Origin of the sequence: Streptomyces sp. NPDC097595 (genome assembly GCF_044761525.1) — a bacterium.
Taxonomy (GTDB): Bacteria; Actinomycetota; Actinomycetes; order Streptomycetales; family Streptomycetaceae; genus Streptomyces; species Streptomyces drozdowiczii_A.
Genome location: NZ_JBIWCN010000005.1, coordinates 334,855 through 392,525 on the forward strand (window position 1 = coordinate 334,855; position 57,671 = coordinate 392,525).

Below are 57,671 nucleotides of genomic sequence, written 5' to 3' on the forward strand. Positions count from 1 at the left end.
GCACCGCATCCTCCCAGACCGCCCGGCGGCCGCCGGAGCCGAGCGGCCCGAATACCGCGCGCGCAACCGCGCGAGCACGTACGGTAGTTGGCGACCGAGGTACATATCCGCACACCAACCGTTTGACGCATGGCACACATACCAACAGGTGCACACAGAACCAGAGATCCGGTACGGATCGGGACGAGTCACGGAACAACGTGCCTGTCTGAACTTCACCGGAACTCCAGCGAAATGCCATGTGTGTGGATATCGTGCACCGAGCGAGGGCGCGTCCGTCAGTCCACTGGATCGGCGGATGCGCCCCGTTTGTGGCGATGCGACTGTGACTGGGGGGTTCATGGGGCATGTCGAGCTACCCGAATCCGATATACCGAGGCCCGTGGGACTGGCGGGGGCGCCACGACCGCGGACCTCTTCAGGACTGCCGCGCGGCCAGGACATCGGCCGGCCGCGGCGGCTTCCGGAGGTACGGCGCGAGCGCGGCGCCGGGGCACCCGGCAGGCACCCGGGCCTGCTGACCCTGGTGGTGGCCGCCGAGTCCGCCGGACTCGGTTTACCCGCCTGGCTCGTGCTCCGCGCCGACGGGCAGCCCGAGGCTCTGGCCGGGGCGCTCGCGGCCACCCTGGTGTGGTGCGGGGTCCGGGCCGCGCGGGGACGGTACGCCCTACGTGTGCCGGGCCGTCCGCCCGGGGCGCTGACCACGCCCGGGGACTGGTTGCTGCTCATCGGTGTGCTGGCGGTGCTGTGGACCGTCCTCGACGCACCGATCGACCCGGCGGCGGCCGTCGTCGCCCTGATCCCCGGGCTCCTGGCGGGCGCGGGCACCTCATCGGCCCGGCGGCTGGCCTGGTCCGGGAGGCGCCGGACGGCGCGCCGGGTGCTGGTGGTCGGCGAGGCCGCGGGGGTGGACCGGGCGGTGCGGCTGCTCACCTCGCGGGAGGACCACGGCTATCGCGTCGTGGCCGCGCTGCCGGTGGGCGCGGCGGCGCTGAGCTGCGAGGTCCCGGTGCCGGGGCGGCTGGCTCCGGCACCCGCGGGGGACGACGCCTCGACGGTGCTGGGCGCGGCCTTCGCGCACGAGGCGGACCTCGCACTGGTGGTTCCGGGTCCGGGGCTGGCCGAGGAGCGGTTGCGGCGGCTGACCTGGGGCCTGCACGACGGCGGCCTGGAGGTGTCGGTGCTCTCGCACCTCTCGGAGACCGCGGCGGACCGGATACGGCCCTCGTCGGCGGCCGGGCTCACCCTGCTGCACATCGTGCCGCCGTTGCGCCGGGGTCTCCAGCCGGCCCTGAAGGCGGCGGTGGACCGGGCGGGGGCCGCCTGCGGGCTGGTCGCCCTGTCTCCGTTGCTGCTGCTGATCGCGGTGGCGGTCCGGCTGACCTCGGCGGGGCCGGTCTTCCACCGGCAGGTCCGCCAGGGGCAGCACAACCACCCCTTCGTCATGTGGAAGTTCCGCACGATGGTGGTGGACGCCGAGCGGCACAAGGCGCGGCTCGCCGAGGCCAACGAGAACGACGGCCCGATGTTCAAGATGCGGCGGGACCCCCGGGTGACCCGGCTCGGCCGCCTGCTGCGTCGCTCGTCGCTGGACGAACTGCCCCAGCTCATCAACGTACTCAAGGGTGACATGTCCCTGGTCGGCCCTCGTCCGCCACTGCCGGACGAGGTGTCCCGGTACGACGAGCGGGAGTTGCGCAGGCTCGCGGTGAGGCCCGGGCTGACGGGCCTGTGGCAGGTCAGCGGGCGGTCCGACCTCTCGTGGCAGGAGACGGTGTCGCTGGACCTCTGGTACGTCGACAACTGGTCGGTGGCCACGGACATGGGGCTCATGGCCCGGACGCTGCGCGCCGTCACCGACGGCCGCGGGGCGTACTGAGGGCGGGGGCGGATGAGTATCGGGGAAGGGAGCCGGGTGGTCCGCCCGTCGTGGACGGGGGCGGGCCGCCCGGCCGGGCGGGGGCGGCTACACGGCCCGCTGCCGGAGCCACCAGGAGTATGTCTCCGCGATGCCCTCCTTCAGCGGGACGCGCGGTGCGAAGCCGAGGGAGGTCAGCCGGGAGACGTCCAGGAGTTTGCGCGGGGTGCCGTCGGGTTTGCCGGTGTCCCAGCGGGTCTCTCCCTGATAGGACGTCACCTCGGCGACCATCGCGGCGAGTTCACGGATGGTGAGGTCGTCGCCGCAGCCGACGTTGACCGGCGCGTCGTCGTCGTAGCGCTCCAGCAGGAGCACGCAGGCTGCGGCGAGGTCGTCCACGTGCAGGAACTCGCGCCGGGGGTTTCCGGACCCCCAGAGCGTGAGGGCCGGTGCGCCGGACTCGCGGGCCTCGTGGAAGCGGCGGATCAGGGCGGGCAGGACGTGCGAGGTCTCCAGGTCGAAGCTGTCGCCGGGGCCGTAGAGATTGGTCGGCATGGCGCTGATGTAGGAGGCGCCGTACTGGCGCCGGTAGGACTGCGTCTGCACGATGCCGGCGATCTTCGCCAGCGCGTACGCCTCGTTGGTGGGTTCCAGGGGTCCGGTGAGCAGCGCGCTCTCGGGAATCGGCTGCGGGGCGTGCTTCGGGTAGATGCAGGACGAGCCGAGGAAGAGCAGCCGCTCGGTGCCGGCCGCGTGCGCGCCCGCGATCACGCTCAGCTGGATGCGCAGGTTGTCCTCGATGAACTGCACCGGATACGTGCTGTTGGCCATGATCCCGCCGACCCGGGCGGCGGCCAGCACCACGGCGTCGGGGCGTATGCCGCGCAGGAAGGCGGCGGTGCTCTCGGCGTCCCGGAGATCGAGGAGGTCACGGCCGCGGGTGATCACCTCATGGCCGTCGGCGGTGAGGCGGCGGACCACCGCCGACCCCACCAGGCCCCGGTGGCCGGCGACGAACACGCGGGCACCGGGGCGTAGCAGGGACGGGACGCGTTCCCGGGGAGGGCCGGGGAGATCAGTCGTCATGTTTTCGGATTGTGCCAGCAGCCGGGAGAAACGGTGTTGTTTTGCCCCGGATCCCTCAGACATTGACATTCCATGACCAACTGCCTTACGGGCGACCGCAGAAGGGGGAAACGTGGCGAAGACCGCGCTCATCACCGGGGTGACCGGACAGGACGGTTCGTACCTGTCGGAGCTGCTGCTCCAGAAGGGGTATACGGTCCACGGCCTGATCCGCCGCTCGTCCAGCTTCAACACGGAGCGGATCGACCACATCTACCAGGGCCCGGAGCAGGAGCACCGGTCCTTCGTGCTGCACCACGCGGATCTGGCCGACGGGGTCGCCCTGGTGAACCTGTTGCGGGACATCCGGCCCGACGAGGTGTACAACCTGGGCGCGCAGTCGCATGTGCGGGTCTCCTTCGACGCGCCGCTGTACACCGGGGATGTGACCGGCCTGGGCACGATCCGGCTCCTGGAGGCGGTCCGGGCCAGTGGCATCGACACCCGGATCTACCAGGCGTCCTCCTCGGAGATGTTCGGCGCGAGCCCGCCCCCGCAGAACGAGCTGACGCCGTTCCACCCGCGCAGCCCGTACAGCGTCGCGAAGGTCTACTCGTACTGGGCGACGGTCAACTATCGCGAGGCGTACGGGATGTTCGCGGTGAACGGCATTCTGTTCAACCATGAGTCGCCCCGGCGCGGGGAGACCTTCGTGACCCGGAAGATCACCCGTGGTGTGGCCCGGATCAAGGCGGGCCTCCAGTCCCGGCTGCATCTGGGCAACCTGGACGCGATACGCGACTGGGGTTACGCCCCCGAGTACGTGGACGCGATGTGGCGCATGCTCCAGTGCGACACCCCGGACGACTATGTGGTGGCCACCGGGGAGGGCGTCAGCGTCCGGCAGTTCCTGGAGTACGCCTTCGAGCACGCCGGCCTCGACTGGCGCGAGTACGTCCGCTACGACGCGAAGTACGAGCGGCCCAGCGAGGTCGACGCGCTCATCGGGGACGCCTCGAAGGCCGGACAGCTGCTGGGCTGGAAACCGGCCGTACGGGCCCGGGAACTGGCCCGGATCATGGTCGACGCCGATGTGCGCCGGCTCTCCGACGAACTCGCGGGGGCCGCCGTGCGCGTGGACAGATAACAGGCTCCGGCGCGCACCCCCACCCCCCACCGGCGACGCGGTGGGGCCGCACGCGCCGGTTCGGGCGGGGCCCAGGCCCCTCCCACTCGACCGCGGCCAACGGGCCGCAGCTCGTTCTCACCTTCGGAGCTGAATGATGAACCGAACCACGGGGCGCCGACGCGGCCGGACGCGGGCCGCGGCCGCGGCGCTCGGCCTGCTCGCGGGCGCCCTGAGCGCCGCCGCCGCGGGCAGTCCCCCGGCCGCCGCACTCACCGCGCCCATCTCGATCACCGCGGACGACCTGTCCACCTGGCAGACCAACGGCATCGTCTGGTCGATGGCCGCGTCCGACGACGGGGTGGTCTACGCGGGCGGTACCTTCTCCACCGTACGGCCCCCGGGCGCGGCCGCCGGGACCTCCGAGCAGCCCGCGGTGAACTTCGCCGCGTTCGACACCGCGACCGGGGCGCCCACCGGCTGCTCCCTGTCGTTCACGCTCTCCTCGGGGACCGCCACGGTCCGCGCGCTGGCCCTGTCCCCGGACGGTGAAACCCTGTACGCGGGCGGGCAGTTCGGGGCGGTGAACGGGGTGGGCGTCAGCAACATCGCGGCCATCGACACCGCCACCTGCACCCCGCGCCAGAACTTCAAGGTCGCCGTCTCCGCCACCGTGCGGGCGCTCGCGGTCACCGACGACACGGTGTACCTCGGGGGCGACTTCAAGAGCGTGGCGGGGCAGCCCCGCAACTTCTTCGCCGCCGTCACCACCGGTGCCGCGCTGAAGCCGTGGACGGCGAACGCGGACGAGGTGGGCCGGGCGGTGGAGGTGACTCCGGACGGGCAGCACGTGGTGCTCGGCGGTGACTTCTTCACCATGAACGGCACCAGCTCGCACGCGCTGGCGGTGGTGGACGCCACCAGCGGCGCGCTGAACAAGAGCTACCCCGGCTTCATCCCGAACACCTCCACGGTGCAGGACCTCACCAGCGACGCCAAGCAGTTCTACACCGCCAACGAGGGCACCGGGGGCGGGGTGTTCGACGGCCGCATCGCCCTCGACCTCACCACGTTCAACCAGGTGTGGCGCGACACCTGCCTGGGCGCCACCCAGGCCCTGCTGGTGCACAACGGGGTGCTCTACAGCGGCAGTCACGCGCACGACTGCGCGTCCATGGGCGAGTTCCCCGACCAGCCGCGCAAGCATCTGCTGGCCCAGTCGGTGGACGACCCGAAGCTGCTGCCGTGGTTCCCGGACACCAACGACGGGATCGGCGAGCCGGTCGGCCCGCGTGTGATGGCGCAGACCGACAAGGGCGGCCACCACTACCTGTGGGTGGGCGGCGAGTTCACCACGGTCAACAGCAAGGCGCAGCAGGGGCTCACCCGGTTCGCCGACGGCCCGGACACGGGGGCGCCCTGGGTGCCGAACGTCAGCGTCTCCACGGTCGCCCCGAACAAGGTGGACGTGAACTGGCAGACCAGTTTCGACACCGACGACGGGGTGCTCACGTACCGGATCTACAAGGACGGGGCGACCACCCCAGTCCACACCACGACCGGGTACTCCGTGTTCTGGGACCGTCCGCAGCTGCGGTGGACGGACACCGATGTGGCGGCCGGTGAGACCCACACGTACCGGATCAGCGCGAGCGACGGCACCAACACCAGCGCGAAGTCGCCCGCGGTGAGCGCGACGGTGGCGGCCAAGGCGGAGAGCTACCCGGCGAGAGTGGTCTCCGACGGGGCGTCCCTGTACTGGCGCTACGACGAGGGCACGTCCACCTTCGCCGCCGACACCGGGGCGGGGCTGGACAACGGCTTCCTGCGCAACTCCCCCTCGTACCGGCAGACTCCGGCAGCGGTTGCCGGGCCCTCGACCGCCATCGGGTTCAACGGGTCCACGCAGTACGCGTACAGCAACCGCGGCCGGCCCCAGCCCACGGCCTTCACCGTGGAGACCTGGATCAAGACCACGACGACCCGGGGAGGGAAGATCATCGGCTTCGGCAGCAACACCCTGGAGCTGAGCGGCAAGTACGACAAGCATGTGTACATGCTCAACAACGGGCGTCTGACGTTCGGCACCTCCAACGGCGGCGGTCAGACCGTCAGCACCACCGGGGCGTACAACGACGGTGCCTGGCACCATGTCGTCGCCACCCAGGGGTCCGGTGGCATGGCCCTGTACGTGGACGGGCAGCTGCGGGCGTCCAACTCGCGGTACACCAAGAACCAGAGCTACACCGGCTACTGGCGGGTGGGCGGGGACAACCTCGCGACCTGGCCGAACCGGCCGACGAGCGACTTCTTCGCCGGCCAGATCGACGAGACCGCCGTCTACCCGACCGCACTGACCGCCGCCCAGGTCAGTGCGCACTACGCGCTGAGGAACAGTGGATGAGGAACACGTTCCTGGCCGGCGCCGCCGTCGTTCTCGCGACGGCGGCGCTGGCCGCCTGCGGCTCGTCCTCCGGTGACGGGGGCGGGGACGGGGGCGGGGCCAACAAGGCCGCGGGCCGCGCCGCTTCGAGCAGCGCGGCGCCGTCCGTGCCCGCGGCCGGAGCGGCGGCCGACCCCTCCGCGCCCGCCGGCCCGGAGGCCACCCGGAGCAGCGAGCCGCCGAAGATCCCCACCGACCGGCTGACGCCCGCCACCGGCACGTTCACCAAGAAGCAGAAGGAGTACCTGACCGACCGGGTGCCCGTGGGCATGGACCCGGCGGCGGTGCTCCAGACCGGGCAGGAGACCTGCGACCGGCTCGACTACCTCGTCAAGGTGGACCGGGACACGGCGGTGGGTGCCGTCGTGACGGGCGAGATCAGCGGTGCGGAGCCCGCCGTCGCCCATCTGTGCCCCCGGCACAAGGACCTCGTGGAGCGGGCCTCGCAGGGGTACGCCGACGGCGCGCACCGGGACGGGAAGCTGCGGCCCGGCCGCTACCGGGACGTCTCCCCCACCGCGAACTGCACCTGGGAGGTCACCGGCCCGGGCGGGAAGGTGCTGCTCTCCGGCTCCTCGCACGAGGGGAAGCGGAGCACGATCACGATTCCGGAGGCGGCGCTCGCCTTCACCTCCACAGGCTGCTGGGCCTGGCTGCCCGAAGGGGACAAGGGATGAAGAAGCTGCCGATAGCCGTGGCGATCCCCACGAAGAACGAGGGGCTGAACATCGCGGAGGCCGTGCGGTCTGTCATCGACCATTTCGAGGCGGTGGTCGTCGTGGACTCGCACAGCTCCGACGACACGGCGAAGATCGCCGCCGAGTGCGGCGCCGAGGTCGTCCCGTACACCTGGGACGGCGGGCATCCGCGGAAGAAGCAGTGGTGCCTGGACCAGGTGCGCACGGACCTGGACTGGATCCTGCTGCTCGACGGGGACGAGCGGCTGAGCCCCGGGCTGCTGGCCGAGCTGCGGGGGATCTTCGCCGATCCGGACGCGCCGAAGCCCGCCGCGTACGACATTCCGCTCGGCTACTGGTTCTCCGGGAAGCGGCTGCGGCACGGCTACACCATCCGCAAACGTTCGCTGACCGACCGGACGCGCTGCCACTACCCGGAGGTGGGCGATCTGGACGCGCCCGGCATCGGGGAGGTGGAGGGGCACTACCAGCCGGTCGCGCAGAGCACGGCGGCGCTGAGCCATCCGATCGAGCACCAGGATCTGGACCCGGTGACCGCCTGGTTCGAGCGGCACAACCGCTACTCGGACTGGGAGGCGTGGCTCAACCACCATCCGGAGGTGAAGGAGCAGGTGCGCCGCGCCAAGTCGCGGCAGGGGCAGCTGTTCCACAAGGCGCCGTTCAAGCCGCTGATGTCCTTCGCCTACATGTACGTCTACCGGCGGGGGTTCCTCGACGGGCGCGCCGGGTTCGACTTCGCTCTGGCGATGAGCTTCTACCGCTGGCAGATCGCCCTCAAGTCGCGTGAGAAGCAGTCTTCTTGACGCCTTCGCTCCTCCGGCGGACCACGTCCTCGTAGGTCCGCCGGAGGGTGCGGGTGACGACCTCGATGGTGAAGTGCCCGTTGACCAGCTCCCAGGCGGCCTTGCCCGCCTCGGCGTTGGCGCCCGGTTCGAGGAGCTCCAGGACCGCCCGCGCGACCTTGTCCGCGTTGGCGGCGTCCTCCCCGACGCGGCTGTCGATCACCCGGCCCGCCCCGGCCCGCGCCACATCGGGCCCGAGCCCGCAGGTGCGGGTGATGACGGCCGGGGTGCCCACGGACATCGCTTCCAGGATTGAGACGCCCAGGGGTTCCTCGATGGACGGCAGGACGTACACATCGGCCTCGCGGCCCGCCGCCAGCACCTCCTCGTGGCCGAGCGGCCCCACGTGGTCCAGCGAGCCCGTCACGCCGAGCCGGCGCGCCAGTTCGAGGGTGCCGTGCAGGGCGCCGGTGTCCGGTCCGGCGAGGACGAAGCGGGCGTCGGGGTGCTCGGCCAGGACGGCGGGCATCGCGGCGACGAAGTCCTCGGGGCGCTTGCGCTCCTGGATGCGGGCGAGGAACAGCACGGTGGGCGGGCGGCCGGGCTCGCGGGCGGGCTTGAACGGCTGCGGGCGCACCCCGTTGACCAGGCGTACGGTCCGGGTGAGCGGCACGGGGGCGGCGACGGCGTTGACGTCGACGCGCTCGGCCTCGGTGAGGTGGAGCACCGCGTCGGCGCCGCGCAGCACCCGGCGGACGCCCAGGAGGTCGGTGAGCTGGGCGACGCGCTTCTCGGTCGGGTCGACCATGCCGTGGGTCTGGACGACCAGGGGTGTGCCGGAGCCCAGGGCGAGGAGGGCGGCGGGCAGGGTGACCAGGTCGCGCATCAGGTGGACGTGGACGAGGTCGGCGCCGCGCATCATGCGGCGGGCGGTCCGCAGCAGGGCGGCGGAGGTGATCCCGCTGACCTCGAACATCGGCAGCAGGTGGCGGGCCTGGAAGAGGTGGACGGGGACGCCCTCCACCTCGCGCGGCAGGGGCCCGTCGAAGCCGTCGCCGAGCGCCATGATCCTGGCGTCGTCGCCCCCGGCGCGCTGGACCTTGGAGAGGTTCAGGGCCACCCGGGTCGGACCGCCGAAGGCGTGGTCCGGGGTGTGCAGCGTGACGATGTGCAGGATCTTCACCAGGGTCCCCCTTGCCCTCGTTCCGGCCCTGCCCAGACTAGTCGTCACATCTCCTCACGTGTGGTGATTCGTTAATGTGTGGCTACACAACCGCACTTCAGGAACGGGGAGTTGATGACATCCGTGCACGAGGGTGCGGCACCCTCCGCGACGGCCCGCCCACTGTCCTGGGCCATGCTGTCGCGGGCGCTGGCCGTGCCGATCGTCCTCGGCCTGGTGTGCTTCCTGCCCGCGCTGATCGCCGCCCAGCCCGGGACCGGGGTGCGGGACACCGCGTACTGGTTGCAGCTCGTCCTGACCTGTTACGCGGGGGCGCGGCTCGCGACGATGATCCTGTCCACGCGGCGGCGGCTGCTCCAGGGCGTCTTCTGGATGTTCGTGTACATCGCGATGGGGGTGGCTCCGTTCGCGCAGGTGGTCATCGGCCAGACGCCGACGCCCGCGGTCGGGCCGCGCGCCGACCTGGTGACCGCCGTCGCGCTGGTCCTCGTGGGGTGCGCGGCCTTCGACCTGGGGGCGCTGCTGGCCTCGCGGCGCCCGCTGCGCCGCCGCCGCACGGCGCGCGGGGAGAGGCACGGCGCCACCGCGCACCCGGTGCGGCTGCGGCTGCTGGTGCTGGTGGCGTTCGCGGCGAGCGGGTACTACGTGCTGAAGCTGGGCGGGCCCGCGGTCTTCTTCTCCAGCAGGCAGGAGATCAGCGCCTCGGTCGCCGAGAGCGGGGTGGCGTCGGGCGAGTCCAATGTGGGCTCGGCGTTCCTGAAGGGCTTCGGCACGGTGCCGGCGCTGCTTGCGCTGCTGTTCTACACGCGCAGGCTGGTGACCTCGCGCGGGGCCAGGCGCTCGCCGTCGACCGTGCTGGTCTGGTGCGGCCTCGCGGCCGTCAATCTCATCGTGAACAACCCTGTTTCCAACGCGCGTTACTGGTTCCTGACGGTGCTGGTCTCGCTGCTGTTCACCGCCTTCCCGCGCAGTGCGGCGATGTACCGGTCGGTGCTGGCGCTCGGCGTGATCGGCGCGCTGGTGCTGTTCCCGTACGCGGACCGGTTCCGGTACGACGACGAGGGGTACCGGCCGGTCCAGTCCTCGTCGGTGTTCGAGCCGCTGGCCACGAAGGACTACGACCAGACGGTGATGTTCGCCAACACCGTCACCTGGGTCGGCACCCGGGGGCACACCTACGGGCGGCAGCTGGCGGGGTCCGCGTTCTTCTTCGTGCCGAGGGCGGCGTGGAGCGGGAAGCCGGAGGACACCGGGGTGCGGGTCGGCCAGTGGATGGGGATGAACATGACCAACCTCTCCGCGCCGCTGTGGACGGAGCTGTGGGTCGACTTCGGGGTGGTGGGCCTGGTCGGCGGGCTGGCGCTGACGGGGTACGGGGCGGCGCGCACCGACCGGCGTTACGCGCGGGCGGTCTCGCGGGACGGGCCGGGTCCGGGCAGCGTGCTGGCCATCGCGGCGCCGTTGATCGCCGGGTACACCTTCATCCTGCTGCGCGGTCCGTTGTTGCAGGCGGCGGGGAAGCTGGCGATCGCGGCCCTGTGCCTGGCGCTGGTGACGAGTTTCAGGTCCGGGCGGCGTCCGCGCTGACCGGCGCCGGGGCCCGCGCGCCCGCCCGGGTCAGCCGGGCCACCCGGGTCCAGGTCGCGACGGCCTTGCAGACGGAGCCCAGGCACAGGCCCCAGGCGGCCCCGGTCACCCCGCCGATCGCGTAACCCGTGGCGAGGAAGGCGACCGCGGCGAGCGAGAACACCACCTGGATCGAGAGCGTGGTGCGCGGGTCGAGGAGCCGGAGGGCCAGCAGTCCGCAGGTGCCGGCGGCCATCGCCGCGTACTGGCTGCCCGTGGCCGGGAGGAGCGCCGCCGCCGTGGGCCACGTCGCGCCGAGCAGGTGGCGGCCGACGGAGCCGGGCAGCAGGGCGAGGACGGTGGCCCAGGCGGCGGCCGTCAGGGCCAGGACGGCGGCCAGTGCGGCGGTCGCGCGCACCCGGAGCCGGTCGGTCGCGAGCCGCCCGAGGAGCGGCGGGCCGAAGCCGGTGGCGGAGGTGAACAGCACGTTGAGCGGGCCGAAGAGCGTGGTGGCGCCGCGCAGGGCGCCGACGACGAGGGGGTTGCCGACGGCGCCGAGGCCGAGCACGGAGAGCTGGGAGGTGGCGTTGCCGACGCCGAACTCGACCACGAACCTCCGGCCGAGGTGCCCCTTCGCGAGCATCGGCCTCAGCGCCACCGGGGCCCGCGTGGTCCTGCGGTGCAGGGCGGCCGCGGACAGCAGCAGCGCGGGAAGGGCGGAGAGCCCCCAGACCGCGACCAGCCGGGCGGCCGGCGCCCCGTGCGGCTGTACGGCCAGGGCGCCGACGACACACACCAGCCGGAGGCTGTCGGCGGCCAGGGCCAGATGCTGGGCGTGCAGCGTGGCGAAGGCGTAACGGGCGATGTCCTGCCCCAGCACCACCGGCAGGACCAGGCCCAGCGTCATCAGGGCGCGTGCCGTGGAGCCGGGCAGCAGGACGCAGACGGCGGCGAGCAGGCCGCCGAGGGCGGTGGCGGCGAGCAGCGTGAAGCAGAGGGCGGACCGGCAGGCGGACCGGGTCTCCTCGCCGCCGCCCCGGCGGAGCACGAGGGGCTGTCCCGTAAAGGCGCCGGAGACGCCGAGCAGGACGGTGAAGACGAGGTAGACGGCGGAGAAGCGGGCGAAGCCGGCCACGGTGGAGAGCCGGGCGGCGGCCACCAGCACCAGGATGTTGGTGAGGGCCGCCACCCCCTGGTCCGCGACCGAGCAGACGATCGCGGTACGGGCTCTCATCGGTGTCCGGCGGCGCTGTTGTGGCCGTCGCGTCCGTGGCCGCCGTCCACGGTGCGCAGGCCCAGCGTCTCGGCCGGGTCGCCGGTGCGGCCCGCCACATCGGGGTCGCCGTATCGGCCGCCCGGGGCGGCCGGCCCCTGCCCGGCGGGCCGCTGCCCCGGCGCCCGGGCGCCGCCGGACTTCTTGCGGGCCCGCCGGTCCAGCCGGCCGTAGCCCGGGTGGAGCAGGGTGCCGAGGACCGAGCCGCCCGCCGCGCCGATGACCTCGCGGATGCGTTCGAGGTCGCTGCGGTGCACCTCGCGCGGTTGGCAGACGATGACGACGCCTTCGACGCGGTCGACGAGCGCGACGGCGTCCGCGTACGACAGGACGGGCGGGGCGAGCACGATGACGACCGCGCCGGGCCTGCCGCCCTCGGCGATGATGCGGCCGACGGGGGCGGAGGTCAGGGCGCGCGGCACGTTGTCGGTGCGGCGGCCGGCGACCAGGGTGAAGGCGCCGGACCCCGGCACGTCGACGTTGGCCCGGCTGTCGGACGGCCAGCCGCGGTCCTGGTTGCCCGTCGCCCAGCGGGGGCTGCGGCCCGGGTGGGCGGCGCCGAGGTCGCCGGCCAGGGAGGGGGTCCGCAGATCGGCCTCGACCAGCAGGACGTCGCGGCCCATCTCGGCGAAGGCGGCGGCGAGGTTGGCGGCGGCGGCCCGCGCCATGTCGTTGTCGCCCCGGGGCGCGGTGACCAGGAGGCGGCGGCGTTCGGCGAAGGACGGGTCGTAGGCCAGCCGGAAGGCGACCGCCCGGTACTCCTCGGCGAGCCTGCTGCCGGGGCGGCCGATCGCGAGCAGCGTGCCGGCGGTCGCGCGCTCCCGGGGCAGGGTGCCGAGCAGCGGCGCGCCCAGGGAGCGGACGAGCTCCCTGGTGGAGCGGACGGCCGGGTCGAAGACGAGGCGCACCCATGACATCAGCAGCCCGAGGGCGAGTCCGACGACGCCGCCGAGTCCGAGGAGGAGTGGCAGGCCGGCCCCGGTGGGGTGCTGCGGGGCGACGGGCTTCTTGTTGAGGTAGCCGGGTGTGGTGTCCAGGGCGCGGAGTTCGGAGACCTTCTGGGTGAGCGCGGAGATGGCGACGATGAGGTTGGCGCGTGCGCTGCTGACGTCGTCACCGGTGCCGGTCTCCTGCTCGGCGAGCCGGTCGCGCTGTTCGGTGAGGGGTTTGAGCTGGGCGCGGTAGCCGTCGACCATGTTGTCGATGCTGTCCTCGGTGCGCTCCCGGCGTATCTCCAGGTATGCCTCGGCGAGGGCCTCGGCGCGGGCCCTGGCCTGCTCGGGGGTGCGGCCGGTGTAGGCGAATTTGAGGACGAGGGTGTTGGGCGGGTTGGTGACCTGGAGCCCGGAGAGCAGGGCGCCGACCTCGACCCTGTCGCCCTGTTTGGCGAGGGTGCCGGCCGCGATGGTGCCCACGGCGTCGCTGACGGCGGTCTGGCGTTCGGAGCCGATGTTGATGCCCTTGTCGGCGGAGGCCCCGGCGGCGAAGGGGTCGGAGGCGGCGGACCGTACGGACACCTCGCCGGTGGCCGCGTAGGTTTCGTCCCCGCTCAGGGCGAGCCAGCCGCTGCCGAGGAGGCCGAGGAGCACACCGGTGACGAGCAGGGTCCGGTAGCGCAGGAGCTGGCGGAACTGGTCCCGGAGCAGGGCGGGTTCGTCCTGCTCGTCCAGGGTGCGGATCGGTTCGGTCATCGGCGTGGGCCTTCCCGGCCGTCGCGAAGGGCCTCGGTGAGCAGGGCGTCGAAGCGGGCCAGCGCCGCTTCCCGGCCCAGATGGCGGGCCACGTAGCGGGGCCCGTGGGCGCCGAGCGCTGCCGCCTCGGCGGGTGACTCGACGAGCTTGCGGACGGCGCCGAGCACGGCGGCCGGGTCCTCGGGTGCGACGAGGAGCCCGGCCCCGGAGCGCCGCACCTCCTCGGCGGTGCCGCCCTCCTCGGCGACGGAGGCGACGACGGGGCGCCCCGACACGAAGTACGAGGTGAGCTTCGACGGCACGCTCATGTCGAGCACCGAGGCGCGCTGGGTGACCGCGAGGACGTCGGCGGCGGCCAGGATGTCGGTGAACTCCTCCGCGTCCGCCGGGGGCAGGAAGTCGAGGTTGGGCAGCGCGGCGGCGCGGGCGCGCAGGGCGTCGCGCTGATTGCCGTCGCCCATCAGGACGATCCTGATCTCGGGGGCGAGGCGGGCCGCGTCGACCAGGACCTCCAGGCCCTGTTTGAGGCCCATGTTGCCGGAGTGCAGGACGACGGGTGTGCCCTCGCGCCAGCCGAGCCGGGCCCTGGTCGCGGCGCGGTCGGCCGAAGGGGTGCCCACATGGCTCCAGTTGGGCACGACGCGGATGCGTGCCGGGTCCACCCCGTAGGCGGTGACCCGGGGCACGAAGCTCTCGTGGATGACGCCGACGAGGGTCGCGGCGCGCAGCGCGAACCGCTCGGCCTTCGCCGCGAGGGCCGCCGCCCTGTCCCCGCCCCGGATGCCGCTCTGGGCCGCGGCGGCGCCCATCAGGTCCTGGACGACGGGGAGGTACGGCACCCGGTGGCGGCGGGCGAGGCGGGCGCCGATGACCCCGCCGGCGAGGCTGGGCATCTGGGAGACCACCGCGTCGGGCCGGATGCCGGGCGGCGCGAGGAGGCCGTGCGCCAGGACGCTGCCCTCGAAGGCGGCCCGGCGCAGGGCGCTCTGGCGGGGCGGCACGTAATGGCGCCTGCGGTGCACGGTGACGCCCGCGCGCCGCTCCTCGGTGCGCCACACCCCCCGGTAGGCCGCGTCGGTCCGCCAGGCCGGGTAGTGCGGCATGCCCGTGAGCACATGGGTGTCGGCGCCGGACGCGGCCCAGTGCTCGGCGAGCTGGGCGGCGTACGGGCCGATGCCGGTCAGCTCCGGCGCGTAGTTCGTGGAGACCACCAGCAGGCGGCGCCGCTCGAACGGTCTGTGGTGCTCTTCGTCTGCCATCGGACGATCGCCTTCCCCCCGGAGCCACCTGTGTTCCACCGACTGTGCCACCGAGGAACAGCCCCAAAAGCGAGCTTATCCGTTCATGAGATGAGCAAGTGGTCTTCACAGTAAGGTCGTTGGACTATCGCGGACATCGCGTTCACCGTGGGGGGAGAGAACGGATGGTGCACAGGGTCGGTTACGCGCCGGGGGTCTACGACCTGTTCCATGTGGGACACCTCAATATCCTTCGTCATGCGCGCAGCCAGTGCGACTACCTGGTCGCGGGGGTCGTCTCCGACGAGATGGCCACCCTCGCCAAGGGACACCGGCCGGTGATCCCGCTCCCGGAGCGGCTGGAGATCGTGCGGAGCGTGCGCTACGTGGACGCCGCCTTCGTGGAGACCGTGCCGGAGAAGGTGGAGACCTGGCAGCAGGTCAGGTTCGACGTCATCTTCAAGGGGGACGACTGGCGGGACACGGAGAAGGGCAGAAAGCTCGAACGCGACTTCGCCGAGGTGGGGGTGGAGGTCGTGTACTTCCCGTACACCGTGCACACCTCCAGCACCCAGTTGCGGCGGGCGCTGGACACGCTCGTCAGTGCGCCCGGAGCGCTTTCAGCTCCCTGAACCACTTGCCCAGGAACAGGACGAGGAACAGCGCGTGCACGGCGGCGAGTACGGCGTATCCGATCCGGAACGCGGTCTCGTCGCCGAGCAGCAGGAACACCAGGCAGAACACCCCGTAGTCGGCGGGCAGCAGCGCCACGGCCCGCAGCCGGGACGGCGGGGCGGTCGGCCCGGGCGCCGAAGACGTGCCGTGCGCCGGGGCCTTGCCGAGCTGTTCGCGCAGCAGCCCCGCGCAGAAGGTCAGCACGGCGACGAACAGGAAGCCGAGCGGCAGCAGCAGCCAGCCGTCGCCGGGCAGGGCGAAGTACCGGTGGAACGCGATCAGTACGGCGGTGTGGACCAGGATCATCTTGGCGCAGTCGACCACATGGTCCAGCCATTCGCCGTCGGGCCCGCCGCGCCCGGTCAGCCGGGCGAGCTGTCCGTCGGCCGAGTCCAGGGCGAAGCCCACGGCGAGACCGAGATAGACCAGGACGGGCAGCCAGGGGCCCGGGCGCACCAGTGCCACGCAGGCGAGGGCGGTGAAGGTGCACGCCGCACTGGTCAGGGTGACCTGATTGGGCGTCATGCCGAGCCGGTACGCGGCGGCGGCGAAGACCCGGCCGGCCGGGCGGTTCACGTACCGCGAGTAGAGCGAGACCCCCTTGGCCGTCTTCTGCGCCCCGCGCAGCCGCCCGAGCACCGTCGTCGTCGCTTCCATGCGCCCCCCAGCGTCCCGGTGTCGCCACCGCTCCCCCGGCGGCGCTCCCCGCGCGCCGCCGGAGCCGCATCATGGCACGGGGAGACCCGCCGTGCGGGCGGATCGCCCCATCTGATGGGCTTACGGGGTAAGTCGGCCGGGAACAGCCGCCCGGGAGTGCCGGTCAGGCGGAGGCGGTGCGGCACTCCGGGTGGCCCCAGCCGTGGTCGTTCTTCGCGATCATGTCCTTGGCGGCGTAGGGCCGTCCGCAGTGGCAGCGGCCGGCGAACTTGGCCCGGATGGTGGCCCCGCTCCCGGTCTTCCGCGGAGCGGCCTTCTTCGCCGTCGCGCCGGTCCGGCGGCCCTCGGTGGCGCGGGAGGGCGCCGGTACGGGGGTGGCCGAGCCGTGCGCGGTGCCGGCGGCGCTCTGGCTGACGGCGACCTCGCTGGCGGCCTGGTCGGCGAGTGCGTTGAGCGGGTCGCCGCCGACCTGGTGGGCGGGCACGTAGACGAAGGTCACGGCGCGCCCGGTCAGGAGCGCGTCGATGCGGGTGACCAGCTCGCGGTTGGCGACGGGCTTGCCGCCCGAGGTCTTCCAGCCGTTGCGCTTCCAGCCGGGCAGCCACTTGGTGACCGCGTTCATCGCGTACTGCGAGTCCATCCGGACCTCAAGCGCCGCGGCGGGGTCCACGGATTCCAGGAGCTCCTGGAGAGCGGTGAGCTCGGCGACGTTGTTGGTGGCGGTGCCCAGCGGCCCCGCCTCCCACCGCTGGGGACGGCCCTCGGCGTCGGCCACCACATAGGCCCAGGCGGCCGGCCCCGGATTACCCTTCGACGCCCCGTCACACGCGGCGATCATGCGCTCGTTCATACCCTCGATCATGCCAGCGCGCGGGACCGGTTCCGTCCGCCCGCCCCCACCTGCGGCCTTCACATTGCGTGATGCTTCGGCGTGCGTCGGTGACGGGGCGCTGCTTCCCTGAAGGGGCCCGCTCTCCCCTACCGTCCCCGAGGAGTGACGATGAGCGTTGCACGAGAGGTGAACCGAGCCCAGCAGATGCGCGAGAAGGCGCGGCACCTGACCGAGGCCGCGGAGCGCACCAGCGACCCGGAGCAGCGCCGCCGGCTCCAGGAGAAGGCCCGCCAGCTCCAGGAGCAGAGCGAGCGGCCGGACGGCCTCCCCGTGTGACGCAGGGCCGCACAGACCGGTGGACTGTCACTCTTCCATGAGTGGGTGACAGTCCACCGCCGCGTTTCCGGCCCCCTCCGGGGTGGATGATCACCCGCGCCTACGATGGCTCCGCAAGCGAGTACGAGGGAAGTGGGGCCTGCCATGAACGGTCAACCGGTCACCGTGGTCACCGGAGGCAGCCGCGGCATCGGTGCGGCGGTCTGCGTACGCCTGGCGGGTGAGGGCCATGACATCGCGCTGGCGTACCACTCGGACGCCGAGGCGGCCGAGAAGGTCGCCGATGCGGTACGGGGGACGGGCCGGCGCTGCGTGACGGTCCGGGTGGACACGGCGGACGAGACGGATGTGGACCGCCTCTTCGACACCGCCGCCGCCGAGCTGGGCCCGGTCACCGGCCTGGTCAACAACGCGGGCATGAGCGGCCCGGTCGGCCCCCTGGCCGACGCGGACACGGCCGGGATGCGGCGCGCCCTGGAGGTCAACGTCCTCGGCTACCTGCTCTGCGCGCGCCGCGCGGTCCGCGACATGACGGCCTCGGGCGGCGGGGCGATCGTCAATGTGTCCTCGGCCGCGGCCACGCTGGGCAGCCCCGGCGAGTACGTGCACTACGCCGCCGCCAAGGGGGCCGTCGACACGATGACCGTCGGCCTGTCCAAGGAGGTCGGCCCGTCCGGCATCCGCGTCAACGCGGTCGCCCCCGGCGTCATCCGCACCGAATTCCACGCGGACCCGGCCCGCCCCGACAAGCTGGGCCCCGGTATCCCGCTCGGCCGCCCCGGCGAACCGGACGAGATCGCGAGCGCCGTCGCCTGGCTGCTCTCCCCGGACGCCGCGTACGCGACGGGGACGGTGCTGCGGGTGTCGGGCGGGCGCTGAGGGCGGCACACCGGAATGCGGCGGTTTCGGGGCGGGGGTGCGGCTGGTGCAGTAGAAGTGGTGGTGCACCGACAGGAAGGGGCCTGCCATGTCAGCGGGACGAGGTCGCACCGCCGCAGCCGTGTTCGACGCTCTCGGCACCGATTACGAGGCGGCGTTCGGCGCTTCGGCCACGCATCGTGCCTCGCTGGAGCGGCTTCTAGGGGTGCTGCCGCCCCATGCGCGGGTGCTGGACGTGGGCAGCGGTACGGGTCGGCCGACGGCGCGGACCCTGGTGGACGCCGGGCACGAGGTGCTGGGGGTCGATGTCTCGCCGGTGATGGTGGACATCGCCTCGCGCCAGGTGCCGGGGGCCGAATTCCGCTGCGCCGACATCCGTACGCTCCCGCTGGAGGACGGCTCCTTCGACGCGGTGTGCCTGTACTTCGCGCTGTTGCAGATGGAGCGCGAGGACCAGGGCGAGGTGGTGCGCCTGATCGCGCGGGCGCTGCGGCCGGGCGGTCATCTGGCCGTGGCGACGGTGCCGTTCGACGTGGAGGGCGTCAGCGGCACGTTCATGGGCCAGCCGGTCGAGGTGACCAGCTTCGGCGAGGACGCGTTCGTGGCGCTGGTGGAGGACGCCGGGTTCACCGTCCTGTCCCGGGAGAGCACGATGTTCGTGCCCGCCGTCCCGGCGGCCGTGCCCGAGCCGCAGTTGTTCCTGCTGGCCCGGCGGCGCTGAGCGGTCGGACATGCCGTCCGGTCCGGACCGGCCCACAATGAGTTGGCCGGACCTCCGTGGGTACCCGGCACCGCGAGGCTGCCGATGCCCCGCCGCCTGCCCGCGGGGACGACGACGGAGGATCTTCCATGACCGACCGCAGACCAGAGGGCCCTGTCCACGAGGGCGCTTCCCCGAGTCCCCCTCCGGTGCCCGCGGACATGCCCGACCAGCAGGTCCAGGAGGGCGAGGACCCGATGGACGTGCCGGACCCGCCGCGCGCCGGGCAGACCGGGGACAAGGGGCGGGAGGACGAGGACCTGCCCGACCCCGACGAGTCCGGGTCGGGACGCGGTTCCGCCCGTAACGCCGGAGTGCACCCGGAGCATCCGGTGCCGGACGAGTCACCGGGCTGACCCGTGCCCCGTGAGCGCCGGGCCGCCCGGCGCGTCCTGGCGCTCGCGGTGGCCCCGTGCCTCGCCCTGGCGCTCGCCGCCCCGGCGGCCCGTGCGGACGCCGGGGCCGGGCGCGGGGCCGTGTGCGACCCGGACCGTGAGCGCTGCCTCGACGGCAGGCGCCTGCTGTACTGGTACGGCTACGGGCTCGGCGTACACCCGTTCACCACCCCGGAGGCCGTACGCCGGCAGCTCACCGACAACTTCCGGCTGTTCCCGGTGAGCGGGAGCTGCCCGGGGCGCGTCCGTACGGGCGACACCTGCGATCTGCTGGGCGGCAATCCGGTGCGCGTGGAGTCCGCCGCCGGGGACCACCTCCAGATCGCCACGCTCCCCGGCCACGACCTGGGCGACGGCCTGCACATCCGGTTCACCTTCACCCGCTCCCTCGGCTTCCACTACCTGGACGTCGCCGCGTGGCAGGACCGGGAGACGGACTGCACCAGGCAGGTGCTGTGCGGGGCGGCGAGCCGCGCGGGCGCCTGGGTCCTGTGGCAGGTCCTCTCGGACACGCTGACCGTGACCGCCTGGGCGGCCTGAAACGTCTCGCGGAAGGGCGATGGCCCGGCGGGGTCATACGTCCTCGAAGGCCGCGTGTACGCACTTGCCTCCGGGAACGGGCTCGGCGAAGACCCGGGCCCCCAGATCGTCCACGATGTGCAGTCCCATCCCTCCGGTGCCACCGGCCAGGTCCGGAGTGCGGGGAGCCGGTTCCGTACACGAGGTGTCGGTCACCGCGATGTCCAGGCCATGTGCGGTGGTCGTCAGAGTGAGGGCGCGCGGCCCAGGGGTGTACCGGACCGCGTTGGTGACGAGTTCGGACACGATCAGCAGGACGTCGTCATGCCGGTCGGGGGCCAGTGAGGGCTGTGTCCGGTGGAGGTATGCGGAAGCCGCCCGACGAGCCTGCGAAGGGGCTCTCGGATCGGCCGGGAGGGGGGTGGTCTGCGGGCAGGGCCGGTGCGGCGTGGCGCTGCGGTGCGTGACTGATGTGGTCATGGCAGTGTCCGAGGAGGATTCAGCGGTGCAAGGTCCGCCCGGAAGCTTCCCGAGCCAATACTGAGGGCGGCTTCGGCCTGGAGGGTTCGGTCCTCAGGGTGGGAGCGGCCTTACACAAGGGATTCGGAGGCGCCGACGGGATTGTTTGGGGTGATGCGCATCAAAGATGCTCCCCGCGTCAGGCGGGGAGGTCGACCGCGCCGAGAGGCTCGGTGCTCGGCTGCTCGGAGCCCCCGCCGGGTTCGACCGACAGGGCCACCGCCGTGGCGTCGTCGACCGGCCCGTCCAGCAGGGTCAGCCCGGTCGTGGGGCTGCTGCCGAGCAGCCCGGCCGGCACGGCTTTCCCGTCCTCGATGAACCATGCCTCGTAGGTCTTGTCCGCAGCGAGCGGAGGCAGGCCGGAAACGGCGAGGGTGGCCGCGTTCTCGCTGCGGGAGAAGGCGACTGTGGCCGTGCCGCCGTCGCGCATCTCCTGATTTTCGAGCCTGACGTCGGGCGCGGTGAGCACCCGCGCGACATCGTCCTGCCGCTCGTGCACACGCTCGGCCGCCGCTCTGGCGTCCCGGGCCTCCTCGTACTGCCATGTGGCGATGGAGAGGCAGGCGAGCACGACCGCGACGCAGGCCGCGAGCACGACCCGGGGCGGCCGTCCCGAAGGGGCGTACGCCCGGCTGCCCGCCGCCGACGTGACGGGTACGGGCTGCGCGGCGACGGGCGCCCGTGGCGGTGGGGCCGTCTCTCGGGCTCCTGCGGGCGCCTCCTGCGGCGTGAGGGCCACCTTGCGGAGGACCTCCTCGCGCCAGCCGGGCGGCGGGGTCACCGCCGCGGCCTGTCCCAGGAGCGCGGCCGTGGCCCGGAGCTCGGCGACCTCCGCGCGACAGGACGCGCAGCCCTGGAGATGCCGTTCGAAGGCCAGGCGCTCGTCCTCGGGGAGGGCGTGGAGGGCGTAGGCTCCGCTCGCCTCGTGTGGGTCCATGACGTTCACGTCCTTCCCCCGAGGCAGGCGCGCAGCCGGAGCAGCCCGTCCCGCAGACGGGTTTTGACCGTGCCCAGCGGCACGGACAGCGAGTGCGCCACTTCCTTGTAGGTCAGTCCGCCGTAGTAGGCGAGGGCCACCGTCTCGCGCTGGAGGTCGGTGAGCCGGTGCACGCACCGGCGGACCCGCTGCCATTCCAGGTGGTTCTCGACCTGCTCGACCACGTCGTCGAACGGCGGTTCGGATTCCAGGAGCGCCGCCCTGTGCTCGCGGTCGGCGCCGGCCTGCGACGACCGCACGCGGTCCACCGCACGATGGTGCGCGAGCGTCATGATCCAGGTCATCGCGCTCCCGCGATCGGGCTCGAAACGCCCGGAGGTACGCCACACCTCCAGCAGCACGTCCTGGACCACCTCCTCCGACTGCGCCGGGTCCCGCAGAATCCGGTGGACCAGACCCAGCACCGGTCCGGCGGTTCGGTCGTACACGCCGGTGAAGGCATCCCGGTCTCCCGAAGCGGTCCAGAGCAGCAGCTGATCCAGATCGGCCTCGTCGGCCCGTTGCCCGGCGGCCCCTCCGTCATCGGCGGCTTGCACCTGGATACCTCGCTGACCTGTCGACACCGGGTACGGGGACCGTTCCCCGGTGATACAAACACCCCTGGGCGCCGACGGCGATTCGCGTGTATCAAAGCGGTGAATGCGCATGACCCCGCACCCGGCACCCGGCGTCGAGCGGACCCGAGCCGTACAGGTCCTGGACCCAGTTGTCCTGGTACACGGTGTCGAGATAGCGCTCGCCGAGGTCGGGGGCGACGGCCACCGATGTGAGGTCCCGCGTCTCGTGGCGCGCCAGCCACCCGACCGCGCCGCTCACCACCGTGCCGGTGGAGCCGCCGAAGAGGAACCCGCTCCTGGCCAGGCGGCGGCACGCACGGATCGTGTCCGCCTCCTCGACCCGCACCACCTCGTCCACGTAGGACTCGTCCAGGAGCGGCGGGCGCATGCTCATGCCCAGCCCCGGGATCATCCGGCGGCCGGGGTCTCCCCCGAACGCCATGGAGCCGGCGGTGTCCACCGCCACGATCCGTACCGGGCGGTGCCAGGCGCTGAAGTACCGTGCGCAGCCCATCAGCGTTCCGGTGGTCCCGGCCCCCACGAACAGCACGTCCAGCTCCGGGAACGCACGGGCGATCTCCGGCGCCGTCGTCCGGTAGTGCGCCTTCCAGTTGGCCGGGTTGGAGTACTGGCTCAGCCACACGTACCGGTCGTCGGAGGCGCACAGGCGCCGGACATGGTCCAGCCGGGCGCCGAGGAACCCGCCGTTGGCCTCCTGGCCGGCGACGAGATGGACCTCGCCGCCGAGGGCCTCCATCATCAGCCGGGTGGCCAGGTTGCACCTGGAGTCCGTCACACAGACGAACCGGTAGCCCTTGCTTGCCGCGATCATGCTCAGCGCCACGCCGAGGTTGCCGGAGGAGGACTCGACGAGCACGGAATCGGCCGTCAGCGAGCCGTCACGCTCGGCCGAGGCGACCATCTCGGCGGCGGCCTTGAGTTTGATCGAACCGGCGAAGTTGAAGCCCTCGCACTTCAGGAGCAGTGCCTGTCCGAAGATCCGCTCGATGTCCACGTAGAGCTCTTGTTCGTCGAAGTCCTGAGGAACAGTGATGACCGACACGGTGAACTCCTCTGGCGCGTGCTTCCTGTGCGAGCTGTGCTGGGGTGGGGTGGGACGGCGGTTCATCCATAGCGGCTGAGTTCGTGGAAGAAGCCGTCGACGGTCCGCAGTTCTCCGGCGCCTGCGACCCGGTCGTAGACGAAGCCGCCGACCGCGAGATCGAGCACCCCGAGACCGAACGGTGAGAAGACGGCCGGCCGGTTCTCCGGCACCGTCACCCGCCCGGCCGTCACGTCGTCCAGCGTGCCGTGCACGAAGTCCCGGCTGCCGGTGAGCTGCTCGGTCAGATGAGGGGAGGTGCCCGCCCTGAGGCAGTGCTCGACGTCGTCCACGATGTTGGTGGAGGCCAGCAGGACCTGAGGGGCGAGGTCGCGCAGCGACACGTGCAGCACCACGGGGTTGTGGTCGAACCACCCCGGCTCCTCGACATGGGGTTCGCCGGCGACGGTCGCGAAGACGACGAGATCGCTGGTACGGATGAGCTCTTCCGGGGAATGGTGCACCGTGACGGGCGCCGCGCATCCGGACTGCTCCACGTACAGCCGGAAACCGGCCGTGCTCTCCGGCGAGACGTCGTACAGCCCAATGGCGTCGGACGGCCATCCCGTGCCTTCGAGGAACGTGTGGATGTACCGGGCGATCAGGCCCGTGCCGAAGAACCCGACGCGCGTGGGCCGTGGCCGGTCGCGGCTGAGAGCGCGGGCCGCCGAGACCGCGGACGCGGCCGTTCTCGTGGCACTGATGATCGAACTCTCCAGACAGGCGAACGGGTAGCCCGTGCGGGGGTCGTTGAGGATCAGCACGGCCGAGGCGCGGGGGACCCCGGACCTCACGTTCGCGGGAAAGCTGGAGATCCACTTCAGTCCGTCGACCGGCGCCTCGCCGCCCAGGGAAGCGGGCAGCGCGATCATCCGGGACGTCGCCCGGTCCGGGAAGCGGAGGAACGACGAGGGCGGGTTCACCGTCAGGCCGTCGGCGTGCAGCCGGTAGGCGGCTTCGACCACCTCCACGATCTCCTTCTCGCGTCCCTCCAGAGCGTGCCGGACCTGGTCGCCGGGGATCACCGCGAACGAGGGAACGGTGACGTCCTCGTCGACGGATGCGCTGCGGTACGTGTTCATGGGGGTCACACCTCGATCGTCGGCGCGCAGGTGCCGGGCCCGTTCGGTGCGGCCATGGCGACGACCACGTCGCGCGGCCCCTCATAGGGCTCCCTGCTGTGTGCGGTACGGATGTTGTCGATGAGGAGGAGATCACCGGCCCACCACGGCGGGCGCACGGTGCGTTCCGCGTACGCCGCGTTGATGAGCCGGACGACGTCCTCACCGATCGCCTCGCCGTCGCCGTAGCGCGTGTTGAACGGGAGGCCGTCGGGCCCGTACTCGTCGAGGAGGTACTCACGCACCTCGGGGGCGAGTGTCCACTCGTTCAGGAAGGCGACCTGGTTGAACCAGCACCGCTGTCCGTCGGCGGGGTGGCGCACCACGGCGCTGCGCCGCTGCTCGGTGCGGAGTCCTCCGCCGGGCTGCCAGGCGTACGTGATCGCGTGGGCGTCGCAGTAGCGCTCCACTTCGCCGCGGTCGTCGGTGCCGAACGCCTCGGTCACCGTGGCTCCGATCTCGCCGTTGTAGCTGCGCGTCAGGAGCCAGCCCTCGCGCTCGAACCGGTCGGTCAGCGTCGACGGCAGGGCACGGAGTACGCCCGCCGCGTCGGCGAGGCCGATGGTCCCGCCCGTGGTGGGCTCCGAGAGACACGCGAAGAGCAGCACCTGAGGGAACCCGAGGGTGTAGCTCAGCTCGTGGTGCATGCACATGGGCTGGTTCGGTGGCCAGGCGGAGGACGAGTGGACGCCGGGTGCGTGACGCTCCCGGTGAGCGAACGCCTCCCTCTCCACGACCGGTTCGACACCCAGTTGCCCGAGGACGGCGGCTACGTCGGCGGGGGTGCGCAGGCCCAGGCCGCGGACCAGGACGGCCCCGTGTTCCGCAAGTGCCGTGTGCAGCTCGTCCCGGGCTCCGGCCGCCCAGCGAGCGGGGTCGCCGGCCGTCGGGACGCGCAGCGTCGCGGGCAGGTCCGGCCCCGGCTCCGGATCGAGCGGTGAGACGGTCGTCTCCATGGAAGTCATCGTGAACTCCTTGAGGTGGTGGTCGGTTCATGGGTGGAGCGTTCGTCGAGGAGTGAGGCCAGATCGGTGAGTACGGGGTGACGGACCAGCTCCTTGAGCGAGACCTCCCGGTCCAGCAGGACCGCCACGCGCACTGCCGTGAGCGAGGTTCCGCCGCGGTCGAAGAAGTTGTCCCGCCGGCCCACGCTCTCCGCCGGTATCCCGAGCGCCTCGGCCCACAGCGACGCCACACGCCGTTCGGCGGGCGTACGGGGCGGGTCGTCGTCACCGCTTTCCGGGCATACCGCCTGCGTGGACTCCGCCGCACGTGAGGTGAGTTCACGGCGGTCGATCTTTCCGTTGGCGGTCAGCGGCAGAGTCTCCAGCCGGCGGAAGGCGGACGGAAGCATGTACGCGGGCAGGGTGACGGAGAGCCGGTCCTTCAGGGCATCGGAGGGCAGCGGGCGTTCACCGCTGTAGAAGGCGGTCAGCTGCCGCTCCCGTTCGGCCCCTTCTGTGATCACCACGGCACCGTCGCGCACTCCGGGGACCCGGAGGAGAGCGCTCTCGATCTCACCGATCTCGACCCGGAAACCGCGGATCTTGACCTGCGCGTCCCTGCGGCCGAGGAACTCCAGCTGCCCGTCCGGAAGCCAGCGGCCGTAGTCCCCTCCCAAGTGGAGGCGCGCACCCGGGTGGAAGGGATCGGGCAGGAAGACCGCGCGGGTCCGGTCCGGATCGTTGATGTATCCCCGCCCGACGCAGAGCCCGGCGAAGGCGATGGCCCCTGGGGCGCCCAACGGCACCGGGGAGAGGTGCTCGTCGAGGAGATAGACGCTCACGTTGTTGACGGGACGGCCGAGCGGCACGCTCTCCGACTCCGGCACCCGGTCCAGGACCGCGTGGTTGGTGTCGTCGGACGTCTCGGTCAGCCCGTAGGCGTTGACCAGTGGCACCCCGGGGACGGTGGCGAACCAGCGCCTGACGAGACCCTTCTTGAGGGCTTCGCCCGTGACCGACACACAGCGCAGGTGGGGCAGTTTGCGCGGGTGCCGTTCCAGGAAGGCCAGGACGGCGTCGAGGTAGGACGGGACCACCTGGAGAACTCCTGCCCTGCCCTCGTCCAGCGTGTCGACGAACCGCCGTACGTCCAGGACCGCGTCCTGGCCGACCAGCAGTGTGCGGCCGCCGGCCAGCAGAGCGGCCAGGAGCTGCCACACGGAGATGTCGAAGCACTGGGGCGCGGTCTGGGCGACCACATCGCCCTCTCCGATCCCCAGGTCCTCGATCTTCGCGAACAGGTGGTTGAGCATTCCCGCGTGCTCCACCATCGCGCCCTTGGGCTCGCCGGTGGAGCCGGAGGTGAAGATGACGTACGCGAGATCGTCGGGGCCGACCCGCACATCGGGGTCGGACTCCTCGTGGTCCTCCTCGCACAAGGTGCCGATGAATGACGTCCGGACCTCTGGCAGCTCGCCCACGGCGCGGTCGAGCGCGGTGGTGCTGCCGGGTTCGGTGAGGACCAGACCGCAGTCGGCCCGGGTGAGCATGGCGGCGATGCGGGCGGCGGGGAAACGCGGCTCGATGGGCAGGTAGACACCGCCGGCTTTGAGGACCGCGAGGACCGCGACCAGCCAGTCCAGGTTCCGTTCGGTCATCACGGCGACGACCTGCTGCCGGCCGAGCCCCGAGTCCAGCAGGGCGTGGGCCAGCCGGTTGGCACGACGGTCGAGCTCCCCGTAGGTCCATCGCCGGTCACCGTGCACGGCCGCGACCGTGTCCGGGTGGGTGTGCGCCCGCCGCGCGAAGAGTTCGTGGAAGCGCAGGTCGGGGAGTGGGCGGACCGGTCCGGCGAGGCCGTCGGTCTGGTGGCGCAGCTCCTCGGGTGACAGCAGACTCTGCCGCCCGTGCGGCGCGTCGGGACCGGCTGCGATCAGCCTGAGCGCGGTGAGGTGGTAACCGACGACCCTGGTGGCGTACTCCTCGTCGAAGAGCTCTGTCGCGTACCGCAGCCGCAGTACGCATCCGGCCGCACGGCGGATGACTTCCAGCTGGAGGGCGGCCTCCCGCACGGGCTCGCCGCCGCCGTCCGGATCGAACACCACCGCGGGACCGGTGGCGGGGAGCCCCAGCTCCGCACGCAGGGCGCCGAGCGGGACGTCGCTGTGGGCCAGCAGCTCCGAGTGGGTGCGGTCGGCGTGGAGGACCAGCGACCGCCACGAGACGCAGCCGGTCGACAGCCGGCAGGGCAGGGGGCCGTCGGCAGGGGCCGCCAGACAGCCGGTGGTCACGGTGGTTTCCCCGGTCAGCGAGGCCAGCACCTTGGCATGCGCGGCCAGAGCCGGAGCGGTGGGGCGGACTCCCATGGACTTCGTCAGGCTGTCCAGCGCGGCGACCAGCGTTTCCGGGAGTGCCGCCTCGACCACCGAGGTTCCGGGCACCGGGTCGCGCGTCCAGCGCGCGGGTGAGGTCGTGCCTCCGGCGGTGAGCACGTCCCGCCAGTAGGCCGGGCCGGTGTACGCCGAGGTGTTCATCGGGTCGCCTCCTCACACCCGGCCGTGTCCCGGGCGAGCTGGTGAGCGGGATTCCCACCCCAGAGGACATTCGCCGGCACCGATTCCCCCTTCATGAGGAAGGAGTCGGGGGCGAGGACAGCTCCGTCGCCGATCGTGACGCCGTAGTGGACGAAGGCTCCGACTCCGAGCGTGCAGCCGGCACCGATGTGGGAGCGGTCGGACTTGAAGGCGCCGTCCTCCTGGGAGTGGCACTGGACGACGCTGCCGGCGTTGAGCGTGCAGCCGTCCCCGAGGGTGACCATCGTGCGTTCCGTGAGGAAGCAGCCGTCGTCGAAGACCTGCCGGCCGATGCGCACACCGAGCGACCGCCAGATCAGCCCCTTGAAGGGGGTTCCGTCGAAGGCCTTGAGGAACAGTTCCGACGGCACCTTCCAGAAGCGCTCGCGGCGCCAGAAGCGGAGGTCGTAGATCGAGCAGAAGAGCGGGGCGGGCGGGTGGGAGAACGTGACCGCGCGTTCCACGAGGACGAAATAGGCGGTACTGATGAGCAGGACCAGAGCGTTGCCCAGTGCTACGGCTATGGCGCCGGTCGACGTGTAGAGCTCGGCGGAGGCCGATACGGCCAAGGTGACCAGAAATGCGTATCCCCACCTGACCAGCAGATACAGTCCCATGGTGGCGGCGTTGTGCCTGTTCTTGGCGGCCAGGCCGGCCCGGAGTTCGCCATCGGTCCGCGTGACGGCGACGTCGTTGTCCCGCTGGACCGACCGCGGTATCTCGAAACTGGGCGAGCCCAGCAGGCCGACGTCCTCCCGGATCTTCCCGTCCACCGGCACCATCACCTTGGTGGCCAGGAGGCAGTTGTCGCCCGTTCGCCCCTGGGAGGGGTAGGCGATCCTGTTGCCCAGGAAGTTGCGCGCCCCGATCGCGGTGCGGGAGACGCGGAAGGACGTACTGGAGTACTCCGCGTTGTTGACCGAGAGTCCGTCGGCGACCATCGTCCCGGTTCCGACCGCACTCAGACAGGGCGCCTCGTGCTTCACCTCGGTCCCGAAGTTCGATCCCGTCTGCTCCACCCGGGAGAGGTCGTATCCGAGAAGGCGCAGATAGCCCACCACGGCGGAGCTGTCACCGAACAGGCGCGTCAGGAAGGGCCGGTTCGTCAGCAGTGCGATGGCCCGGTGCACGCCGTAGTGGAAGCCGTACAGGGGATAGACCCGGCCCGGGACGAGCATGCGCGCGAGCAGCCGTGGAACCGTGGCGAGTACGAGAAATCCGAGCGGCAGGACCACGAAGAGCAGCACGAAGGAGATGAGCAGGGCATCCCGGTAGAAGACCCACGTCGTGAGGACCGAGGGCCCCGGTTCCAGCACCGCGGAGAGTTGCGGGGCTTCGGCGAGCAGCAGCCCGGCACCTCCTACGGCCAGTGGCAGGTAGACCAGCAACGCGACCAGCAGCTGGGTGACGCTGTGGAGCGACCTGCGCAGGGGGCCGCAGGACGCGGCTTCCACGACCGGGTAGGGCCCGTCGGCGCGCCGGGCCGGTGAGCCGTGCCAGTGCTCCTCCGCCGGAACGGCCTGGCCGCTGTGGAGGGCGGACGCGTGCGCGAGCCGGGCGCCGTCGCCGAGCGATGTTCCGATGTCGAGCACTGACGCCTCGGCGACGACCGCGTTCTTCCCGAGCGTCACGGGCCCGGTCTCGATGACGCCGCCGCGGGCGCGGTAGCCGGTGAAGTAGCAGTCCTTGCGGATGACCGAGAAGTCGCCGAGGGACAGCAGGTCGGTGCAGAGCGGCACATGGCGGGAGAAGACCACGACGCCCGTCCCGATCCGGGCCCCCAGCGCCCTGAGGTAGAACGTGTAGAGGGGCGACCCGACGAAGAGGACCAGGGGGTTCGAGCGGACGAGCGTCCGTACGACCCAGAGCCGGACGTAGGCGGGACTCCAGATACGCATGCGGCGGGGCTTCCAGCGCCCGATGAGCACCCACTTGGCGAGGACCGGCACGGCGCACAGTCCCAGGAAGGCCATGCCTCCGAAGACGACCGAGCGGAGATACACGTCGAGGACGCCGGACCCGGCGGATATCCACTCGTAGCCCCGGACACCGGCGAACGCGATGAGGCACGAGTAGACGAGGAAGGCGAGCAGTTGCGTCACCCCGCACAGCACATAGGCCGAGCGGCCCGACGGGGCGGCGGCCGCCTCGGTGGAGGGGGCGGGACGCGGGCGCGGCGGTTCGGCTGCCGGGGTGGGCGGGGTCAGCGCGCGGGCCAGGTCCCGGACCGTGCTGTGTGCGTAGACGTCCCGCATCGAGACCGGCGGAAGGCCGGAGTGCTTCCTCACCCGCGCGCAGAAATGGGCCATCACCAGGGAGTCGGCCCCCAGGTCGCGGAAGAAGTCGCCGTCGACCGCCACGTGGTCCCGGCGCAGGACATCGGCCAGCACAGCGGCGAGCGTCGGTTCGACGCCGGCGGTCGGCTCGGCGGGGGGTCTGCGCGCGGCAGGGGCACGTCCGGGTGCCGAGGACGGGACGTTGACCTGTGCTCCGGTCATCGGTGGCTCCCTCGAAGGGGTGCGCGCACGTCGGGGCCGACTCCGTGTGAGCGGCACGTGGGCGCTCTCTACCTAGCGTTCGAGGCAGGCAGCGTGAAAGTTTGCCCCTTTCGGAGCATTCGTTGAAATACCGTGAAACGCGCGAGGAGCGGCCGGCCGTTCGATCATGGAGGCTATGGCCCCCATCCCCGCCGACGCCTCCGGGGCACCCCCGTGGATCGCACCGATGCTGGCCGTGCCCGGACCGCTCCCCGTACCGGACACGGAGTGGGCCTTCGAGGCCAAGTGGGACGGTGCCCGGTGCGTCGTCGCGACCCCGGGCGACGGCACCCTGCGGCTGACCTCGCGGGCCCGCAACGACGTCACCCCGACCTATCCGGAGCTGCACGCGCTCGGTGACGTGCTGCGCGGCCGCAGCGTGGTCCTGGACGGCGAGATCGTGGCCCTGGACGCCTCGGGGCGATCCGACTTCGGGCTGCTCCAGCGCCGGATGGGCGTCCTGAACGCGCGCCGCGCCGCCCGCCTGGCGCTGGACGTCCCCGCGCACCTGGTGGTCTTCGACGTGCTGTACCTGGACGGCCGGAAGCTGTCGGCGCTGGGTTACGAGGAGCGCCGCGCGGTCCTGTCCGGTCTGCTGTCCGGGGGGCCGCACTGGTCGGTGCCGTCCTATGTGCGCGGGCAGGGCGCGAAGGCGTGGGACACCGTCGTGCGCGGGGGCCTGGAGGGAGTGGTCGCCAAGCGGCTCTCGTCCCCGTACAGACCGGGTCTCCGTTCACCCGACTGGCGCAAGACCAAGCGGGTCGAGACGCTGGACGTGGTCATCGGCGGCTGGACCCAGCGCAAGGGCGCGCCCGCCGGTGTCCCCGGGGCGGTGCTGGTCGGACTGGACGAGCCGGCGGGGCTGCGGTACGCGGGGTCCGTGGGGTCGGGGATGTCCGACCGGGAGCTGGGCGAGCTGAGGGAGTACTTCACGGTGATCGCACGTCCGGGCTCCCCGTTCACGGGGCCGGTCGACGTGGCCGGGGTGCACTGGGTGGAGCCGAGGCTCGTGGCGGAGGTCAGCGCGTCGCAGTGGACGGCGGCGGGGCGGCTGCGTCATCCGGTGTGGCAGCGGCTGCGGCCGGACCTGACCCGGCTCGACTGACCGCGGGCGGCCCCTCAGCCGGGCAGCGTGAGCCTGCGGGAGACGCTGACGGCGGCCGAAAGGAGTTCCGCGCGGACCCGGGAGGTGCGGTACATCCGGTCGGACCGGAAGGAGATGCCGAGCGAGCCGATCTGCTCGCCGCTGTACACCGGGACCGCGACGCAGGTCGTGCCGGGTACGTACTCCTCGCGGTCCATGACCACGGGCGCGGGCGAGCCGTCGAGCTGCTGGACCAGCTCCTCGCGGTGGGTGATCGTCCGGGGGGTGAGCCCGGTCAGATCGTGCCGGGAGAAGTAGTCGTCCCGGGCCTCGTCGTCGAGCTCCTTCAGCACGGACTTGCCGAGCGCCGTGGCATGCCCGGCCTCGTGGAGCCCCACCCACAGGTCCACGCGCGGGGTGCGCGCGCTGTCCACGATCTCCATGACCCGGATCTCGCCGTCCACGTAGAGCGTCAGGTAGGCGGCGGCCCCCAGGTCGTTGCGCAGGTCGGTGAGGGCGGGCCGTACCCGGGCGGGCACCGGCTGCGTGCCCGGGCCGCCGCCCGGGGCGTTGTCGGCGAGGACGTAGGTGTGGTCCTCCAGCTCCCGCACATAGCCGTCGCCGATCAGCATGGGCAGCAGCTCGTGCACGGTGGCCGGGGGAAGTCCCGCCTCCCGGGCCAGCTGCTGCGCGGTGGCCTCGCCCCCGTGGGCGCCCGCGGCCTCCAGCAGGCGGAGGGCGCGCCGGACGGTGGCGACGGGTTCGGGGCCGGCGTGGTCGGCCATGCCCACCAGCATGGCCCCGCCGCCAAGAACCGGCAAAACATCGTGGTGGCGGGGGTGCGTCCGGGGGACGTTTTGGGGCGTGACGCAAGCCATCTTTTGCGCTCGCGATCTCGGGGGAAGTCTCCGGTACGGTGTCGAACGCTCCGTACCGGGAAGGTCACGGAGCACCTCGCCACCGCCGTACGGTCTCCGACGCGGAGCAGCGTGTCCGTGCCGTACCGCCCGTCCTCGACGCCACACAGCCGCGACACGACTGGGGAGTTTGATGTTCGACAAGGTATTGGTCGCCAACCGCGGGGAGATCGCGATCCGCGCGTTCCGCGCGGCCTTCGAGCTGGGCATCTCCACGGTGGCCGTGTATCCGCACGAGGACCGCAACTCGCTGCACCGGGCCAAGGCGGACGAGGCGTACCGGATCGGGGAGCCGGGTCATCCGGTGCGGGCGTATCTGTCGGTGGACGAGGTGGTGAAGGCGGCCCGCAAGGCGGGGGCGGACGCGATCTACCCCGGTTACGGCTTCCTGTCGGAGAATCCGGACCTGGCGGCGGCGTGCGCGGAGGCCGGCATCACCTTCGTCGGGTCCCCGGCGTCGGTGCTGAACCTGACGGGCAACAAGTCGCGTGCGGTGGCGGCGGCCCGGGAGGCCGGTGTGCCGGTGCTGAAGTCGTCCGAACCGTCCGAGGACGTGGACGCCCTGGTCGCGGCCTCGGAGGAGATCGGCTTCCCGGTCTTCGTGAAGGCGGTCGCCGGGGGCGGCGGGCGCGGTATGCGGCGGGTCGCGGAGGCCGGTGAGCTGCGCGAGGCGATCGACGCGGCGATGCGCGAGGCGCGGTCCGCGTTCGGTGACGCGACGGTGTTCCTGGAGCAGGCGGTGATCAATCCCCGTCATATCGAGGTGCAGATCCTGGCCGATGCCGAGGGCAATGTGGTGCACCTCTACGAGCGGGACTGCTCGCTCCAGCGCCGCCACCAGAAGGTGGTCGAGATCGCGCCGGCCCCGAATCTGGACCCGGAGCTGCGGGCGCGGATCTGCGCCGACGCGGTCGCCTTCGCCCGGCACATCGGGTACGTGAACGCCGGCACCGTCGAATTCCTGGTCGACGAGCGCGGCAACCACGTCTTCATCGAGATGAACCCGCGCATCCAGGTCGAGCACACCGTGACGGAGCAGGTCACCGGCCGGGACCTGGTGATCGCGCAGCTGCGCATCGCGGCGGGCATGACGCTGCCCGAACTGCGCCTGTCCCAGGAGACCATCACCCTCAACGGGACCGCGATGCAGTGCCGCATCACGACGGAGGACCCGGTCAACGGCTTCCGTCCGGACACCGGCACCATCTCCGCGTACCGCTCCCCCGGCGGCCCGGGTGTGCGCCTGGACGGCGGAACCGTGCACACGGGTGCGGAGGTGTCGGCGCACTTCGACTCGATGCTGGTCAAACTCACGTGCCACGGCCACGACTTCGCCAACGCGGCCCGGCGGGCGCGCCGGGCGATCGCCGAGTTCCGCATCCGCGGGGTGGCGACCAATCTGCCGTTCCTGGGCGCGGTGCTCGACCACCCGGAGTTCCGGGCGGGGCGCATCACGACCTCGTTCATCGACGAGCACCCGGAGCTGATCCGGACCCGGCCGTCGGCCGACCGGGGCAGCCGGATGCTCAGCTACCTGGCGGAGACCACGGTCAACCGCCCGTACGGGCCCCGCCCTTCGGTCATCGACCCGGCGGACAAGCTGCCCGCGCTGCCCCCGGGCACGCCGCCGCCCGGTTCGCGGCAGCGGCTGGCCGAGCTGGGTCCGGAGCGGTTCGCCGCCGAACTGCGGGCGCAGTCGGCGGTCGCGGTCACGGACACCACGTTCCGCGACGCCCATCAGTCGCTGCTCGCCACCCGGGTGCGCACCCGGGACCTGCTGGCGGTGGCGCCGCATGTGGCGTACACCGTCCCGCAGTTGCTGAGCCTGGAGTGCTGGGGCGGGGCCACCTACGACGTGGCGCTGCGGTTCCTGGCGGAGGACCCGTGGGAGCGGCTGGTCAAGCTCCGTGAGGCGGTGCCCAACATCTGTACGCAGATGCTGCTGCGCGGCCGCAACACGGTGGGCTACACGCCGTATCCGACGGAGGTCACCGAGGCGTTCGTCTCGGAGGCGGCCTCGGCCGGGATGGACATCTTCCGGATCTTCGACGCCCTCAACGACGTGTCGCAGATGCGTCCGGCGATCGACGCGGTACGCGCCACGGGCACCTCGCTGGCGGAGGTGGCGCTGTGCTACACCGCCGACCTGTCGGACCCGGGCGAGACCCTGTACACGCTGGACTACTACCTGCGGCTGGCCGAGCAGATCGTGGAGGCGGGCGCCCATGTGCTCGCCATCAAGGACATGGCGGGGCTGCTGCGCCCGCCGGCCGCGCGCACCCTGGTGGCGGCGTTGCGCGAGCGGTTCGACCTGCCGGTGCACCTGCACACCCATGACACGGCGGGCGGCCAGCTGGGCACGCTGATCGCGGCGATCGACGCCGGGGTGGACGCGGTGGACGCGGCCGTCGCCTCGATGGCCGGGACGACCAGCCAGCCGCCCCTGTCCGCGCTGGTCGCGGCCACGGACCACACCGAGCGCGCGACGGGCCTCTCGCTCCAGGCGGTCGGTGATCTGGAGCCGTACTGGGAGGCGACCCGCAAGGTGTACGCCCCGTTCGAGTCGGGGCTCGCCTCGCCGACGGGCCGGATCTACCACCACGAGATCCCGGGCGGTCAGCTGTCCAACCTGCGGCAGCAGGCCATCGCCCTGGGCCTCGGGGACCGGTTCGAGCTGATCGAGGACTGCTATGCGGCGGCCGACCGGATGCTGGGCCGGCTGGTGAAGGTGACGCCGTCCTCGAAGGTGGTCGGTGACCTGGCGCTGCACCTGGTGGGCGCGGGTGTGGAGGCGGCGGACTTTGAATCGGACCCGGGGAAGTTCGACGTACCGGACTCGGTGATCGGGTTCCTGCGCGGTGAGCTGGGCGACCCGCCCGGCGGCTGGCCCGAGCCGTTCCGCACCCGGGCCCTCAAGGGCCGCCCGGACAAGGCGAAGACGCCGCACCTGTCGGACGAGGACCGCGAGGCGCTGCGCGACTCGCCGCGCGCGACGCTGAACCGGCTGCTGTTCCCGGGCCCGACGAAGGAGTTCACCGCGCACCGGGAGGCGTACGGCGACACCTCGGTGCTGCCGACGCCGGACTTCCTGTACGGACTGGAGCCGGAGACCGAGCACCCGGTCGAGTTGGAGCCCGGGGTCACCCTGCTGTTCGAGCTGGAGGCCATCTCCGAGGCGGACGAGCGCGGCTTCCGCAGCGTACTGGCCACGCTCAACGGGCAGTTGCGGCCGGTCTCGGTGCGGGACAGGTCCGTGGCGACCGAGGTGAAGGCGGCGGAGAAGGCCGACCGGACCAACGCGGGGCACGTTGCGGCGCCGTTCGCCGGGGTGGTGACGCTCCAGGTGGAGGAGGGCGCGTCCGTGTCGGCCGGGCAGACGGTCGCCACGATCGAGGCGATGAAGATGGAGGCGTCGATCACCGCGCAGTCCGCCGGTACGGTGCGCCGCCTGGCGATCGGCCGGGTCCAGCAGGTGGAGGCGGGCGACCTGCTCATCGAGATCGGCTGACCCCGCGCGGGGCCGCCCGCCGGTGGAGGAGAGCTTCCTCCACCGGCGGGCCTCTTCTTGACCAACACCGAGCCAATTAAGGTTAGGCTAAGCTAAATGGAAGAGGATTCGGGACCGGTCGTCGTCATCAAGTTCGGCGGCAACGCCATGGTCGACGCACAGCTGCAACAGACCTTCGCCCAGGACGTCGTGGAGCTGCGGCACGCGGGCCTGCGCCCGGTCGTCGTGCACGGCGGCGGCCCTCAGATCAGCGCCATGCTCGACCGCCTCGGCCTGGAGAGCCGCTTCGAGGCGGGGCTGCGGGTGACCACCGCGGAGACCATGGAGGTCGTCCGCATGGTGCTGTCCGGCCGGGTCCAGCGCGAGCTGGTGGGCCACATCAACAGCCATGGGCCGTACGCCGTGGGCATGACCGGCGAGGACGCGCACACGATGACGGCCGTGCGGCGGCCCGCCTGGGTGGACGGCGCACCGGTGGACATCGGCCAGGTCGGGGACGTCGTGGAGGTCAACCCCGGCATGGTGCGGGCCCTCCTGACACAGGGTCATATACCGGTGGTCTCACCGGTGGCCCGGGGCGCGGACGGGCAGGTCTACAACGTCAACGCGGATCTCGCCGCCTCCGCCCTGGCCGTGGCGCTCGGCGCGGAGCGGCTGGTGGTCCTGACGGATGTGGCGGGGCTGTACGCGGACTGGCCGGCGAGCACCGAGGTGATCGGGCGCCTGACGGCGGACGCCCTGGACGGGCTGCTGCCGGGCCTGGCGAGCGGGATGCTGCCGAAGATGGAGGGCTGCCTGCGGGCGGTACGGGGCGGGGTCGCCCGTGCGGACGTACTGGACGGCCGGGTGCCGCACGCGGTGCTGCGGAGCGTCCTCGACGGGGACGGCGCGGGGACCACGGTGGTGCCGGACGAGGACCACGCGGTGAGTCCGGTCTGACATGCGGGGGGGGGAAGGGCGCCGGGCCGGGCTCACGTGCGGCCCGGCGCCCGGTTCAGAGGGCGCGGGAGAGGATCAGCGCGTTGCGCCGGGGGTCCAGGGATTCGACCCAATCGCGCGGCGCCCGACGGGCCGCCGCGGGCGCGAAGCCGTACCGGCGGAACAGCCTGCCGTCCCCGGTGGTCGCGGTGAACAGGGCGCCGAGCGCCTGGGTGCGTCCCAGGGCCAGCGCGGTCCGCAGGAGGGCGCCCCCGACTCCGCGCCCCTGCCGGTGCCCGGCCACGCAGAAGTTGTACAGGACGCCCGCGTGGGACCCCTCCCCCTCGTACACCCGCAGGCCCGCACAGCCCTCGATCCGGCCGTCGGACCCGACGGCCACGACGAATTCGGCGGCGCGTGACGCGTAGAGGGAGTCGGGGCGTTCGCGCAGGGCGCCCGAGCGGGCGAACGGCCGGGACAGCTCGGCGAGCGCGGCGGCGTCGCCGGACCCGGCGGTCCGCACGCGCGGCGCCCGCCCGAGCGACGGGGGCAGGGGTACGGGGCGCGGCGCGGCCGTGGCCACGGGCGTCAGGCGTCCATCGACGCGGCGAGCGAACGGGGCCGCAGATCCGTCCAGTTGGCCTCGACGTACTCCAGGCACGCCTCGCGCGTGTTCTCCTCGAAGGCGACCGTCCAGCCGCCCGGCACCTCGGCGAAGGACGGCCACAGGGAGTGCTGACCCTCGTCGTTCACCAGGACCAGGAAACGGCCTTCGGGGTCGTCGAACGGGTTGGTGCTCATGCGGGCAGTGCCTCCTCATCAAGGACAAACAAGCTTAGGTTAGGCTCGCCTAACCAATCGTGAGCTTAGCCTTTTCCTTTCCCTCTGCACAAGGAGACCCCTCATGCCCTCCGGTGATCGCACGGATCAGGTCGTGGCCGCCACCGGCAGCCCCTTCGCCGATTTCGGGCTGCCCGGCGAACCCGGCACCGAGGCGTTCTGGGCGGCGGCCAGGACGCCCGCCTCGCGGCCCGGTGAGGGCGGCGGCTGGATGACCCTGTTCCTCTGGCGCGGCGGCCCCGCCGACCTGGCTTTCGAGAGCTGGTCGCGGGAGCCGCTGCCGCTGCGCCGGTGGGGTGTCACGGACTGCTGGTACGCGGAGGTGGAGATGCCCGAGCGGCTGCGGGTGACCTACCGCTTCATCACGGACGAGGGGGCGCACGCCGACCCGTTCAACCCGTCCGCCGCCGGGGGCGACCGCTCGATCGCGGCCACCCCGGACGCCCCGGCGCAGCCGTACTGGCCCCTCGTCGGCGCGGACGACGTCCTGCCCGTGCCCGGCACCCGGCTGCGCTGGGCGTCCGCGCGGCTCGGCGGGCGCCGCACGGTGCGCGTGCACCCGGTGGCCGGCGGCGGGCCCGTGGTGCTGCTGCTCGACGGGGACGACTGGCTGTATCTGCACCCGGCCATGACCGCGTTCGAGGCGGCGGTCGCGGACGGAGCACTGCCTCCGGTCACCCTGGTCTTCCTGCCGGCCAAGGACCGGGTGGGCGAGTTCGCGTGCCGGCCGGAGCTGTGGGAGGCGGTCCGGGACGAACTGCTGCCCCTGGTCGCGGAGTCCGGTGTGCCCGCCGACCCGGGCACGCTGGTGGTCGCGGGGCAGAGCCTGGGCGGGCTCAGCGCGCTCTACGCCGCCCTGGAGTTCCCGGACCTGGTGTCGCGGGTCGCCTGCCAGTCCGGGTCGTTCTGGTGGGCCCCCGACTGCGCGGACCGTACGGACCTGCTGGACGGCCCGGTCGGCGGCGCCCTGGCCGAACGGCTCCGGAAGCAGCCCGGTCTGTCGGGCCTGCGGATCGCGTTCGACCTGGGGGAGCACGAGACGCGGATGCTGCCGCACTGCACGGCGGTCGAGGCGCTGACCGAGCAGGCGGGCGCGACCGTACGCGTGTCGCGGTCCCCCTCGGGTCACGACCGCGCCGGCTGGCGGCACGCGCTGCTGAGGGACGTCGGCTGGGCGCTCGGCTGAGTCACCGCGCCACGGCCAGGCAGTACGCCTCGTCCTGGGACAGCAGGTTGCGGTGGGTGTCCTCGGCCGTGATGACGCCGTCGTCCAGGACGAGGACCCGGTCGGCGGCGTCCAGGACGGCCGGGCTGCTGGTGACGACCACGGTGGTCCGGCCCCGGCGCAGCTTCGCGATGTTGCGGGCGATGAGCTGTTCGGTGACCGCGTCGACGGCCGTGGTCGGGTTGTGGAGCACCAGGATCTCCGCGTCGGCGGCCAGGGCGCGGGCCAGTGAGAGCCGCTGGCGCTGGCCCCCGGAGAGGTTGGCGCCCCGGTCGCGGATGGGGTAGTCGAGGCCCTCGCGGTGGAGGGCGACCACATCGGTCAGCATGGACGCCTCGACGGCCTCGGGGAGCATGGTGCTGGTGCCCGACGGGTCGATGTTCGTACGGAGGGTGCCCGCGAAGATCTCCCCGTCGTACGGGTTCACCAGCAGGTGTTCCCGGACCGCCTCGGCCGACAGCTCCGCGAGGTCCCGTCCGCCGATCCGTACCGCTCCCCCGTAGGCCTGCGGAGGCACCGCCAGGGCGAGGACCGCCGCGAAGTCGGCCGCGGCGCGCGGCTGGTAGGCGGCGACGGCCACGAACTCCCCCGCCGCCACCTCGAACTTCAGGCCGCGCAGCACGCCGTGGCGGAGGCCGTCGATCTCCAGCGTTCCCCCCGTCGTCGGGCTCCCCGTCCCCGGCGTGGTGACGGGGGGCGCGGAGAGCACCAGGGCCATGCGCTCGGCCGAGGCGCGCGCCATCATCACGTACTTGGGCATCTCCGAGAACAGCTTCAGGGGTTCCATGATGAACTGCGCCAGGCCCACCGCCATGACGAGTTCCCCGATGTTGATGTGCCCGGCGAAGGCCAGGTAGCCGGCCGTGAGGGTGACGGCGGTGGCGAGGCCCGCGTTGAGGGCCAGGGCCGTGCCCGCGTACACCCCGTTGACCCGGGCGACGGTGACCGACTGCTCCTTGGCCTCGGTGCTGACCCGGCGGTAGGAGCCGAAGGCGGCGTGGTTTCCGCCGAAGCCGTGCAGCGGGCGCAGACCGGTGATCAGGTCGGCGACCTTGGCACCGGCGCGCGCGACCCGGGCCTGCTGCTCCTGCGTACTGGCGCCGATCCGCCGGGACATCACGCTCAGCACGGACAGGATCGCCACCGTGCCGACGATCACGAGCAGCCCGAGCCGTATGTCGGCGAGCCCGAGCGCGACGGCGGCGACCAGGACCGCGACCATCGAGCTGACCAGCAGCGGCACCACCTCGATGATGTCGGCGGTCTGGTCGGCGTCCTCGGTGGCGATGGTCAGCACCTCGCCGGACTTCAGGTCCACGTCCCGGGCCACCGGCTGGAGTCCGCAGGCCGCGACCCGCACCCGCCACCGGTGCGCCTCGGTCGTGTTGGCCTTCTGGAGGGTGCGCATCCCGAACCGCCAGGACAGCGAGACGGTCGTGATGATCACGGCCAGCGCGCCGATCGACAGGCCGAGCGCGCCGGCGCTGCGGTGTTGCAGGGTGTGTTCGACGATCAGGCCGAGCGCGATCGGGAACGCGGTCTCCCCGGCCTGGTAGAGGCCCATGAGGACGGTGCCCCAGGCCATGGCGCCGAGGTTGCGCCGCAGGGCGGTGCGCAGGATGGCGGCGCCGTGGCGGGGCCGGGGGGTGTCAGGAGTGTTCATCGAGGTGGCCGGCAATCGCTTCGGGGGTTCGCAGGGTGAGCAGGTCGCGGATGGTGATCACTGGACCGTACTCCCGCCGGAGCAGCCCGGTCAGCCGGACCGCCAGCATGGAGTGTCCGCCGAGGGAGACGAAGTCGCTGACCGCGCTCACCTCGTCGTCGTCCAGGTCGAGTGCTTCGGCGAAGAACTCGCACACCGTGATCTCGGTGTCGGTCTCAGGTGCGCGCTCCCCCGCCCCGGCCAGGACGCCGAGCGGCTTGGGCTCGGGCAGGGCCTTGGTGTCGGCCTTGCCGTTCACGGTGAGCGGGATGCCGTCCACCTCGGCGTAGTGGGAGGGGCGCAGGAAGTCCGGTAGTCCGGCGCCCACTTCGGCGGCGATGGCGGCCAGATCGGCGCCGTCGAGCACGAGGTAGGCGGCCAGCCGGTACGCACCGTCGACCTGGGGGTCGGGCTGGGCGACGGCCGCGGCGAACCGGACCGCCGGGTGCGCGGCGAACGCGGCCTCCACCTCGCCGAGTTCGACGCGGTGGCCCCGGATCTTGACCTGCTGGTCGGTGCGGCCGAGGTAGGCGAGGTTTCCGTCGGGCCGCCGGACGACGAGGTCACCGGTGCGGTACATGCGCTCGCCGGGCGCGCCGAACGGGCAGGCGACGAAGCGGTGGGAGGTCTGGCCGGGCTGCCCGAGGTAGCCGCGCGCGATGCCGATGCCGGCCACGTACAGCTCGCCCGGGACCCCGTCGGGCAGCGGTCGCAGCCACGGGTCCAGGACGTACACCTCGGTGTTGTCGATGGCCACACCGACGACCGGGTCCTGGCATTCGAAGGTGCCGACGCCGAGGGTGTTGATGGTGTATTCGGTGGGCCCGTAGAGGTTGTAGCCGACCGTGCCCTCCGTGTCCGCGAGCCGCTGCCACAGGCCCGGGGTGACGGCCTCGCCGCCGAGCAGCACCAGGGCGGGCCGCCGCCCGGGGGTGTCGAGCAGCCCCTCGGCGACCAGTTGCTGCGCGTAGGTCGGGGTCACGTTGATGACGTCGATGCCGTGGTCGAGGCAGTAGGCGACGAGCCGGGGCGCGTCGCGGCGCAGTTCCTCGTCGCAGATGTGCACCTCGTGCCCGTCGGCGAGCCAGAGCAGCTCCTCCCACGACATGTCGAAGGCGAACGACACGGTGTGCGCGATCCGGAAGGTGCGGTGGCCGTGCTCCGCCAGGACGGGTTCGAAGATCCGGCGCTGGTGGTTGACGAGCATGTTGGTGAGCCCGGCGTACTCGGTCACCACCCCCTTGGGCCGGCCGGTGGAGCCGGAGGTGTAGATCGTGTACGCGGGGTGCCGCAGCCGGTCCGGGTCGCCGGGCGCGAAGGTGGTGTACGGCGCGGCGGCGGGCAACGGGCGGTCCAGCTCGATCAGTTCGCCGGTGAGGCGGGGTGCGACGGCGCTCACGGTGAGGGTCACCTCGGGCCGGGCGTCCGCGACGATCGTCGCGATCCGCTCGTCGGGGTGGTCCAGTTCCAGCGGTACGTAAGCGGCTCCGGTGCGCAGCACGGCGAAGAGCGCCACGATCGAGTCGAGCGAGCGCGGTACGGCGATGCCCACCGCCTTCTCCGGTCCGATGCCCCGGGCGGCGAGCACCCCGGCCACCTCGCGGCTGCGGTCCCGGAGCTGCCCGAAGGTCATGGCCGCACCATCGGCGACGAGGGCGACGCGGTCGGGGTGGCGGTCGGCCGCCCGGTCGAAGCGGTCCACGACGGTGTCCGTGCCGACGTCCGTACGCGCGGCCGGTTCGGGCGCCCGCTCCGGGCCGGGCAGGGCGCCGAGCGGGCCGGTGGCCCGGGCCAGGTCCTCAAGGAGCCGCACGTAGCCGTCGAGGAGGCGGCGGGCGGCGGCGGGGTCGTCGTCGCGGTGCTCCAGCTTGACGGTGAGCCGGTCGCCGGGGGTGACGACCCAGGTGTACGGGTAGTGCGTCGAGTCGTCGGCGCGCACCGAGGTGATGCCGTGCCGGGCGTTGATCCCGGCGAGGGCGTCCAGGTCCAGGAAGTTCTGGAGGACGAAGAGGTTGTCGAACAGGGTGTCGTGGCCGCTGGCGCGCTGGATCTCGCCGAGTCCCAGGTGCTCGTGGTCCATGGCCTCGACCCGGGCGGCCTGGACGGTGTCGAGGTACTCCCCCACCGTGTCCTGCGGCCGGGCGCGGGTCCACATGGGCACGGTGTTGAGCAGGACGCCGACGATGCCGGCCAGGCCCTCGCCCTCGCGCCCGGAGACGGTCACCCCGAACACGGCGTCGGCGCGGCCGGTGTGCGCCCCGAGCAGCAGGCCGAACGCACCGGTGAGCACGGTGTTGAGGGTGACGCCGTGCGCCCTGGCGGCGTCGCGCAGCAGCTCGGACAGCTCGGCGGACAGGGTGTGCAGGAGGGCGTGCGGCAGCTCGTCGGTGCGGGGCGGCCGGGGCCCGGCGAGCAGCGTCGGCCCGGTGAGGCCGCTCAGGTGCTCCGCCCAGAAGCGCTCCGACACGGCGGGGTCCTTGGCGGCCAGCGTGCGGGCGTAGTCCTCGAAGCCGGGCGTACGGGGTGTGGCGTCGGTCAGCGGTTCGCCCGCGACGAGGGTCGCGTAGGCGTCGAAGAGGTCCCGCAGCAGGATCTCCCGGGACCAGCCGTCCCACAGCAGCAGGTGGTAGCTGAGCAGCAGCCCGTCGCGGCCGTCGGGCAGGCGGAACACGGTGAGCCGGATCAGCGGCGGCTCGCCGGGGTCGAAGCCGGTGTCGCGGTCCCGGGCGCGCAGGGCGTCGGCCTCCGCCTCGGACTCCACGTCGACCGTGCGGACGCCGACGCGCGTTCCGGCCCGCAGGATCTGGACCGGGTCGCCGTCGTCGTCGGTGGTGAAGCCCGCGCCGACGACCGGGTGCCGGGCGATGACGTACGCCATCGCGTTGGCCAGGGCGTCGGTGTCGAGGCGCCGGTCGAAGGTGAAGTGGCTCTGGGCGACGTAGTGCCCGGTCGCGCCGGTCAGCTGGGCCTGGAAGTACAGGCCGCGCTGGAGCGGGGTGACCGGTGCGGTGCGCTCGGCGGTCGCCGCGGTGTCCGCGAGGCGTTCCAGGGCCGCGCGCCAGTGGCCGGTGAGCTCGTCGGGGACGCCTTCGGCGAGGACGAACTCGGCGTGCAGGCAGCCGGTGGAGGCGTCGGTCCAGGCGTTGACCTCGACGGCGTACGGGCTGTCGCCCTCGCCGCCGGTGATGCGCGGGACGTCGGACTCGCCGCCCCGGCCGAGGTAGTTGAAGAGCACCTGCGGGCGGGCGGTCAGCAGGGGCGCGGTCTGCGGGTTGAGGTACCGGAGCCGGCCGTAGGCGACGTGCCCGTGCTCGTCGGGCTGGCGCGCCACGACTTCGCGGGCGGCGGCCACGGGGTCGGTGTGCGGGCCGAGCCGTACGGGCGCGATGGAGGTGAACCAGCCGACGGTACGGGTGTAGTCGTGGTGGTCCAGGGCGGGGACCCGGCCGTGGCGCTCCAGGTCGACCGCGAGATCGGTGGGCTCCGGCTGGACGCGGGTCAGGGCGGTGCGCAGGGCGCCGCAGAGCAGTTCGGTGAGGCCGATGCCGAGCGCGGCGGGCGCGGTGCGCGTGACCCGGTCGCTGGCCTCGGGGCCGAGGACCACGGTCGTCTCGCGCAGCTCCCCCGCGTCGGGCAGCGCGGCGGGGGCGTCGAGCACCGTGATCCAGTCGCCCAGGTCCTCGGTGGTGTGCGCGGCCCGGGCGGTGAGCGCGTCGGCGTACTCGGCGTAGGAGGTGGTCGGGGGCGGCAGGGGGTCGCCGCGCAGGGCGGTCGCCAGGTCGTCCAGGACGATCAGCCAGGACACCGTGTCGACGGCGAGGTGGTGCGCGGTGACGACGAGGGTCCGGGTGGCGGCCAGCCAGGTGAACGCGACGACCTCGCCGGTCTCCGGGTTCAGGTGGGCGGCGGCCGCGTTGGCGGCGAGGGCCGGGTCACCGAAGTCCGCGTGGACGAGGGAGACCTCGCGGGCGGGCTCGACGCGCGGGGTCCAGACGCCGTGCGTGGTGTCCAGGCTCATCCGCAGGGCCGGGTGGGCGGCCACGACGGCGTTCGCGGCGCGCTCGATGTCGGCGGGGGTGACCCCCTCGGCCGTGACCATCGTCCGCGCCTGGGCGAACCCGTCGAGGGTGCCGCCGAGTTCGCGTCGGCGCAGGATGACCGGCGTCGGCGCGAAGGGCCCGTGGTCGCGGCGTTCCCGCTCGGGCGCGGCGGCCTGCGGGGCCTGCGGGCGCAGTTCCGCCGCGAGGGCGCGCGGGGTCTTGCGCAGGAAGACGTCCCGGGGTGCGATGGCCAGACCGAGCGCCCGGGCCCGGTTGATGACGGTGATCGCGAGGATGCTGTCGCCGCCCGCCATGAAGAAGTCGGTGTCCTCGTGGACGGCGGTGCCGGGCAGTACCTCCGCGAAGATCGCGGTCAGCGCGGCGAGCGAGGAGTCGGCCTCGGGGGCGGGGAGGGGCTCCGGCTCCGTGACGGCCTGGGCGGTCAGCGCCTTGCGGTCGAGTTTGCCGTTGACCGTGAGCGGCAGCGCGTCGACCGTGCGGACCCGGCCGGGCACCATGTGCACCGGCAGCTTCGCGGCGAGCAGCGCGCCGAGGTCACCGGGCACCCGGCCCACGACATGCGCGATGAGCTGGTCGCCCTCGGCCGACGGGGTGACGGCCACGTCGACCACTCCGTCCAGCTCCCGGACCGCCGCCTCGACCTCGCCGAGCTCGATCCGGAACCCCTTGAGCTGCACCTGGTCGTCGGCGCGTCCGGCGAACTCCAGCTCGCCGTCGAGCGTGCGGCGGGCCAGGTCGCCCGTGTGGTACATCCGGGAGCCGTCGTCCGCGAAGGGGTCGGCGACGAAGCGTCCGGCGGTGAGGCCGGGCCGGCCGAGGTAGCCGAGGGACACCTGGTCGCCGGCCACGTAGATCGCGCCGACCCTGCCGGGCGGGACCGGGCGGAGCCGGTCGTCCAGCAGATAGGTGGTCAGCCCGGGGACCGGGCCGCCGATCGGGCTGACGTCGGCGCCGAGGTCCTCGTCGGTGAGGACCCGGTGGGTGACGTGGACGGTGGTCTCGGTGATCCCGTACATGTTGACCAGCTCGGGCGAGCCGGTGCCGTACCGCTCCACCCAGCCGCGCAGCCGTACGGGGTCCAGCGCCTCGCCGCCGAAGATGATCCGGCGCAGCGCGGTGGCCCGTTCCCCGGCGTGCCGGTCGGCCTCGATGAACTGGTAGAAGGCCGAGGGGGTCTGGTTGAGCACGGTCACCCCGCGCTCGCGCACCAGCCGGTGGAAGTCGACCGGGGAGCGGGTCAGCCCGTAGTCCGGGACCAGCAGCTCCCCACCGTGGGCCAGGGCGCCCCACAGCTCCCAGACGGCGAAGTCGAAGGAGTACGAGTGGAATTGCACCCATACGTCGTCGGGTCCGAAGTCCATGTCGGCGCGGGTGTTCGCGAGCAGGGCGGCCACGCTGCGGTGCGGGACGACGACGCCCTTGGGGCGGCCGGTCGATCCCGAGGTGTAGATGACGTACGCGGGGTCGTGCGGGGCGGGGCCCGTGGCCACCGGTGCCTCGCCGAGGACGGGTTCCTCGCCGAGGACGAGCACCCGGGCCGGGACGCCCGCCCGCTCCAGGAGTCCGGCGAAGCGCTCGCGCTCGTCGGGGCCCACCAGGACGGCCTGCGGGGCGGCGTCGCCGAGGATGTACTCCAGCCGCTCGTCGGGGTACGCCTGGTCGAGCGGTACGTAGGCACCGCCCGCCGAGACGATGGCGATCAGGGCGGTGACCTGCTCCAGCGAGCGCGGTACGGCGACGGCGACGCGCAGCCCGGGCCGGACTCCGGCGGCGCGCAGCCCGGGCCGGACTCCGGCGGCGCGCAGGGTCGCCGCCAACCGGTCCTTGGCGGCGGCGAGTTCGCCGTAGGTCAGCGAGTCGGTGGTGCCGTCGAGACCGCACCGGGTGACGGCGGTGGCCGCCGGGTGGCGCCGGGCGGCGGCGTCGAACAGGGCGTCCAGCGTCGTGGGGGCGGGGGCTTCCGGGCGCGCGGTGTCCTCGGCCGCCAGCTCCCGGACCGGGGTGCCGGGCCGGGTGAGGAGCCCGGTGAGGGTGCGGGTGAAGGTGTCCAGGACGCGCCGGGCCGCCGGCTCCCGCAGGAGGGCACCGTCGTGGATCAGGTTGAAGCGGGGGCGGCCGTCGGGGGCGCGCTCCACGACCAGGGTCAGCGGGTAGTGCGGGGCGCCCTCGTTGACGATGCCGGCGACGACCAGCTCGTCGTCGGGACCGCGCAGGGCGGCCACATCGGTGGCGACGTCGAACACCACCAGGGTGTCGAACCGGGCGGCGGCACCGGCGAGCCGGCCGATCCGCGCCAGGGAGACGTGCTGGTGCGCCAGGACGGCGCTCTGGTGATCGCGTACGGAGGCGAGCAGGTCACCGGCGGTGCTGGAGGCGGCCCAACGGGCCCGTACCGGGATGGTGTTGATGAGGAGGCCCACCATGTCCTCGACGCCGGGCACATCGGCGTCGCGGCCCGAGACGGTGGAGCCGAACACCACGTCCTCGCGGTGCAGCAGGCCGCCCAGCGTCACCGCCCAGGCGCTGTGCACGGCCACACTCAGGGGCACCCCGGCCTCGCGGGCGGCGGTGTCGATGTCGTGGGCGGGCTCGACGGCCGTGTCGGCGAACGTGTCGGACGGGGCGTGGCCCTCGGCGACCAGGGAGGGGCCGGGCAGTCCGGCGAGCTGCTCGCCCCAGACCCGGTCGCTCTCCTCGTCGTCGCGCCCGGCGAGCAGGCGTACGTAGTCGGGGAAGCCGCCCGCCCGGTAGGCCGCGCCGGGCCGGTGGTACTCGGCGAGCAGCGCGCGGAGCATCGGCGGTACGGACCAGCCGTCGGCGACGATGTGGTGCACGGTCTGTACGAGCACGGTACGGCCGGGGCCGCCCCGGACGAGGGTGTACCGCATGAGCGGACCCGTGGCCAGGTCGAACCCGGCGCGGCGGTCGCGCTCGGCGAGGTCGCGGATCTCCTCGTCGGTGATGCCGGGCCGGTCCAGGACCGTGAAGGGGGCCTCGGTGCCGCTCTCCAGGACGGAGACGACGCGGCCGTCGGCGAGGGCCGTGAAGCGTGCGGCCAGGTTCGGGTAGAGGGCGAGCAGCCGGGTGGCGGCCGCCGCGAGGCGTCCGGGGTCCACCTCGCCCTCCAGGGTGAGGAGTTGCTGTTCGACGTAGCTCCCGGCCGACTCGTCGTCGTACACCGAGTGGAAGTACAGGCCCTCCTGGAGCGGGGTCAGCGGCAGGATGTCCCGCAGGGCCGGTCCGTCGAGTGCGTCGACGTCGGCCTGGGTGAGCGGGAGCGGTGCGAAGTCGCTGGGCGAGTGGCCGCCGCCGTCGAGCGCGGCCAGGGCGGTCAGGGCGTCCTGGACGTACCCGCCGAGGGTGTCGATGTCCTCGTCGGTGAACAGGCCCTCGGGCCAGGAGACGGTGGTGGCGAGGCCGTACGCGCCGCTCGCGTCGGGTTCCGCGATGGCGTTGAACTCCAGGGCGCGCGGCAGCCGCATGCGCGGGTCGCGCTTCTCGCCCAGCTGCCCGGTGGTGCCGGCGAGCTGCCAGTCCCCGCCGGTGCCCGCGTCGAACCGGCCCAGGTAGTTGAACAGCACCTGCGGCGCGGGCGACGCCCCGAGGGTGCCGTGCAGGTGGCGCAGGATGCCGTACGAGAGGCCGTTGCGCGGTACGCGGGCGAGGTCTTCCTTCACCGCCTTGAGGGCGGCGGCGAGGTCGGCCCCCGGGCCGGGGTCCACGGTCACGGGGAAGAGGGTGGTGAACCAGCCCACGGTGCGGGACAGGTCGGGCTCGAATCCGGCGGTGTCCGCGACCGCCCGGCCCTCGCGGCCGTGGCCTTCGAGTTCGATGTGCGCGAAGGTCTGGTCCTGGCCGAGGTCGCGCCGCCACCGGGCGAGGGCGACGGCGAGACCGGTGAGCAGGACGTCGTTGACGCCCGCGTGGAACCTGGCGGGGATCTCGCCCAGCAGGGCGGAGGTGGTGGCGGGGGCGAGCGTGAAGGTCCGCTGCCGCTCGCGGGCGACCGTGTCGTCCTCGGACAGGGGGCGGCGGCCCAGCGGTGCGTCCGGGCCGGGCAGGGGGCGCGTGTAGTGGTCGCGGTCGGCGGCGAAGGCGGTGCGGCCGAGGAGTTCGGCCCAGCGGCGGAACGAGGTGCCCTCGTGGGGAAGTTCGACCGGGGCGCCGGAGACGGACCGCTGCCAGGCGGTGGCCAGGTCCTCGGTCAGGACGCGCCAGGAGACGCCGTCGACGACCACGTGGTGGGCGACCAGGACCAGTTGGCGGGCCTCGCGGCGCCAGACGGCGCGCAGCATCACGCCGTGGTCCGGGTCGAGTCCGGCGGTGGCGCGGGCGACGCAGGCGTCGAGGGGTTCGCCGCTCTCCTCCCAGGCGGCGACGGCGTCGTCCGCGCCGGGTATGTCGAAGCTCCAGTGTTCGCCGCGTACCAGCCGGGCGCGCAGCATGTCGTGCCGGCGGACGACGGCGGTGAGGAGGCCGTCCAGCGCCGCGGCGGTCAGGTCCGCCGGGGTGTTCACCACCACGGACTGCACGAATCCGTCGATCGCGTCGGTGGTCTCGCCGAGCCACCGCACGATGGGCGTGCCCGGGACGGGTCCGGTCGGCTCGTCGTCGTCCCGGGCGGTGGCGACGTCCTCGCGGCTCGCGACCGCCGCGAGTTCGCCGAGGACGCTGTGGGTGAAGATCTGGCGGGCGGTGACATGGAGGCCGGCCCTGCGCAACGTGCTCAGCAGGGAGATCGCCAGGATGCTGTCGCCGCCGAGGCGGAAGAAGTCCTGGTCGGTGCCGGCCTCGTCCAGCCGCAGCACCTCCGCGACCGCCGCGCACACGGTGCGCTCGTCGTCGGTGGCGGGCGCGGTCACCGGGCCACCGGTGAGCACCGGTTCGGGCAGCGCGGCCCGGTCGGTCTTGCCGTTCGCGGTGAGCGGGAAGGCGTCCAGGACGACGGTGTGGGCGGGCACCATGTACTCCACCAGGTGCGCCTCGGCCCAGGCCCGGACATCCTCCGGGGTCAGCTCCTCGTGTCCGGCGGCGGGGATCACGTACGCCACCAGATAGGTCCCGCCCGCCGTGTTCTTCCGGGCGACGACGCAGGTGTGCCGTACGCGGGGGTGCTCGGCGAGCCCCGCCTCCACGTCCTCGATCTCCAGCCGCATGCCGCGGATCTTGATCTGGTTGTCGGCGCGGCCGAGGAAGTCCAGCGAGCCGTCCGGGGCGAACCGGGCGAGGTCACCGGTCCGGTAGAGCCGGGAGCCTTCCCGGGCGAAGGGGTCGGCCACGAAGCGGGAGGCGGTGAGTCCGGGCGCGTTGACGTAGCCGCGCCCCAACAGGAGCCCGCCCGCGTAGAGTTCGCCGCCGACACCGACGGGGACCGGGCGCAGCTCGTCGTCCAGCACATAGAGCCGGGTGTTGGGATTCGCCTTGCCGATGGAGGTGGACAGGCGCTCGGCCTCGCCCCGGTAGATGACGTGCGAGACGCCGATCGTCGTCTCGGCGGGGCCGTAGCCGTGGTACAGCGGGATGCCGAGGCGGGCGCGGAACCGCTCGTACAGCTCGGGGGTCAGCAGCTCGCCGCCGCACCACACATGGCGCAGGCTGTCGAGCCGGCCGGAGTCACCGGTCATCTCAAGGAGTACGTCGAGCATGGAGGAGACCAGGTAGGTGAAGGTGACCCGGTGCTCGGCGATGACGTCCAGCAGATGGTGCGGGTCGCGTTCGCCGCCCGGCCGGAGGACCACCAGCCGGGCGCCGGTGACCAGCGGCAGGAATATCTCGTTGATGGAGATGTCGAAGGAGAGCGGGGCCTTGAACAGCGAGGCGTCGTCGTGGCCGAAGCCGAGGATCTCCCGGGACTGCCACAACAGGCGTTCGCTGATGGCCTCGTGGCGGATCATCGCGCCCTTGGGCCGGCCGGTCGAGCCGGAGGTGAAGATCACATAGGCGAGGGACTCCCCCGCGACGGCCACGGCGGGCGGGTCGGCGGGGTGTGCGGCGAAGGCCCAGTCGTCCAGGTCGACGCCCACGGCCTCCGGTTCGCCCGGCGTCTGCTCGCCCGAGCCGTTGAGCTGGAGCGCGATCCTGGCGTCCTCGGCGACGACGGAGCGCCGGGCTGCGGGCCACAGCGGGTCGAGCGGGACGAACGCGCACCCGGCCTGGACCACGCCGAGCAGGGCGATGACCATCTCGGCGGAGCGGCCGAGGGATATCCCGACGACCTGCTCGGCGGTGAGGCCGCGCCCGACGAGGTGGTTTGCCAACTGAGCGCTGAGCTCGGCCGCCTGGCGGTACGTCAGGGAGCGGTGTTCGTCCACGAGGGCGACGGCGTCCGGCCGCAGCCGCGCCTGCTCGCGGAACAGCTCCACGATCGTGGGGCGGTCCCGGTCCGCGCGCGTGTCGTTCCAGCGCGCCAGCTCCTCGATACGGGTGGCGGGCCCCGAGGGGGCGATGGTGCCGAGCGGCCGGTCGGGGAAGTCGGCGAGGTCGTCCAGGGCGAGCTGCGCGTCGTCCCGTTCCACATCCTCGGGAAGGGCGATGGCGAGGCCGTCCGCTCCGGTCTCCCAGCCGGCCGGAGCCGTACCGCCGTTGTCGGCCCAGGCGAGCACGTCGGCGAAGAGCGTGGCGGGAGTCAGGTCGATTCCCTCCGGGCTCCGGCCGCTCGCCCAGTACGCCAGGCCGATGGCGCACGCTTCGGTGAGGGTCCGGTCCTCGCGGTCGCCGGTCCGCCGGCGCAGTTCGGCCAGCCCCCGGGGAGAAAGCCGTACGTGGTGACCGCTCGGTTCCGACATCGAGGACTCCGCTTCTCTCCGAGATATTTAGCTGAGCCTAACCTAACTAAGCACGGCCTAACTTCCTTCTCGCCACGCCCTCCACAGACGGGCGTAACGGCCGCCGAGGGCGACCAGCTCCTGGTGGGAGCCCTGTTCCACCACCCGCCCGGCGTCCAGGACGGCGATACGGTCCGCCGCCATCGCCTGGGTCAGCCGGTGTGCGACGAACAGCGTGGTGCGGCCCGCACAGGCCGCCAGCACCGCGCGTTCCAGCTCCGCGGCGCCCTCGCTGCCCGCCTCGGCGGTGGACTCGTCCAGCACCACGACGGGCGACCGGGCCAGCACCAGGCGGGCCAGGGCGATCTGGGCCACCTTGGTGACGTCCAAACGCTCACCGCCCTCGCCGACCGCGGTACGCAGCCCTTCGGGAAGCGCCTCCACCCAGTCGGCGGCGCCGACCGTCCGCAGGGCGTCCAGAAGTTGGGCCTCGCTCGCCGCGGGCGCGGACAGCCGGAGATCGTCGGCGAGGGGGCCGGAGAACACATGGGTCTCCTGGGTGAGGATGCTCACCAGGGCCCGCGCGCCCGCCTCGTCCACCTTCGCCAGATCGGTGGTCCCGATGCGCACCGACCCCGACTGCGGGGTGCCGATGCCGGCGATCAGCGCGGCCAGGGTCGACTTGCCGGCGCCGGTGGCGCCCACCAGGGCGAGGGAGCCGCCGGCCGGAATGGTGAGGCTGACCTCGCGCAGGACCGGCTCCTCCGAGCCGGGGTAGCCATACGTCAGCCCCTCCACCACCACCTGATACGGCACCTTCTGAGCGGGCGTCACCTCGGGATCGCCCACCAGCCGCTCCTCGGCGTCCTCCCCCAGGACCCCGACCAGCCGGGTCAGGCTCGCGCCCGACTTCTGCGCCTCGTCGAACGTGAACATGATCGCGCCGAGCGGGGTGAACAGCCGGTGGAACATCAGCGGGGCGGCCGCGACCTCGCCGAGGGTGGCCGCGTCGCCCTCCAGCAGGGCGTACCCGACCAGGAGGATGAGGACGAGGCCGATGAACTCGGCGCGGTTCTCCCGGCCGACGAACCGGCCGAAGAACCGGAACACCTCGACGCCCAGGTCGCGTACCCGCCAGGACTCGGTGGTGACCTTCTCGCGGAACGCGCCCTCCAGCCGGTACGCCCGGACCGTGTCGATCCCGTTGAGGCCGCTGATCAACGCCTGGGCGCGGTCGGCCTGGGCGGCGCGCTGCTTGCGGTAGAGCGGGGCGGAGCGCGGCAGATACCAGCGCAGCGCCAGTGCGTACGCCGGCAGCGCACCGGCGCCCGCGAGCCCGAGCCGCCAGTCCAGGCCGAACATGCCGACGGTGGCGATGGCGACGAGCACGCCCGCCGAGAACACGGTGGGGATCGCGCTGCGGATGCCCCGGGAGAGCACGGCGACGTCGTCGCCCACCCGGGAGAGCACATCGCCCCGGCCGACCTGCTCCAGCCGGGTGCTCGGCATGCCCAGCACCGCACGGACGGCGCCTTCCCGCAGGGTCGCGAGCAGGTCGGCGCCGAGCCGTCCGATCAGATACGTGGATGCCGCGGTGGCCGCCGCGCCGAGCAGCGCGGCGGCCACCATCAACGCCCCGACCCGGACCAGTACCGTGCGCGACTCGCCGTCCACCACCCCGTCGACCACCTGGCCGAGCAGCAGCACGGGGAGCACCTGGAGTGCCGCCCCCGCCACGGTGGTGAGGAGCGTCGCGGCCGTCAGCCACGGCACCGCGCGGCAGTGGGCGAGGAGCCAGCGGGTGGCCTCACCGCCCGTCGCCGTGCGCAGGGTGGGGGCGGCGAGCGTCACTTGGCGGCCGCCGCCTTCACGAGCTCGTCCACCGCGTACGGCATGGACAGCAGCGTGCCCTGGGAGATGGCGGCACCGACCGCCGGGCCCTCACTGTCGAGGAGGTAGGTGACCCGGCCCTCCTTGAACACCTTGAGGTTGCTGAAGAGTTCGGACTTCTTCAGGGCGTCCGTGTCGGCCTTGTCGTTGATGACGAAGACCCGGTCGACGTCCACGAGGTCCATGCGTTCCGGGGAGAGCTTGGTGTAGAACTTGCCGCCGGCGATCTTGTCGATCTCGGTGTCGCCCTGGTAGCCGATGCCGGTCAGCAGCCGGCCGCGTACGTCGGTGGTGGTGAACGGCGCCACCGAGTTGTCGTACCAGGACAGGGAGACGGCGGTCTGCTTCGCGAACTCGGGGTGCGCCTTCTTGGCGGCGTCCAGCTGCTCCTGGATACCGGCCACCATCTCCTTGCCCTCCTTCTCCTTGCCGAGGGCCTTGGCGATGTGCACCGCGTTGTCCTGCCACGGGGCGCTGAAGGGCTCCTTCTCGCCCTTGGTGCGGGCGACCGTGGGGGCGATCTTCGACAGCTTGTCGTAGGCGGCCTGGTCGATCTCGGAGTAGACGGCGACGATCAGGTCGGGGCGCAGGCCCGCGATCTTCTCGTAGTTGGGGCCGGAGTCACCGTTCTTCATGATGACCTCGGGACGGGTGTCCCCCCACTTGTCCTTGGTCCAGGGCCACTGGGTGTTGATGTCGGGGGTCTTGCCCTCGGGGTTCGGGTACTGGTCGACCATGCCGACCGGCTTGATGCCGAAGGCCAGGATGTCCTGGTCGTCGGTGTAGCCGACGGAGACCACCCGCTTCGGGGCCTTGGTGATCTTCGTGGACCCGAAGGCGTGCTCCACGGTGACAGGGAAGGCGCCGTCCGCCGAGGCCGCCGGGGCCTTGTCGGCCGCCTTGTCCTCGGAGTCGGAGCCGCAGCCCGCGAGGAGGCCGATACCGAGGGCAGCCGCGGTGACGACCGCCGCGAGCCGCCGCCGCGACCTGGTGGGCGTGGTTCTGTCGAGGAGCATCCGAATCCCTTGCTTTCACACTGTCATTTGGGCCCTTCGTAAGGGCAGCCAAACCTTATCCCGACCGAGTGAGGCCAGCCTAGCCTTACTCGGGCACTTCCTTGAACCTGAAACTACTTCAGGCGTACGTGGGTACGGCCGATGGGCACGATGAGCGGCCGGTCACCGACCGGGTCGTCGATCACCAGGGCCCGCAGCCCGAACGCCTCCTCCAGCAGCTCGGCGGTGATCACGTCGCGGGGGTGGCCCTGCGCCAGGACCGAACCCTCCCGCATCACCACGAGGTTGTCGCTGTAGCGGGTGGCCAGGTTGAGGTCGTGCAGGACCATCACCACCGTGCACCCGGACTCGTGCAGGTCGTCCACCAGGTCGAGCACGTCGACCGCGTGCGCCAGGTCCAGATAGGTGGTGGGTTCGTCCAGCAGCAGCAGATCGGTGCCCTGAGCCAGGGTCATCGATATCCACACTCGCTGGCGCTGCCCCCCGGACAGCGAGTCGACGGGCCGGTCCGCGAGATCGGCGACCCCGGTCAGCGCGAGCGCGCGCCGTACGATGTCGGCGTCGTCCGAGGACCACTGCCGCAGCCAGCTCTGGTGCGGGTGGCGCCCCCGGGCGACCAGGTCCGAGACCGTCAGCCCCTCGGGCGCCACGGGCGCCTGGGGCAGCAGGCCGAGTTTCTTCGCCACGTCCCTGGTGCGGAGCGAGGCGATGTCCTCGCCGTCCAGCACGACGGCGCCGCCGGCCGGCTTCAGCAGCCGGGTCAGGGTGCGCAGCAGGGTCGATTTGCCGCAGCCGTTGGGCCCGATGATGGTGGTGACCACTCCGGACGGGATCTCGACGTCGAGGCCGTCGATGACGGTCCGGCCGCCGTAGCCGACCCTGATGCCCCTGGCGGCGAGCCGGGGGGCGTCGCCGCCCGGTGCCTTGGTTTCCGTGGTGGTGAGATGCGCGGCCACTGGCCCCCCTCTGCTCGGGTTGTCCGAATCGTCTGTCATTTACCTGAGGTTCGCCCGGACCAGCAGATACACCAGGAAGGGCCCGCCGATCGCGGCGGTGACCACACCGACCGGCAGGCCGTCGGGCAGGGCCGTGCGCGCGATCAGGTCGGAACCGGTCAGCAGCAGCGCGCCGACCAGTCCCGAGGCGGCCATCGGCGGCGTCGGGTGTCTCGCCAGACGCATCGCCACCTGCGGTGCGACGAGGGCGACGAAGGGCACCGGACCGGCCGCGCCCACCGCCGAAGCGGCCAGCAGGACCCCGCACAGCAGCATCAGGGCCCGCACCCGGTTGAACCGGACGCCGAGCCCCGCGGCGACCTCGTCCCCGAGGTGCAACGGCTTGAACTGGAAGGCCAGGCAGACCACCACGGCCAGCAGGACCAGGGTGCACCAGAGCGCCACCCGGACCTCGCCCCAGGACCGGTTGTCCAGGGAGCCGACCAGCCACGCCTGGGCCCGTGCCACGTCCCGGATGTCGGCCGACGTCAGGAGCCAGGTCGTGATCGCCTCCATCGCCGCGCTGACCGAGATGCCGATGAGGACGAGCCGGAAGCCGTCGATCCCGCGCCGCCAGGCCAGGAAGTACACCAGCAGCCCCGTTCCGAGACCGCCCAGGAGCGCCGCCGCCGACAGGCCCACGGTGTTCGTCACCGCGGTGGCGGCTCCGCCGGACACCGTCACCAGGAATACGGCGACCGCGCTGGCGCCCCCGGTGATGCCGAGGATGTCGGGGCTGGCGAGCGGGTTGCGCGCGACGGACTGGGTGATGGCGCCGGACACCCCGAGGGCGACGCCCACGACGACGCCGGCCAGGGCGCGCGGCATCCGCAGGTCCATGATGACGAAGCGGTCGACCTGCTCGCCGCCGCCGAGGACCGTGGCGATCACCCGCGACAGGCCGATCGGGAAGTCGCCGACGCCGATGGACAGGCAGAACACCAGGAGGGTGGCCGCCGCCAGCAGCAGGGTGACCAGGACGAGCCAGGGCCGCCAGACGAACGAGGCGCCGCCGACGCGTACGCCCGGTGTGACCGATGCTTTCAACTCCGTACCGTTCATGCGCTCCTGAACTTTCCTCGCCACACCAGGACCGCGAAGAACGGCGCGCCGAGCAGCGAGACGACGACCCCCGCGTCCAGCTCCCCGGGCCGTACCACCAGGCGCCCGACGATGTCGCACACCAGCAGCACGACCGCGCCGAGCAGACCCGCGTACGGCACCAGCCAGCGGTAGTCGGGCCCGGTCAGATACCGGGCGACGTGCGCCACCATGAGCCCGAGGAACGCGATGGGTCCGCAGGCCGCGGTGGCGGCGCCCGCCAGCAGCGTGACGGCGACGATGCCGATCGTACGGCTCAGCGCGATGTTGACGCCGAGTCCGCGTGCCACGTCGTCACCGAGGTTGAGCAGATTCAGGGAGGGCAGCATGACCGCGGCCAGGACCAGTCCGACCGCGACGAACGCGGTGACGGGCCGGATGACGTCGAAACCGATGCCCGCCACCGAGCCGGCGTTCCAGAACCTCAGCACGTTCAGGGACTTCACGTCGGACAGGGCGACGGCCGTGGTCATCGCCGCGAGGAAGACCGTGACGCCCTGCCCGGCGAGGGCCAGGGTCAGCGGGTTGCCGGCGCCCCTGCCGATGCTGGCGAGGCCGAACACGACGACGCCGGCGACCGCCGATCCGAGGAACCCGAACCAGATGTACTGGAGCGGGTCGGTGAACCCGAAGACGGCGATCACCGACACCACGGCGAACGAGGCGCCGGCGTTGACCCCGACCAGCCCGGTGTCGGCGATCGGGTTGCGCGTGTACCCCTGGATCAGCGCGCCGCCGACCCCGAGCGCGATGCCGGCCACGATGCCGAGCACTGTGCGGGGCACCCGCACCGTCTGCACGATGAGCCGGATGTCGGAGAGCCGCTGGTCGGCCTCCGGCCCGGCGAACAGGCCGTGCCACACCTCCCCGGGGTTCAGCGAACGCGCCCCGACCATCAGCGACAGCGCGCCCACGACCAGGACCGTCACCGCGAGGGCGGCGAGTCCGGTGACCCGTCTGCGACGGGTCACCGTCACGCCCCCGGGTATGGGGCGCTCCACTGCAGTTGTGCTCATGTCCGCGTACGTTATCTCTCTGGCCCTCCGGGCCCGGAGGGCGGTCGGGCTGTCTAGCGGGTGCCGTCCCCGGCGACCGGGCGGGCGGCGTCGGGGGCGTCCTTGACGCTCCGGTCCAGCAGGGAGTCCAGGATCTCGCCGACCCTGATCGCGGTGTTGGACAGCAGGGCCGAGGTGATGCCGTGGGTGTGCTCCGTACCGCCCTGGAGGTAGATGCCGCAGTTCAGCGCGGGGTCGGTGGCGATGCGGTAGTCGCGCTCGACGCGGACGCGGCCCTCCTCGTCGCGCAGGCAGTACTCGGCGGCCTC

The 57,671-nt window shown here is 72.5% G+C and carries 42 protein-coding genes (1 of these 42 running past the window's edge); 16 read left to right on the forward strand and 26 right to left on the reverse strand.

Annotation, left to right across the window (positions count from 1 at the left end; genetic code table 11):
- The first annotated feature begins 382 nt into the window (after positions 1-382).
- Positions 383-1,879 carry a sugar transferase gene (locus ACIQZN_RS10940; RefSeq protein ID WP_403990561.1) on the forward strand — a complete coding sequence of 499 codons (1,497 nt, stop codon included), beginning with the start codon at positions 383-385 and terminating at the stop codon, positions 1,877-1,879.
- 87 nt (positions 1,880-1,966) lie between these two features.
- Here the strand turns inward: ACIQZN_RS10940 and ACIQZN_RS10945 are convergent, their stop codons facing one another.
- Positions 1,967-2,944 carry a GDP-L-fucose synthase family protein gene (locus ACIQZN_RS10945; RefSeq protein WP_403990564.1) on the reverse strand — a complete coding sequence of 326 codons (978 nt, stop codon included), beginning with the start codon at positions 2,942-2,944 and terminating at the stop codon, positions 1,967-1,969.
- Between the two features lie 112 nt (positions 2,945-3,056).
- Between ACIQZN_RS10945 and gmd the strand changes: the two genes are divergently transcribed.
- The 4 genes from gmd to ACIQZN_RS10965 all read left to right on the forward strand — a co-directional run bounded on the left by gmd (position 3,057) and on the right by ACIQZN_RS10965 (position 7,993).
- Positions 3,057-4,070 (forward strand): GDP-mannose 4,6-dehydratase, encoded by a 1,014-nt coding sequence (gmd, locus tag ACIQZN_RS10950; protein WP_391266783.1) that lies wholly within the window; start codon positions 3,057-3,059, stop codon positions 4,068-4,070.
- Positions 4,071-4,206: 136 nt separating this feature from the next.
- Entirely contained in the window at positions 4,207-6,453 is a 2,247-nt protein-coding gene (locus ACIQZN_RS10955) for a LamG-like jellyroll fold domain-containing protein (RefSeq protein WP_403990567.1), read from the forward strand.
- Positions 6,450-7,169: a hypothetical protein gene (locus tag ACIQZN_RS10960; protein WP_403990568.1), complete on the forward strand. Its 720-nt coding sequence runs from the start codon at positions 6,450-6,452 to the stop codon at positions 7,167-7,169. The genes ACIQZN_RS10955 and ACIQZN_RS10960 overlap by 4 nt, the downstream gene beginning before the upstream one ends.
- A complete protein-coding gene (locus ACIQZN_RS10965; protein WP_403990571.1) occupies positions 7,166-7,993 on the forward strand; it encodes a glycosyltransferase family 2 protein in 828 nt (275 codons plus the stop codon). Before ACIQZN_RS10960 ends, ACIQZN_RS10965 begins: the two co-directional genes overlap by 4 nt.
- Here the strand turns inward: ACIQZN_RS10965 and ACIQZN_RS10970 are convergent.
- On the reverse strand, positions 7,965-9,155 hold the full coding sequence (locus ACIQZN_RS10970) for a glycosyltransferase (RefSeq protein ID WP_403990574.1): 1,191 nt from the start codon (positions 9,153-9,155) through the stop codon (positions 7,965-7,967). The genes ACIQZN_RS10965 and ACIQZN_RS10970 overlap by 29 nt on opposite strands.
- 114 nt (positions 9,156-9,269) lie before the next feature.
- Here ACIQZN_RS10970 and ACIQZN_RS10975 point away from each other — a divergent pair, with 114 nt between their 5' ends.
- Positions 9,270-10,742, forward strand: coding sequence for a hypothetical protein (locus tag ACIQZN_RS10975; protein ID WP_403990577.1), 1,473 nt, complete (start codon positions 9,270-9,272; stop codon positions 10,740-10,742).
- Here the strand turns inward: ACIQZN_RS10975 and ACIQZN_RS10980 are convergent.
- From ACIQZN_RS10980 to ACIQZN_RS10990, 3 genes are read right to left on the reverse strand one after another with little or no spacing between them, the layout of a single operon-like run.
- On the reverse strand, positions 10,717-11,955 hold the full coding sequence (locus ACIQZN_RS10980) for a hypothetical protein (RefSeq protein WP_403990580.1): 1,239 nt from the start codon (positions 11,953-11,955) through the stop codon (positions 10,717-10,719). The genes ACIQZN_RS10975 and ACIQZN_RS10980 overlap by 26 nt on opposite strands.
- Entirely contained in the window at positions 11,952-13,685 is a 1,734-nt protein-coding gene (locus ACIQZN_RS10985) for a lipopolysaccharide biosynthesis protein (RefSeq protein ID WP_403990583.1), read from the reverse strand. The genes ACIQZN_RS10980 and ACIQZN_RS10985 overlap by 4 nt, the downstream gene beginning before the upstream one ends.
- The gene (locus ACIQZN_RS10990; protein WP_403990586.1) at positions 13,682-14,944 is read right to left on the reverse strand and encodes a glycosyltransferase; all 1,263 of its coding nucleotides are present in this window, start codon (positions 14,942-14,944) and stop codon (positions 13,682-13,684) included. Before ACIQZN_RS10990 ends, ACIQZN_RS10985 begins: the two co-directional genes overlap by 4 nt.
- 164 nt (positions 14,945-15,108) lie before the next feature.
- Here ACIQZN_RS10990 and ACIQZN_RS10995 point away from each other — a divergent pair, with 164 nt between their 5' ends.
- Complete coding sequence (locus ACIQZN_RS10995; RefSeq protein WP_073865561.1) at positions 15,109-15,555, forward strand: adenylyltransferase/cytidyltransferase family protein; 447 nt, start codon at positions 15,109-15,111, stop codon at positions 15,553-15,555.
- On the opposite strand, the gene ACIQZN_RS11000 is transcribed toward ACIQZN_RS10995, so the two are convergent.
- Entirely contained in the window at positions 15,524-16,255 is a 732-nt protein-coding gene (locus ACIQZN_RS11000) for a CDP-alcohol phosphatidyltransferase family protein (RefSeq protein ID WP_403990589.1), read from the reverse strand. The two genes, ACIQZN_RS10995 and ACIQZN_RS11000, sit on opposite strands and share 32 nt — an antisense overlap.
- A gap of 163 nt (positions 16,256-16,418) precedes the next feature.
- Positions 16,419-17,105 (reverse strand): ribonuclease H, encoded by a 687-nt coding sequence (locus ACIQZN_RS11005; RefSeq protein ID WP_403990592.1) that lies wholly within the window; start codon positions 17,103-17,105, stop codon positions 16,419-16,421.
- 150 nt (positions 17,106-17,255) lie between these two features.
- On the opposite strand from ACIQZN_RS11005, the gene ACIQZN_RS11010 reads away from it, so the two are divergent.
- From ACIQZN_RS11010 to ACIQZN_RS11030, 5 genes are all read left to right on the forward strand, one after another.
- Complete coding sequence (locus ACIQZN_RS11010; RefSeq protein WP_403990595.1) at positions 17,256-17,423, forward strand: DUF6381 family protein; 168 nt, start codon at positions 17,256-17,258, stop codon at positions 17,421-17,423.
- A gap of 144 nt (positions 17,424-17,567) precedes the next feature.
- Complete coding sequence (locus tag ACIQZN_RS11015) at positions 17,568-18,302, forward strand: SDR family NAD(P)-dependent oxidoreductase (protein WP_403990598.1); 735 nt, start codon at positions 17,568-17,570, stop codon at positions 18,300-18,302.
- An 88-nt stretch (positions 18,303-18,390) separates the two neighbouring features.
- A complete protein-coding gene (locus tag ACIQZN_RS11020; protein WP_403990601.1) occupies positions 18,391-19,023 on the forward strand; it encodes a class I SAM-dependent methyltransferase in 633 nt (210 codons plus the stop codon).
- Positions 19,024-19,151: 128 nt separating this feature from the next.
- Positions 19,152-19,418 carry a hypothetical protein gene (locus tag ACIQZN_RS11025; protein WP_403990604.1) on the forward strand — a complete coding sequence of 89 codons (267 nt, stop codon included), beginning with the start codon at positions 19,152-19,154 and terminating at the stop codon, positions 19,416-19,418.
- A gap of 3 nt (positions 19,419-19,421) precedes the next feature.
- A complete protein-coding gene (locus ACIQZN_RS11030) occupies positions 19,422-19,997 on the forward strand; it encodes a hypothetical protein (RefSeq protein ID WP_403990607.1) in 576 nt (191 codons plus the stop codon).
- A gap of 33 nt (positions 19,998-20,030) precedes the next feature.
- Here ACIQZN_RS11030 and ACIQZN_RS11035 read toward each other — a convergent pair whose 3' ends face one another.
- The 8 genes from ACIQZN_RS11035 to ACIQZN_RS11070 form a co-directional block, all read right to left on the reverse strand.
- Positions 20,031-20,456 carry an ATP-binding protein gene (locus ACIQZN_RS11035; RefSeq protein WP_403990610.1) on the reverse strand — a complete coding sequence of 142 codons (426 nt, stop codon included), beginning with the start codon at positions 20,454-20,456 and terminating at the stop codon, positions 20,031-20,033.
- 178 nt (positions 20,457-20,634) lie between these two features.
- Positions 20,635-21,432, reverse strand: coding sequence for an anti-sigma factor domain-containing protein (locus ACIQZN_RS11040; RefSeq protein WP_403990613.1), 798 nt, complete (start codon positions 21,430-21,432; stop codon positions 20,635-20,637).
- Positions 21,433-21,437: 5 nt separating this feature from the next.
- Positions 21,438-22,028 carry an ECF RNA polymerase sigma factor SigK gene (sigK, locus tag ACIQZN_RS11045; RefSeq protein WP_403990616.1) on the reverse strand — a complete coding sequence of 197 codons (591 nt, stop codon included), beginning with the start codon at positions 22,026-22,028 and terminating at the stop codon, positions 21,438-21,440.
- A 91-nt stretch (positions 22,029-22,119) separates the two neighbouring features.
- Positions 22,120-23,112, reverse strand: coding sequence for a 2,3-diaminopropionate biosynthesis protein SbnA (gene sbnA / locus ACIQZN_RS11050; protein WP_403990619.1), 993 nt, complete (start codon positions 23,110-23,112; stop codon positions 22,120-22,122).
- 62 nt (positions 23,113-23,174) lie between these two features.
- The gene (sbnB, locus tag ACIQZN_RS11055) at positions 23,175-24,233 is read right to left on the reverse strand and encodes a 2,3-diaminopropionate biosynthesis protein SbnB (RefSeq protein ID WP_403990622.1); all 1,059 of its coding nucleotides are present in this window, start codon (positions 24,231-24,233) and stop codon (positions 23,175-23,177) included.
- Positions 24,234-24,238: 5 nt separating this feature from the next.
- A complete protein-coding gene (locus ACIQZN_RS11060) occupies positions 24,239-25,237 on the reverse strand; it encodes a TauD/TfdA family dioxygenase (RefSeq protein WP_403990625.1) in 999 nt (332 codons plus the stop codon).
- Positions 25,234-27,750, reverse strand: coding sequence for an amino acid adenylation domain-containing protein (locus tag ACIQZN_RS11065; RefSeq protein WP_403990628.1), 2,517 nt, complete (start codon positions 27,748-27,750; stop codon positions 25,234-25,236). Before ACIQZN_RS11065 ends, ACIQZN_RS11060 begins: the two co-directional genes overlap by 4 nt.
- Positions 27,747-30,287 (reverse strand): Pls/PosA family non-ribosomal peptide synthetase, encoded by a 2,541-nt coding sequence (locus ACIQZN_RS11070; protein ID WP_403990631.1) that lies wholly within the window; start codon positions 30,285-30,287, stop codon positions 27,747-27,749. The genes ACIQZN_RS11065 and ACIQZN_RS11070 overlap by 4 nt, the downstream gene beginning before the upstream one ends.
- A gap of 175 nt (positions 30,288-30,462) precedes the next feature.
- Between ACIQZN_RS11070 and ligD the strand changes: the two genes are divergently transcribed.
- On the forward strand, positions 30,463-31,431 hold the full coding sequence (gene ligD, locus ACIQZN_RS11075) for a non-homologous end-joining DNA ligase (RefSeq protein WP_403990634.1): 969 nt from the start codon (positions 30,463-30,465) through the stop codon (positions 31,429-31,431).
- Positions 31,432-31,445: 14 nt separating this feature from the next.
- On the opposite strand, the gene ACIQZN_RS11080 is transcribed toward ligD, so the two are convergent.
- On the reverse strand, positions 31,446-32,195 hold the full coding sequence (locus tag ACIQZN_RS11080; RefSeq protein WP_403990637.1) for an IclR family transcriptional regulator: 750 nt from the start codon (positions 32,193-32,195) through the stop codon (positions 31,446-31,448).
- A gap of 265 nt (positions 32,196-32,460) precedes the next feature.
- Here ACIQZN_RS11080 and ACIQZN_RS11085 point away from each other — a divergent pair, with 265 nt between their 5' ends.
- Both ACIQZN_RS11085 and argB read left to right on the forward strand, forming a co-directional pair.
- Complete coding sequence (locus ACIQZN_RS11085; protein ID WP_403990640.1) at positions 32,461-35,835, forward strand: pyruvate carboxylase; 3,375 nt, start codon at positions 32,461-32,463, stop codon at positions 35,833-35,835.
- 96 nt (positions 35,836-35,931) lie between these two features.
- Entirely contained in the window at positions 35,932-36,774 is an 843-nt protein-coding gene (gene argB, locus ACIQZN_RS11090; protein ID WP_403990643.1) for an acetylglutamate kinase, read from the forward strand.
- A 55-nt stretch (positions 36,775-36,829) separates the two neighbouring features.
- Here the strand turns inward: argB and ACIQZN_RS11095 are convergent, their stop codons facing one another.
- Together ACIQZN_RS11095 and ACIQZN_RS11100 are read right to left on the reverse strand one after the other, a co-directional pair.
- Positions 36,830-37,336 carry a GNAT family N-acetyltransferase gene (locus ACIQZN_RS11095; RefSeq protein WP_403990646.1) on the reverse strand — a complete coding sequence of 169 codons (507 nt, stop codon included), beginning with the start codon at positions 37,334-37,336 and terminating at the stop codon, positions 36,830-36,832.
- 5 nt (positions 37,337-37,341) lie between these two features.
- Complete coding sequence (locus tag ACIQZN_RS11100) at positions 37,342-37,554, reverse strand: MbtH family protein (protein ID WP_018102801.1); 213 nt, start codon at positions 37,552-37,554, stop codon at positions 37,342-37,344.
- A gap of 103 nt (positions 37,555-37,657) precedes the next feature.
- Here ACIQZN_RS11100 and ACIQZN_RS11105 point away from each other — a divergent pair, with 103 nt between their 5' ends.
- A complete protein-coding gene (locus tag ACIQZN_RS11105) occupies positions 37,658-38,779 on the forward strand; it encodes an alpha/beta hydrolase-fold protein (protein WP_403990649.1) in 1,122 nt (373 codons plus the stop codon).
- A gap of 1 nt (position 38,780) precedes the next feature.
- Here ACIQZN_RS11105 and ACIQZN_RS11110 read toward each other — a convergent pair whose 3' ends face one another.
- The 8 genes from ACIQZN_RS11110 to ACIQZN_RS11145 all read right to left on the reverse strand — a co-directional run.
- Positions 38,781-40,481, reverse strand: coding sequence for an ABC transporter ATP-binding protein (locus ACIQZN_RS11110; protein ID WP_403990652.1), 1,701 nt, complete (start codon positions 40,479-40,481; stop codon positions 38,781-38,783).
- Positions 40,468-51,366, reverse strand: coding sequence for an amino acid adenylation domain-containing protein (locus ACIQZN_RS11115; RefSeq protein WP_403990655.1), 10,899 nt, complete (start codon positions 51,364-51,366; stop codon positions 40,468-40,470). Before ACIQZN_RS11115 ends, ACIQZN_RS11110 begins: the two co-directional genes overlap by 14 nt.
- Positions 51,367-51,423: 57 nt before the next feature.
- Positions 51,424-53,196 (reverse strand): ABC transporter ATP-binding protein, encoded by a 1,773-nt coding sequence (locus ACIQZN_RS11120; RefSeq protein WP_403990658.1) that lies wholly within the window; start codon positions 53,194-53,196, stop codon positions 51,424-51,426.
- Positions 53,193-54,251 (reverse strand): iron-siderophore ABC transporter substrate-binding protein, encoded by a 1,059-nt coding sequence (locus tag ACIQZN_RS11125; protein ID WP_403990661.1) that lies wholly within the window; start codon positions 54,249-54,251, stop codon positions 53,193-53,195. Before ACIQZN_RS11125 ends, ACIQZN_RS11120 begins: the two co-directional genes overlap by 4 nt.
- A 113-nt stretch (positions 54,252-54,364) precedes the next feature.
- Positions 54,365-55,207 (reverse strand): ABC transporter ATP-binding protein, encoded by an 843-nt coding sequence (locus tag ACIQZN_RS11130; RefSeq protein ID WP_403990664.1) that lies wholly within the window; start codon positions 55,205-55,207, stop codon positions 54,365-54,367.
- A gap of 39 nt (positions 55,208-55,246) precedes the next feature.
- Complete coding sequence (locus tag ACIQZN_RS11135; RefSeq protein WP_403990667.1) at positions 55,247-56,308, reverse strand: FecCD family ABC transporter permease; 1,062 nt, start codon at positions 56,306-56,308, stop codon at positions 55,247-55,249.
- Positions 56,305-57,363: a FecCD family ABC transporter permease gene (locus ACIQZN_RS11140; protein ID WP_403990670.1), complete on the reverse strand. Its 1,059-nt coding sequence runs from the start codon at positions 57,361-57,363 to the stop codon at positions 56,305-56,307. The genes ACIQZN_RS11135 and ACIQZN_RS11140 overlap by 4 nt, the downstream gene beginning before the upstream one ends.
- Positions 57,364-57,416: 53 nt before the next feature.
- Positions 57,417-57,671, reverse strand: partial view of a lysine N(6)-hydroxylase/L-ornithine N(5)-oxygenase family protein gene (locus tag ACIQZN_RS11145; protein WP_403990673.1) — the end only. It continues 1,092 nt past the right edge of the window; 255 of the gene's 1,347 nt are visible here — the last part of the coding sequence; the start codon falls outside the window, past its right edge — the gene reads right to left on this strand; the stop codon is at positions 57,417-57,419.

What these genes read in the sequence shown, in the direction of transcription:
- ACIQZN_RS11100 (WP_018102801.1), bottom strand. Translation starts at nt 37,554, where the DNA reads ATGAGCACCAACCCGTTCGACGACCCCGAAGGCCGTTTCCTGGTCCTG.
- ligD (WP_403990634.1), top strand. Translation starts at nt 30,463, where the DNA reads ATGGCCCCCATCCCCGCCGACGCCTCCGGGGCACCCCCGTGGATCGCA.
- ACIQZN_RS10990 (WP_403990586.1), bottom strand. Translation starts at nt 14,944, where the DNA reads ATGGCAGACGAAGAGCACCACAGACCGTTCGAGCGGCGCCGCCTGCTG.
- ACIQZN_RS10980 (WP_403990580.1), bottom strand. Translation starts at nt 11,955, where the DNA reads ATGAGAGCCCGTACCGCGATCGTCTGCTCGGTCGCGGACCAGGGGGTG.
- ACIQZN_RS11085 (WP_403990640.1), top strand. Translation starts at nt 32,461, where the DNA reads ATGTTCGACAAGGTATTGGTCGCCAACCGCGGGGAGATCGCGATCCGC.
- ACIQZN_RS11065 (WP_403990628.1), bottom strand. Translation starts at nt 27,750, where the DNA reads ATGAACACCTCGGCGTACACCGGCCCGGCCTACTGGCGGGACGTGCTC.
- ACIQZN_RS10955 (WP_403990567.1), top strand. Translation starts at nt 4,207, where the DNA reads ATGAACCGAACCACGGGGCGCCGACGCGGCCGGACGCGGGCCGCGGCC.
- ACIQZN_RS11060 (WP_403990625.1), bottom strand. Translation starts at nt 25,237, where the DNA reads ATGACTTCCATGGAGACGACCGTCTCACCGCTCGATCCGGAGCCGGGG.
- ACIQZN_RS10985 (WP_403990583.1), bottom strand. Translation starts at nt 13,685, where the DNA reads ATGACCGAACCGATCCGCACCCTGGACGAGCAGGACGAACCCGCCCTG.
- ACIQZN_RS11115 (WP_403990655.1), bottom strand. Translation starts at nt 51,366, where the DNA reads ATGTCGGAACCGAGCGGTCACCACGTACGGCTTTCTCCCCGGGGGCTG.
- ACIQZN_RS11110 (WP_403990652.1), bottom strand. Translation starts at nt 40,481, where the DNA reads ATGAACACTCCTGACACCCCCCGGCCCCGCCACGGCGCCGCCATCCTG.
- sbnB (WP_403990622.1), bottom strand. Translation starts at nt 24,233, where the DNA reads ATGAACACGTACCGCAGCGCATCCGTCGACGAGGACGTCACCGTTCCC.
- ACIQZN_RS11015 (WP_403990598.1), top strand. Translation starts at nt 17,568, where the DNA reads ATGAACGGTCAACCGGTCACCGTGGTCACCGGAGGCAGCCGCGGCATC.
- ACIQZN_RS11080 (WP_403990637.1), bottom strand. Translation starts at nt 32,195, where the DNA reads ATGGCCGACCACGCCGGCCCCGAACCCGTCGCCACCGTCCGGCGCGCC.
- ACIQZN_RS11025 (WP_403990604.1), top strand. Translation starts at nt 19,152, where the DNA reads ATGACCGACCGCAGACCAGAGGGCCCTGTCCACGAGGGCGCTTCCCCG.
- argB (WP_403990643.1), top strand. Translation starts at nt 35,932, where the DNA reads ATGGAAGAGGATTCGGGACCGGTCGTCGTCATCAAGTTCGGCGGCAAC.
- ACIQZN_RS10995 (WP_073865561.1), top strand. Translation starts at nt 15,109, where the DNA reads ATGGTGCACAGGGTCGGTTACGCGCCGGGGGTCTACGACCTGTTCCAT.
- ACIQZN_RS11040 (WP_403990613.1), bottom strand. Translation starts at nt 21,432, where the DNA reads ATGGACCCACACGAGGCGAGCGGAGCCTACGCCCTCCACGCCCTCCCC.
- ACIQZN_RS11070 (WP_403990631.1), bottom strand. Translation starts at nt 30,287, where the DNA reads ATGACCGGAGCACAGGTCAACGTCCCGTCCTCGGCACCCGGACGTGCC.
- ACIQZN_RS10965 (WP_403990571.1), top strand. Translation starts at nt 7,166, where the DNA reads ATGAAGAAGCTGCCGATAGCCGTGGCGATCCCCACGAAGAACGAGGGG.
- ACIQZN_RS11105 (WP_403990649.1), top strand. Translation starts at nt 37,658, where the DNA reads ATGCCCTCCGGTGATCGCACGGATCAGGTCGTGGCCGCCACCGGCAGC.
- ACIQZN_RS11020 (WP_403990601.1), top strand. Translation starts at nt 18,391, where the DNA reads ATGTCAGCGGGACGAGGTCGCACCGCCGCAGCCGTGTTCGACGCTCTC.
- ACIQZN_RS10960 (WP_403990568.1), top strand. Translation starts at nt 6,450, where the DNA reads ATGAGGAACACGTTCCTGGCCGGCGCCGCCGTCGTTCTCGCGACGGCG.
- ACIQZN_RS11035 (WP_403990610.1), bottom strand. Translation starts at nt 20,456, where the DNA reads ATGACCACATCAGTCACGCACCGCAGCGCCACGCCGCACCGGCCCTGC.
- ACIQZN_RS11010 (WP_403990595.1), top strand. Translation starts at nt 17,256, where the DNA reads ATGAGCGTTGCACGAGAGGTGAACCGAGCCCAGCAGATGCGCGAGAAG.
- ACIQZN_RS10975 (WP_403990577.1), top strand. Translation starts at nt 9,270, where the DNA reads ATGACATCCGTGCACGAGGGTGCGGCACCCTCCGCGACGGCCCGCCCA.
- ACIQZN_RS11140 (WP_403990670.1), bottom strand. Translation starts at nt 57,363, where the DNA reads ATGAGCACAACTGCAGTGGAGCGCCCCATACCCGGGGGCGTGACGGTG.
- ACIQZN_RS11000 (WP_403990589.1), bottom strand. Translation starts at nt 16,255, where the DNA reads ATGGAAGCGACGACGACGGTGCTCGGGCGGCTGCGCGGGGCGCAGAAG.
- ACIQZN_RS11125 (WP_403990661.1), bottom strand. Translation starts at nt 54,251, where the DNA reads ATGCTCCTCGACAGAACCACGCCCACCAGGTCGCGGCGGCGGCTCGCG.
- ACIQZN_RS10945 (WP_403990564.1), bottom strand. Translation starts at nt 2,944, where the DNA reads ATGACGACTGATCTCCCCGGCCCTCCCCGGGAACGCGTCCCGTCCCTG.
- ACIQZN_RS11005 (WP_403990592.1), bottom strand. Translation starts at nt 17,105, where the DNA reads ATGAACGAGCGCATGATCGCCGCGTGTGACGGGGCGTCGAAGGGTAAT.
- ACIQZN_RS11135 (WP_403990667.1), bottom strand. Translation starts at nt 56,308, where the DNA reads ATGAACGGTACGGAGTTGAAAGCATCGGTCACACCGGGCGTACGCGTC.